The 53547-nt window shown below is 69.9% G+C and carries 45 protein-coding genes, 1 tRNA gene and 2 pseudogenes; 12 read left to right on the top strand and 36 right to left on the bottom strand.

Translation table 11 applies throughout. From position 1 onward, the window contains the following. The 5 genes and pseudogenes from B1H55_RS07810 to B1H55_RS07790 all read right to left on the bottom strand — a co-directional run. Window positions 1–343, bottom strand: a pseudogene (locus B1H55_RS07810) (hypothetical protein); the annotation flags it as partial. Between the two features lie 20 nt (window positions 344–363). Further along, window positions 364–1287: a phosphoribosylaminoimidazolesuccinocarboxamide synthase gene (locus B1H55_RS07805; protein WP_080461669.1), complete on the bottom strand. Its 924-nt coding sequence runs from the start codon at window positions 1285–1287 to the stop codon at window positions 364–366. Between the two features lie 82 nt (window positions 1288–1369). Then, window positions 1370–2623, bottom strand: a complete 1254-nt coding sequence (purD, locus tag B1H55_RS07800; protein ID WP_077240572.1) for a phosphoribosylamine--glycine ligase — start codon at window positions 2621–2623, stop codon at window positions 1370–1372. Further along, entirely contained in the window at window positions 2620–3225 is a 606-nt protein-coding gene (locus B1H55_RS07795; protein WP_077240573.1) for a hypothetical protein, read from the bottom strand. Before B1H55_RS07795 ends, purD begins: the two co-directional genes overlap by 4 nt. A gap of 214 nt (window positions 3226–3439) precedes the next feature. Next, window positions 3440–5287, bottom strand: coding sequence for a phosphoenolpyruvate carboxykinase (GTP) (locus tag B1H55_RS07790; protein ID WP_073452951.1), 1848 nt, complete (start codon window positions 5285–5287; stop codon window positions 3440–3442). Window positions 5288–5491: 204 nt separating this feature from the next. Between B1H55_RS07790 and B1H55_RS07785 the strand changes: the two genes are divergently transcribed. Then, a complete protein-coding gene (locus B1H55_RS07785) occupies window positions 5492–6286 on the top strand; it encodes an LppM family (lipo)protein (protein ID WP_143163863.1) in 795 nt (264 codons plus the stop codon). 86 nt (window positions 6287–6372) lie between these two features. Further along, complete coding sequence (locus B1H55_RS07780) at window positions 6373–7245, top strand: LppM family (lipo)protein (RefSeq protein ID WP_073452947.1); 873 nt, start codon at window positions 6373–6375, stop codon at window positions 7243–7245. 135 nt (window positions 7246–7380) lie between these two features. Here B1H55_RS07780 and B1H55_RS07775 read toward each other — a convergent pair whose 3' ends face one another. The 13 genes and pseudogenes from B1H55_RS07775 to B1H55_RS07720 all read right to left on the bottom strand — a co-directional run bounded on the left by B1H55_RS07775 (window position 7381) and on the right by B1H55_RS07720 (window position 19258). Next, complete coding sequence (locus B1H55_RS07775; protein WP_073452945.1) at window positions 7381–8667, bottom strand: adenylosuccinate synthase; 1287 nt, start codon at window positions 8665–8667, stop codon at window positions 7381–7383. Window positions 8668–8819: 152 nt separating this feature from the next. Continuing rightward, entirely contained in the window at window positions 8820–9047 is a 228-nt protein-coding gene (locus tag B1H55_RS07770) for a hypothetical protein (RefSeq protein ID WP_080461668.1), read from the bottom strand. Between the two features lie 2 nt (window positions 9048–9049). Further along, window positions 9050–10033 (bottom strand): hypothetical protein, encoded by a 984-nt coding sequence (locus tag B1H55_RS07765; RefSeq protein ID WP_073452941.1) that lies wholly within the window; start codon window positions 10031–10033, stop codon window positions 9050–9052. Between the two features lie 141 nt (window positions 10034–10174). After that, window positions 10175–10849 carry a MusI family membrane protein gene (locus B1H55_RS07760; RefSeq protein WP_077240576.1) on the bottom strand — a complete coding sequence of 225 codons (675 nt, stop codon included), beginning with the start codon at window positions 10847–10849 and terminating at the stop codon, window positions 10175–10177. A 1-nt stretch (window position 10850) separates the two neighbouring features. Continuing rightward, on the bottom strand, window positions 10851–11750 hold the full coding sequence (locus B1H55_RS07755) for a carbohydrate ABC transporter permease (RefSeq protein ID WP_073452937.1): 900 nt from the start codon (window positions 11748–11750) through the stop codon (window positions 10851–10853). After that, window positions 11747–12586, bottom strand: a complete 840-nt coding sequence (locus B1H55_RS07750; protein ID WP_073452935.1) for a carbohydrate ABC transporter permease — start codon at window positions 12584–12586, stop codon at window positions 11747–11749. Before B1H55_RS07750 ends, B1H55_RS07755 begins: the two co-directional genes overlap by 4 nt. 126 nt (window positions 12587–12712) lie before the next feature. After that, window positions 12713–14044 carry an ABC transporter substrate-binding protein gene (locus B1H55_RS12615; RefSeq protein WP_073452933.1) on the bottom strand — a complete coding sequence of 444 codons (1332 nt, stop codon included), beginning with the start codon at window positions 14042–14044 and terminating at the stop codon, window positions 12713–12715. 387 nt (window positions 14045–14431) lie between these two features. Continuing rightward, window positions 14432–15037 (bottom strand): annotated as a pseudogene (locus B1H55_RS13020) (glucodextranase DOMON-like domain-containing protein); the annotation flags it as partial. Window positions 15038–15243: 206 nt separating this feature from the next. Next, the gene (gene fbaA, locus B1H55_RS07740) at window positions 15244–16293 is read right to left on the bottom strand and encodes a class II fructose-bisphosphate aldolase (protein ID WP_073452929.1); all 1050 of its coding nucleotides are present in this window, start codon (window positions 16291–16293) and stop codon (window positions 15244–15246) included. A 187-nt stretch (window positions 16294–16480) separates the two neighbouring features. After that, window positions 16481–17158 carry a TrmH family RNA methyltransferase gene (locus B1H55_RS07735; protein WP_077240578.1) on the bottom strand — a complete coding sequence of 226 codons (678 nt, stop codon included), beginning with the start codon at window positions 17156–17158 and terminating at the stop codon, window positions 16481–16483. Window positions 17159–17166: 8 nt separating this feature from the next. Beyond that, complete coding sequence (gene pyrE, locus B1H55_RS07730) at window positions 17167–17736, bottom strand: orotate phosphoribosyltransferase (protein WP_077240579.1); 570 nt, start codon at window positions 17734–17736, stop codon at window positions 17167–17169. A gap of 73 nt (window positions 17737–17809) precedes the next feature. After that, on the bottom strand, window positions 17810–18307 hold the full coding sequence (tpx, locus tag B1H55_RS07725; protein ID WP_077240580.1) for a thiol peroxidase: 498 nt from the start codon (window positions 18305–18307) through the stop codon (window positions 17810–17812). Window positions 18308–18433: 126 nt separating this feature from the next. Further along, on the bottom strand, window positions 18434–19258 hold the full coding sequence (locus B1H55_RS07720; RefSeq protein WP_077240581.1) for an SDR family NAD(P)-dependent oxidoreductase: 825 nt from the start codon (window positions 19256–19258) through the stop codon (window positions 18434–18436). 97 nt (window positions 19259–19355) lie between these two features. Between B1H55_RS07720 and B1H55_RS07715 the strand changes: the two genes are divergently transcribed. From B1H55_RS07715 to B1H55_RS07700, 4 genes are all read left to right on the top strand, one after another. Further along, a complete protein-coding gene (locus tag B1H55_RS07715; RefSeq protein WP_077240582.1) occupies window positions 19356–20168 on the top strand; it encodes an exodeoxyribonuclease III in 813 nt (270 codons plus the stop codon). 182 nt (window positions 20169–20350) lie between these two features. Beyond that, a complete protein-coding gene (locus tag B1H55_RS07710; RefSeq protein ID WP_077240948.1) occupies window positions 20351–21115 on the top strand; it encodes a nitroreductase family protein in 765 nt (254 codons plus the stop codon). 18 nt (window positions 21116–21133) lie between these two features. Beyond that, window positions 21134–21958, top strand: a complete 825-nt coding sequence (locus B1H55_RS07705; RefSeq protein WP_077240583.1) for a serine hydrolase domain-containing protein — start codon at window positions 21134–21136, stop codon at window positions 21956–21958. A gap of 124 nt (window positions 21959–22082) precedes the next feature. Further along, a complete protein-coding gene (locus B1H55_RS07700; protein ID WP_307190136.1) occupies window positions 22083–22805 on the top strand; it encodes a 3'-5' exonuclease in 723 nt (240 codons plus the stop codon). Window positions 22806–22965: 160 nt separating this feature from the next. On the opposite strand, the gene B1H55_RS07695 is transcribed toward B1H55_RS07700, so the two are convergent. The 3 genes from B1H55_RS07695 to dcd form a co-directional block, all read right to left on the bottom strand. Then, window positions 22966–25185: a sialidase family protein gene (locus B1H55_RS07695; RefSeq protein ID WP_077240585.1), complete on the bottom strand. Its 2220-nt coding sequence runs from the start codon at window positions 25183–25185 to the stop codon at window positions 22966–22968. A 194-nt stretch (window positions 25186–25379) separates the two neighbouring features. Further along, window positions 25380–26507 carry a hypothetical protein gene (locus B1H55_RS07690; RefSeq protein WP_073452907.1) on the bottom strand — a complete coding sequence of 376 codons (1128 nt, stop codon included), beginning with the start codon at window positions 26505–26507 and terminating at the stop codon, window positions 25380–25382. Further along, on the bottom strand, window positions 26504–27112 hold the full coding sequence (gene dcd, locus B1H55_RS07685; protein WP_073452905.1) for a dCTP deaminase: 609 nt from the start codon (window positions 27110–27112) through the stop codon (window positions 26504–26506). The genes B1H55_RS07690 and dcd overlap by 4 nt, the downstream gene beginning before the upstream one ends. Before the next feature lie 139 nt (window positions 27113–27251). On the opposite strand from dcd, the gene B1H55_RS07680 reads away from it, so the two are divergent. Continuing rightward, window positions 27252–27325, top strand: a tRNA-Gly gene (locus B1H55_RS07680). A gap of 92 nt (window positions 27326–27417) precedes the next feature. On the opposite strand, the gene B1H55_RS07675 is transcribed toward B1H55_RS07680, so the two are convergent. The 6 genes from B1H55_RS07675 to B1H55_RS13015 all read right to left on the bottom strand — a co-directional run bounded on the left by B1H55_RS07675 (window position 27418) and on the right by B1H55_RS13015 (window position 39647). Further along, the gene (locus B1H55_RS07675) at window positions 27418–27792 is read right to left on the bottom strand and encodes a very short patch repair endonuclease (protein WP_073452903.1); all 375 of its coding nucleotides are present in this window, start codon (window positions 27790–27792) and stop codon (window positions 27418–27420) included. A 106-nt stretch (window positions 27793–27898) separates the two neighbouring features. Further along, complete coding sequence (locus B1H55_RS07670; protein ID WP_077240586.1) at window positions 27899–30898, bottom strand: Z1 domain-containing protein; 3000 nt, start codon at window positions 30896–30898, stop codon at window positions 27899–27901. After that, complete coding sequence (locus B1H55_RS07665) at window positions 30895–31893, bottom strand: PD-(D/E)XK motif protein (protein ID WP_077240587.1); 999 nt, start codon at window positions 31891–31893, stop codon at window positions 30895–30897. The genes B1H55_RS07670 and B1H55_RS07665 overlap by 4 nt, the downstream gene beginning before the upstream one ends. 6 nt (window positions 31894–31899) lie before the next feature. Continuing rightward, window positions 31900–33408 carry an ATP-binding protein gene (locus B1H55_RS07660; protein ID WP_077240588.1) on the bottom strand — a complete coding sequence of 503 codons (1509 nt, stop codon included), beginning with the start codon at window positions 33406–33408 and terminating at the stop codon, window positions 31900–31902. A gap of 1 nt (window position 33409) precedes the next feature. Further along, window positions 33410–36823: a DUF499 domain-containing protein gene (locus B1H55_RS07655; protein WP_077240589.1), complete on the bottom strand. Its 3414-nt coding sequence runs from the start codon at window positions 36821–36823 to the stop codon at window positions 33410–33412. Between the two features lies 1 nt (window position 36824). Further along, complete coding sequence (locus B1H55_RS13015) at window positions 36825–39647, bottom strand: DUF1156 domain-containing protein (protein ID WP_077240590.1); 2823 nt, start codon at window positions 39645–39647, stop codon at window positions 36825–36827. Between the two features lie 148 nt (window positions 39648–39795). Between B1H55_RS13015 and B1H55_RS07645 the strand changes: the two genes are divergently transcribed. Together B1H55_RS07645 and B1H55_RS07640 are read left to right on the top strand one after the other, a co-directional pair. Beyond that, complete coding sequence (locus B1H55_RS07645) at window positions 39796–40890, top strand: DNA cytosine methyltransferase (RefSeq protein ID WP_077240591.1); 1095 nt, start codon at window positions 39796–39798, stop codon at window positions 40888–40890. A gap of 165 nt (window positions 40891–41055) precedes the next feature. Then, window positions 41056–42696 (top strand): TIGR02391 family protein, encoded by a 1641-nt coding sequence (locus tag B1H55_RS07640; protein ID WP_077240592.1) that lies wholly within the window; start codon window positions 41056–41058, stop codon window positions 42694–42696. 431 nt (window positions 42697–43127) lie between these two features. Here the strand turns inward: B1H55_RS07640 and B1H55_RS13095 are convergent, their stop codons facing one another. Further along, entirely contained in the window at window positions 43128–43280 is a 153-nt protein-coding gene (locus B1H55_RS13095; protein WP_158083328.1) for a hypothetical protein, read from the bottom strand. Window positions 43281–43594: 314 nt separating this feature from the next. On the opposite strand from B1H55_RS13095, the gene B1H55_RS07635 reads away from it, so the two are divergent. After that, window positions 43595–44476 (top strand): nitroreductase family protein, encoded by an 882-nt coding sequence (locus B1H55_RS07635; RefSeq protein ID WP_157750252.1) that lies wholly within the window; start codon window positions 43595–43597, stop codon window positions 44474–44476. Between the two features lie 91 nt (window positions 44477–44567). Here B1H55_RS07635 and B1H55_RS07630 read toward each other — a convergent pair whose 3' ends face one another. Together B1H55_RS07630 and B1H55_RS07625 are read right to left on the bottom strand one after the other, a co-directional pair. After that, window positions 44568–44996 carry a DoxX family membrane protein gene (locus tag B1H55_RS07630; RefSeq protein ID WP_073452896.1) on the bottom strand — a complete coding sequence of 143 codons (429 nt, stop codon included), beginning with the start codon at window positions 44994–44996 and terminating at the stop codon, window positions 44568–44570. A gap of 144 nt (window positions 44997–45140) precedes the next feature. Then, a complete protein-coding gene (locus B1H55_RS07625; RefSeq protein WP_231952723.1) occupies window positions 45141–45881 on the bottom strand; it encodes a M50 family metallopeptidase in 741 nt (246 codons plus the stop codon). A gap of 92 nt (window positions 45882–45973) precedes the next feature. Here B1H55_RS07625 and B1H55_RS07620 point away from each other — a divergent pair, with 92 nt between their 5' ends. Together B1H55_RS07620 and B1H55_RS07615 are read left to right on the top strand one after the other, a co-directional pair. Then, window positions 45974–46486 (top strand): NUDIX domain-containing protein, encoded by a 513-nt coding sequence (locus tag B1H55_RS07620; RefSeq protein WP_077240950.1) that lies wholly within the window; start codon window positions 45974–45976, stop codon window positions 46484–46486. 131 nt (window positions 46487–46617) lie between these two features. Next, entirely contained in the window at window positions 46618–47304 is a 687-nt protein-coding gene (locus B1H55_RS07615) for a TetR/AcrR family transcriptional regulator (RefSeq protein ID WP_077240594.1), read from the top strand. A 21-nt stretch (window positions 47305–47325) separates the two neighbouring features. Here B1H55_RS07615 and B1H55_RS07610 read toward each other — a convergent pair whose 3' ends face one another. Genes B1H55_RS07610 through B1H55_RS07585 form a run of 6 tightly spaced genes read right to left on the bottom strand, consistent with a single transcriptional unit; the run spans window position 47326 to window position 53302 of the window. After that, the gene (locus B1H55_RS07610) at window positions 47326–48162 is read right to left on the bottom strand and encodes a tetratricopeptide repeat protein (RefSeq protein ID WP_077240595.1); all 837 of its coding nucleotides are present in this window, start codon (window positions 48160–48162) and stop codon (window positions 47326–47328) included. Next, window positions 48162–49298, bottom strand: a complete 1137-nt coding sequence (locus tag B1H55_RS07605; RefSeq protein WP_080461667.1) for a vWA domain-containing protein — start codon at window positions 49296–49298, stop codon at window positions 48162–48164. The genes B1H55_RS07610 and B1H55_RS07605 overlap by 1 nt, the downstream gene beginning before the upstream one ends. Continuing rightward, entirely contained in the window at window positions 49295–50347 is a 1053-nt protein-coding gene (locus tag B1H55_RS07600; protein WP_231952721.1) for a vWA domain-containing protein, read from the bottom strand. The genes B1H55_RS07605 and B1H55_RS07600 overlap by 4 nt, the downstream gene beginning before the upstream one ends. After that, a complete protein-coding gene (locus B1H55_RS07595) occupies window positions 50347–50871 on the bottom strand; it encodes an alpha-amylase (protein WP_172575554.1) in 525 nt (174 codons plus the stop codon). The genes B1H55_RS07600 and B1H55_RS07595 overlap by 1 nt, the downstream gene beginning before the upstream one ends. Beyond that, on the bottom strand, window positions 50868–51917 hold the full coding sequence (locus B1H55_RS07590) for a DUF58 domain-containing protein (protein ID WP_077240596.1): 1050 nt from the start codon (window positions 51915–51917) through the stop codon (window positions 50868–50870). The genes B1H55_RS07595 and B1H55_RS07590 overlap by 4 nt, the downstream gene beginning before the upstream one ends. Then, entirely contained in the window at window positions 51914–53302 is a 1389-nt protein-coding gene (locus tag B1H55_RS07585) for an AAA family ATPase (protein ID WP_077240597.1), read from the bottom strand. Before B1H55_RS07585 ends, B1H55_RS07590 begins: the two co-directional genes overlap by 4 nt. Window positions 53303–53547: the final 245 nt, after the last annotated feature.

The following is a 53547-nucleotide window of genomic DNA, read 5'->3' as shown; positions in this document are numbered from 1 at the left end:
GACCGGGGGCGCCCGCGGCGCCGACCGGGGCCGCGGCGCGCGTGCGGGCGGCCGCGGCGCGGTTGCGGTCCAGGCGCAGGCGCGGGGCGTTGACCACGAGAGAGCGAGCGGGGACGCGCAGGGCGGCGATGAGCCCGAGCCCGACGATGAGCAGGGCGATCCCGCCCAGGATCGCGGAGGTCCCCCGAGCCCCGAGGGCGCTGGCCAGTGCGGCTGCCAGGGCGAGGATGACGACCACCGTCGCCGCGACGACGAGCGCGACGAAGCCCCGGCCGGGACTGAAGCTGCGGGTCACCCGTGGCGCGGGGCCGCCGGGCACGGGCCCGGGTACAGGGCCGGGCATTGCGCCCGGGCCGGCCGTCGTCACTGGGACTCCCCGAGGTCGAGGGGCGCCCCGGTGAGGCGCTCATAGGCCTCGAGGTAGCGCGCACGGGTGCGCTCGACGATGTCGTCGGGCAGGGCGGGGGGCCGCTCGCCGGAGGCGCGGTCCCAGCCGGAGGCCGGGGAGACGAGCCAATCGCGCACGTACTGCTTGTCGAAGGAGGGGGTGGGCTTGCCCTCCTCCCATTCCTCGGCGGGCCAGAACCGGGAGGAGTCGGGGGTGAGGACCTCGTCGCCGAGGATGAGCGCGCCGTCGGGGCCGGCGCCGAGCTCGAACTTGGTGTCGGCGACGATGATGCCGCGCCGGGCGGCGATGTCGACGGCGCGCGTGTAGAGGGCGAGGGTGACATAGCGGAGCTTGGCGGCGGTGGCCTCCCCCACCATCTCGACGACGCGCTCGTAGGAGATGTTCTCGTCGTGCTCGCCGAGCTCGGCCTTGGCGGCGGGGGTGAAGATCGGCTGGGGCAGGAGGGAGGCCTCGGTGAGGCCGTAGGGCAGGGGCAGGCCGCAGACGGTCTTGTTGAGGCGGTACTCGATGAGGCCCGAGCCGGTGAGGTAGCCGCGGGCGACGCACTCGATGGGGAACATGTCGAGGCGCCGGCAGATCATGGCGCGCCCGGCGACCTCCTCGGGCACGTCGAGGGTGACGAGGTGGTTGGGGACGACGTCGGCCAGCTGCTCGAACCACCAGGCGGACATGGCGGTGAGGATGCGGCCCTTGCCCGGGATGGTGGTGTCCAGGACGTGGTCGTAGGCGCTGATGCGGTCCGAGGCGACCACGAGGAGGACGTCCTGGCCCGCCCAGGGGCTGGTGGCATCAGGGGCGTAGACATCGCGGACCTTGCCGCTGGAGCGATGGGCCCAGCCCGGGATCATCAGGGGGGTGGGGCCTGGCGTGGTGCTCATGCTCCCATCCTGCCACCCTGACCTGCTCGCGCGCAGCGAAGGTCTGCCCATTGGCCGTTGCGCGGGGCGGGCGGGGCCGGGCTCAGCGCCCGGCGGCGATATCGGTGCGGTACTGGGCGCCGTCGAGGCGGATGAGGCGGATCGCCCGGTAGGCGCGCTCCCGTGCGACGGCGACCGTCTCGCCCAGGGCCACGACGGACAGGACCCGGCCGCCGGTGGCGATGAGGGCGCCGTCGTCATCCCGCCCGGTACCGGCGTGGAGGACGTGGACGCCGTCGACGCGCTCGGCCTCCTCGATGCCGGTGATGGCCCCGCCGGTCACCACGGTGCCGGGGTAGCCGGGGGCGGCGAGGACGACATCGACGGCGGCCAGGGCGCTCCAGGCCGGCTCGGGGGTCTCGGCGAGGCGGCCGGTGGCGGCGGCCAGGAGGAGCTCGGGCAGGGAGGAGGTCAGGCGCGCGAGGACCGCCTGGGTCTCGGGGTCGCCGAAGCGCACGTTGAACTCGACGACGCGCAGGCCCTTGGAGGTCAGGGCGAGACCGCAGTAGAGGAGGCCGACGAAGGCGGTGCCGCGGCGGGCGAGCTCGTCGATGACGGGCTGGGCGACGGTGGCGACGACTTGCTCGGCGAGGTCGGCGGGCGCCCAGGTCAGCGGCGTGTAGGAGCCCATCCCGCCGGTGTTGGGGCCGGCGTCGCCGTCGCCGAGCCGCTTGAAGTCCTGCGCGGGGGCGAGGGCGCGCACGGTGGCGCCGTCGCAGACGCAGAAGACGGAGGCCTCGGGGCCATCGAGGTAATCCTCGACGACGACGCGCCCGCCCTCCTTGGCCAGGCAGGCGAGCCCGTGGTCGAGGGCGGCGGCGCGGTCGGAGGTGACGACGACGCCCTTGCCGGCGGCGAGCCCGTCCTCCTTGACGACGTGCGGGGCGCCGAAGCGGTCGAGGGCGGCCTCGAGCTCGGCGGGGGTGTCGCAGACGGCGGCCTCGGCGGTGGGCACGCCCGCGGAGGCCATGACCTCCTTGGCGAAGGCCTTGGAGCCCTCCAGGCGCGCGGCCTCGGCACCGGGGCCGAAGCAGGGGATGCCCGCGGCCCGCACGGCGTCGGCCACGCCGGCGACGAGGGGCGCCTCAGGGCCGATGACGACGAGCTCGGCGCCCATCTGCTGGGCGAGCGCGACGACGGCATCGGGGTCATTGGCGTCGGCGCTGATGTTGGTGGCGATGACGGCCGTGCCCGGGTTGCCCGGCGCGACGACGAGCTCAGTGGTGGCGGGATCGGATGCGAGGGCGCGGGCCAGGGCGTGCTCGCGCGCGCCGGAGCCGAGGAGCAGGATCTTCACGTGGCCAGCGTAGCCGCACGACCGGTGCTCATGGCACCGCCCGCCCGGGCAGGAGGCGCGAGCACCGGGTCGAGGAGCTCAATCTCCTCGGGGGCACCCGCCCCGGCCTCGTCCAGCGGCACCCGCCAGACCATGACCGTGAAGGGCGACCACACGCAGCTGATCGCCTCCCGGTCGTCGACGAGGACCTGGACGCTGCCCGCGGCGGGGCTGTGCACGCTCCACGCCTCCGCGCACCGGAAGGCGCCGTGGACGACGAGGACCTCGACGGTGGGGTCGGGCACCGCGACGGCCTCCTCGATCTGGGTGCGAATCCTGCGCGGCAGTGCCTCCAGCCACTGCTCCCAGGCGGACTCGGAGACGATCAGCCTGCTGCCGTGCGCACTGCTCCCAGGCGTGTCCCCCTGCTCGTCCTGGCGCTCGTACGCCGTGACGATGAGCCGGCCGACCTCGGGCCCCAGAGCCTCGATCGGGTCGTCGCGCGGCGTGCAGCCCCCTGTCGCACAGGCCGCGATGAGGGCCCCCAGGAGGATGGCCCGACGCCGGTCCGGGCGCGGCGCAGTCCGGGCTGCTCGGTGGGCGGTGTCTCGGGACGGGGGCATGACGGAAGAGTAGGCGCCCCGGACCGACCGACCTACGGGGAGCAGGACACCATCATCCGAGCGAACCACCCTTCGGCCGGCAGCAGTCCGGCGCAGGAGGAGCGCCCCGGCGTCCGGAGAGCGCGGGCGGCAACGGACGGGGGCCCGGACCGGTTGCCGGTCCGGGCCCCCGTCGGAGCCCGCCTCACTCAGGACGGCGAGGCGATGTCAGCGCTCAGGCCTTCTTGGCCTCGGCGATGCGCTCGCGGAAGCGGGCGAGCTCAGCGGTGATCTCCGCGGGGAGCTTGTCGCCGAACTGCTTGAAGTACTCCTCGGTGTCGTCCATCTCGGCGGCCCAGGCGTCGGGGTCGATGGCGTACATCTTGTCCCAGTCGGCCTTGTCCACGTCCACGCCCTCGAGGTTGAAGTCCTCGAACTTCGGGTAGAGGCCGGTGACGCCCTCGATGGCCTCGACCTCGCCGGCGGCGCGGCGCACGATCCAGTCCAGGACGCGGGAGTTGTCGCCGTAGCCGGGCCAGATGAACTTGCCGTCCTCGTCCTTGCGGAACCAGTTGACCTGGTAGACCTTGGGGAACTTGTCGCCCAGCTTCTCCTGCATCTCCAGCCAGTGGCCCCAGTAGTCGGCCATGTTGTAACCGCAGAAGGGCAGCATGGCGAAGGGGTCGTGGCGCAGGGCGCCGGCCTTGACGTCGGTGGCGGCGGCGGTGACCTCGGAGGCCACGGAGGCGCCGATGAACACGCCGTGGGCCGGGTCGTACTGCTCGGCCACGAGCGGGACGTTCGTGGCGCGGCGGCCGCCGAAGAGGATGGCGTCGATGGCGACGCCCTCCGGGGCCTCCCAGTCGGGGCAGACGATCGGGCACTGCGAGGCGGGCGTGGTGAAGCGCGAGTTCGGGTGCGCGGCCTTCTTGCCGGCCTCGGCGTCGGCCGGGGTGTAGTCGTTGCCCTGCCAGTCGATGAGGTGCTCGGGCAGCGGGGCATCGATGCCCTCCCACCAGACATCGCCGTCGTCGGTCAGCGCGACGTTGGTGAAGATGGAGTTCTCGCGCATGGTGTCCATCGCCATCGGGTTCGTCTTGTAGGACGTGCCCGGGGCGACGCCGAAGAAGCCGGCCTCGGGGTTGATGGCGCGCAGGCGGCCGTCCTCGCCGGGGCGCATCCAGGCGATGTCGTCACCGACCGTCTCGACCTTGTAGCCCGGGATGGTGGGCTGGAGCATGGCGAGGTTGGTCTTGCCGCAGGCGCTCGGGAAGGCGGCGGTGACGTGATACTTCTTGCCGGACTTCTCGTCGGTCAGGCGCAGGATGAGCATGTGCTCGGCCATCCAACCGTCGCGACGGGCCATGGTCGAGGCGATGCGCAGGGCGTAGCACTTCTTGCCCAGCAGCGCGTTGCCGCCGTAGCCCGAGCCGTAAGACCAGATCTCGTTGGTCTCGGGGAAGTGGGTGATGTACTTCTCCTCGTTGCACGGCCAGGCGGTGTCGGCCTGGCCGGGGGCCAGCGGGGCGCCCACGGAGTGCGCGCAGGGCACCCAGGTGCGGCCCTCATTGATGAGGTCCATGGCCTTGGCGCCCATGCGGGTCATGATGCGCATGTTGCACACGACGTAGGGGGAGTCGGTGATCTCGATGCCGAGCTGCGAGATCGGGCCGCCCAGGGGGCCCATGGAGAAGGGGATGACGTACATCGTCCGGCCGGCGTAGGTGCCGTCGAACTTCTCGTTGAGGATCTTCTTCATCTCGGCCGGGTCGTGCCAGTTGTTGGTCGGGCCGGCGTCCTCCTCCCTCTCGGAGCAGATGAAGGTCCGGGACTCAACACGCGCGACATCGCTGGGCAGCGAGCGGGCGAGGAAGGAGTTGGGGCGCTTCTCCGGGTTGAGGCGGGTGAACATGCCCGACTCGACCATCTCGGAGGTCAGGCGGTCCCACTCCTCCTGGGAGCCGTCGCAGAAGTAGACCTTCTCCGGCTTGCCGAGCTCGGCGAGGCGGATGGCGAAGTCGATGACGTCCTCGGGCGCGTTGGCGGGAGCGGCGGCGCGGACGTCCTGCGCAGTGGCAGTCATATGAGTCCCTTCCTTGGGTTGGTTGACTCTCAATCGGTCGAGGCCAATCCTCCCCCACAACGCGCTGGGAGTCACGCGCACCTTGGTCCCAGCGCGGCGAGTTCACCATCGGCACAGATATGGTCTGCACCACATCATGTCTCACCGGTGGCACCGCGCCCGCCGCGGGCGCGGGCCCCTTGCCGACCGGGGTACGGTCGAACCGTGAGGAGCACAGCCCCTGATCGAATCACCGCCCCTGCGCGCGCCCTCCGCCGTCGGAACCGCGCGGCCCACCTCGCCGTGCTCGTCGCGCCCCTGGCCGTGGCGCTGAGCGCGTGCACGGCCAACCTCGAGATGGAGATCGGCGACGACGGGCGCTACAGCGCCGTCGTCGAGATACGGGACTCCACGGGCGAGGTGCTCCCCTCCGGGGAGAGGTGCCAGGAGATGGCCGATGAGGCCGTCCTGGGCACCTCCGCGAGTTCGCAGGCGGAGGTGCTCGAGGCCGACGGCGACGACGTCGCCTGCAGGATCACGGTCACCGGGGCGCAGATCCCCGCATCCGGCCAGGCCGCCCCGGACGCGCTCGTCGTGCGGGAGGGCGACTTGTACGTCGTCGACCTGACGATGCTCACCGACGGGCTCACGGCCCCCACGGGCACCGCGCTCCCCGAGGGCGCCGCGGCCCCCTCGGGGAGCGGCGACTCCCAGGGGCTCCAGGGCCCCGCGCCCACCGGCGCCGGGGTCGGGCCCACCACTCCTCCGCTCGAGTCGAGGATCTCGGTGACCTTCCCGGGCGCCGTCGTCGACGGCGGCGGCGGCAGCGTCGACGGCAGGACCGTCACCTGGGAGGACACGGACGCTCTCATCGCCGGCATCCGCGCCACCGGATACGCGCGGGCGAACGCCGGCCTGGGCTTCTGGGACCGCTACTCCTGGTGGGTGATCGGCGCCACATCCGCACTGGCGGCGGCCGTGGCGACGACCGCCATCAGGCGCCGCCGAGCGCGGGGCTGACACCCCCGCAGCGCCTTCCGCGCGACAGCGCCATGGGGCGTACTCCCCGTAGTGCGCCGGGGCTCCTCCATCCGTATGCTGGGCCCATGGCTATCTCCTCGCTGCGCCGCAAGCTCACAACGGCCCTCCTCCTCCCTACCGCCGCCCTCGCCCTCGCCGCCTGCGGCGGCGACGTCGACTTCGTCATCCATGACGACGACACCTTCGACATGACGATGGTCGCATGGGACAGCACGGACTCCGGACTCCTGACGAAGGAGACCTGCACGGAGGAGACGATGGCCAGCCAGGGATTCAGCAGCTCCGATCTCCCGGATGAGGCCAAGCCGACCTACACCTTCGGGAGCAAGGACGGCGATCCTTCGTGCACCATGGAGATGAAGGGGGTCAAGCTGAGTGACACGAACTCGAGCGATGGCAACGGCATCAAGCACGAAGGCGACACCTATGTCTTCAACTGGGACGCGTCCGACATGCAGGACAGCTCGCAGGGCGCGCTTCCCGGAGTCGCCATCTCGCTCAATGTCACCTTCCCCGGCGAGGTGACCGAGCACAACGGCAGTTCCACGGTTGATGGCACGAAGGTGACCTGGAAGAACATCCTCACCGAGTCCGAGTCCAATCTGCACGCCGTCGGCAAGGACAAGGGCTCCGGCTCCTCCTCCGGATCCTCCGACTCGAAGCTCCCCCTCATCCTGGGCATCGGCGGGGTCGTGGCCCTGCTCGTCATCGGCGGCATCGTGGCGGCGGTCGTCGCCTCCAAGAAGAAGAAGGCGGCCGCCGCCTCGGCGCTGCCCTACGGCGCGCCCGCGACCCCCGGCCAGCCGATGCAGCCCGGGTACGACCCCACCGCCGGTTACGGCGCAGGGCAGCCCGGCTACCCGCAGCAGTACGGCCAGCCCGGGCAGCAGCAGGACTACCAGCAGCCGCCCCAGCAGCCCTACGGCGGTCAGTACTGAGACCAGTTGAAGTGCCCCCGGCCCTCGGGCCCGGCCACGCGATAGGGGCCCCCGGCATCAGCGGATGCCGGGGGCCCTGTCATGTCGATCGGCCTTCGCCCGCGCGGCCGACACCGCGTGAAAGGGCGGGCGCCGTCAGCCGAGGAGCCGGTGGCGCACGATCGTCGCCTCGCGCCCGGCGCCCACGCCGATCGCCGAGACTCGGCAGCGCGCCAGCTCCTCAATGCGCTCCACATAATCCCGCGCGGACCGGGGCAGGTCGGAGAACTCGCGGGCGCCCGTGATGTCCTCGCTCCAGCCGGGCATCATCTCGTAGACGGGGGTGGCGTGGTGGAAGCCGGTCTGGGTCAGCGGCATCTCGTCGGTGCGCTCGCCGTCGACGTCGTAGGCCACGCAGATAGGGATCTCCTCGTGCCCGGTGAGGACGTCGAGCTTGGTGAGGACCAGATCGGTCAGGCCATTGACGCGCGCGGCGTACCGGGTGACGACGGCGTCGTGCCACCCGCAGCGGCGCGGGCGGCCCGTGGTGACGCCGAACTCGCCCCCTTCGGCGCGCAGGCGCTCGCCCATGGCGTCGGTGAGCTCGGTGGGGAAGGGCCCCTCCCCCACCCGGGTGGTGTAGGCCTTGACCACGCCGATGACGGAGTCGATGCGGGTGGGGCCGACTCCCGTGCCCGTGCAGGCGCCGCCGGCAGTGGGGTTGGAGGAGGTGACGAAGGGGTAGGTGCCGTGGTCGATATCGAGCATGGTGGCCTGGCCCGCCTCGAAGAGGACGGTCTTGCCGGCATCGAGCGCGTTGTTGAGCTCCAGGCTGCAGTCGATCACCATGGGCCGCACCCGGTCGGCGTAGGACAGGAGCTCGTCGGCAACGGCATCAGGATCGATGGCGGGCCGGTTGAAGAGCTTGGTGAGCAGCCCGTTCTTCTGCTCCAGGGCGGAGCAGACCTTCTGGCGCAGGATCGAGGGATCGAAGAGGTCCTGAATGCGGATGCCGACGCGGTTCATCTTATCCGCGTAGGTGGGGCCGATGCCCCGGCCGGTGGTGCCCAGTTGGCGGGAGCCGAGGAAGCGCTCGGTGGTGCGGTCCATCACCCGGTTGTAGGAGGGGATGATGTGGGCGTCGGCGGAGATGCGCAGGGAGGAGGCGTCCTTGCCGCGCGCCTCGATCTCCGCGATCTCCGCGAAGAGGACCTCCAGGTCCACGACGACGCCATTGCCGATGATCGGGGTGACGCCCGGGGTGAGGACGCCCGCGGGCAGGAGGTGGAAGGCGAACTTCTCGCCGTCGATGACGACGGTGTGGCCGGCGTTGTTGCCGCCATTGAACTTGACGACGTAGTCGACGTCCTGGCCGAACTGGTCAGTCGCCTTGCCCTTCCCCTCATCGCCCCACTGGGCTCCAACGACGACGATGCCTGGCATGTCCCTCTCCTGTTGCTCCGAGGCGGGCAGGTGCGCGCGCCGCTGCCCAGGCTACCCGAGGGCCCGGGGCGCCGTGCCCGCCGATCGGCGCTCAGGCGGCGTCGAGCCCAGGGCGGTGCCGCATCGTCGCGCGCCCCACCGTCCCAGGAGGTTCACAGGCGCCGCAGCCCGGCGAGGGCCTCGAACACCTCGCGCTCGCGCTGCCCGGCCTCATCGCGCAAAGGTATGTAGCCGCCCGTCTCGTGGGTTGCGCCGTGGACGATGCCCCACTGCCATATCTCCTCGCACTGGGCCGCGGCCACGGCGCGCCTGCACGAGAATGCTCCCCGGGCCCCACCGGTGCCGGGAAGGCGCACCGCCCGCCCGGTGGAACGCACCATCATCACCTTGTCCCCCGCGACATACAGGCTGGAACGGGACTCCGGCATGGGTATGCGCGCCCACAAGCGCGGATGCCCCCTGCGTCGATGACTGTTCGGCCCATGCACGGCCAGAGCCGATAGACGCAGTATCCCCATGAGATGAGGCCGGCGATGAGGCCGATCCAGACCCACAGCGCGCCCGGGAGGACACCGCCCGCATCGAGCACCATCCCCGTGCCCGCCCCGACCAGGCCCGTGCCCAGAACGATGAGGAAGATGCCGACATCGCACAAGGTCTCCCAGATCCGCGACCACGGGGGCGTGCGGTAGACCAGCGAGCGGGAGGAGGAGCGGTCGGTCCCGAATCCCCCTTCTCCTCGGGACGCCTGGGAGAGCACCGGATCCACGGGCAGGAGCCGTGGATCGTGGCCCGCCCAGCCGGATCGGACGGCGAAGCTCCAGATGGCGTCCCGGACCCGCTGCGCGCGCTTCCTGGACTTCTCGGGCGAGTATCGGAGACTCCCATCGAAGACCGCTCCCGGCAGGCGGAGGAGGTCGTCGGGGCCACTGCCGACCAGGGCGATCCGATACCTCTCGATCCCCTTGTACTGGACGCCATCCACGGAGCGAAGCGAGATCGTCAGCCCGGCGCTCGTCGCCGGCCACGGGCGGCGCTCGGTCAGCAGCAGGCGGCGCATCTCGATCCCCTGGGAACTGAGCACCGTGCGGCGCCGCCACATATTCACCGCCCACAGGACGACGGGGAGCCCCGGGCACAGGGAGAAGAGGAGCAGGCCGACTCCCGCGTCCGCGTCGTTGGGGTTGGCCAGGTATCTCACCCCGGACCACATGAGCAGCACGACGGCGAGAAGGGCGGTGATGCCGACGATCGCCCATGACGCCGGCCCTCGGCGGATCACGAGTACAGGTCCGCGCCCATCGTCGCGTTCGACGGACGCCCTCCCCCGGAACTCCGAGGTCCTCTCCGCAACACCCTGTCGCACGACCCTCTCCTCGTTCGTCGGTTGGTGCCACCGCGGCAAGCTGAGACCGGAAGCCGATCAGCTTCTACTATGCGGCAGATCCCCTCGCGAAGGCCATGGCCCCACCGCGGCCGGCGCCCATGAGCCCGCCCTCGTCGAGGATCAGGAGCCGCTGGGCGCCGGGGAGGCCGCTCGCCGGAGGCGGTCGATGACGCCGCGCTGCACGAGGGCGATGAGGTAGGCCTGGAAGCCGATGCCGATGATGACCATGAACCAGGCGACCGGGCCCACCGCGCCGGGCAGGACGAGGACGAGCGCCACCGGGGCCGCCACGATGGCCAGGCAGAGCACGGTTCGACCGAGCGCCCCGACGGCCAGTCGCATCGCGTTGCCCATGTGCTTGACCGCCGAGTTGTCGAAGAAGGCCACCAGGGGCAGGAGCCAGCAGCCCACACCGATCAGGAGGAGGGCGCCCGCCAGGACCAGGCCCGAGGCGCCGGAGGCGAGGCGGGAGGCGCTCCCCTGGGGCTCGGCGCCCGTCCGCCCGTCGAGCACGACGAGCTCGACGCCGGCCAGTGCGATGAGCGCGAGCATGGGCAGCCACCATGCCAGTGAGCCGCGCAGATTGGATCTGAAGGAGCGCCACCAGGAGCGGACCGTGTAGACGTCCTCCTCCCGCGCCATCTCCATGGTCACGCGGTGGCAGGCGACGAGGGCGGACCCCGCCGTCACCACGGGAAGGCACCCGACAAGGGTGAGCCCGTTGATGACGACGAGGTCCGCTGCTGCCGACCACGCCCTGTGGAAGGGCGAGTCGAAACGGAGGAGTCCGGCCACGTCAGCCCTTGACGGCGCCGGCGGCGACGCCCTCGATGATGTGCTTCTGGCTCACCAGGTAGAAGGCGACGATCGGGATGATCGCCAGGACGAGCATGGCCATCTGCGCGCCCAGGTCCTTGTTCCCGTTGGAGCCGGTGAGCGCCTGGATGACGATCGGGATGGTCTTGTAGTTCTCGTCGTGGCCGATGACCAGGTAGGGCAGGAGGTAGTCGTTCCACACCCACATGGTGTTGAGGATGGCGACCGTGACCGCCGTCGGCTTGAGCAGCGGCATGACTACCCGGAAGTAGGTCTGCAGCGGCGAGCAGCCGTCCATGTAGGCGGCCTCCTCGATCTCCATGGGGATCGACTTGATGAAGCCGGCGAAGAGGAACACCGACAGCGCCCCGCCGAAGCCGAGGTAGAGCACGATCATGCCCCACGGGGTGGCCAGTCCGAGCATGTCGGCCACCTTGGAGGTGGGGAACATGACGAGCTGGAACGGGGCGATCATCGAGAAGGCGAAGACGTAGTAGATGACGGAGGTCCACCAGGTCTTCACCCGGGTGATGTAGTAGGCGGTCATGGCGGTCAGCAGGAGGATCACCGCAACCGAGCCCACCGTGATGAACAGCGACCAGCCGATGGCCTGCGCGAAGCCGTTGAGCTTGAGGCCGGAGGCGTAATTGGTGAATCCGGAGAAGCGCTCCCCCATGGGCAGGGAGAAGGGGCTGTCGGAGATGTAGAAACGGCCCTTGAAGGAGTTGATCAGGATGAAGACCAGCGGAACCAGCCACACGAGCGACAGGATCGCCAGGAGCGCGGTGGTGATCGACCTCCCCACGCTCCTGCGGGGCTCGGCGGCCCTCGCACCGGCCGGGGCGGTGGTGGGACGGACGGCGGTGCTGGCGGCGCTCATGCGTCGACCTCCTTGGCACGGGTGGCGCGCAGCTGGATGAGCGCGATCGCGGCGACGATGAGGAAGAAGATCACCGCGGCGGCCTGCGCCTGCCCCATCTGGTTGCGGGCGTGGTACATGGTGTTGTAGATGCTCAGGGCCGCCATCTCGGTCTGCTTGAGCGGGGCGCCGTTGGTCAGCGCCAGGTTCTGGTCGAACATCTTGAAGGTGTTCGCCAGGGTGAGGAACAGGCAGATGGTGATCGAGGGCATGACCATCGGGATGGTGACATTGCGCAGCGTCATCCACCCATTCGCGCCGTCGATCTGGGCGGCCTCGATGAGCTCGGGCGGGACGTTCTGCAACCCCGCGATGTAGATGATCATCATGTAGCCCATGAGCTGCCAGTTCACCAGCAGGATGAGACCGAGGAGGCCGAGGTGCCAGTCATTGACGATGGTCTGGCCCCAGTGCTTGAGGATCGCGTTGAGCATGACCTGCCAGGTGAAGCCCAGGACGATGCCGCCGATGAGGTTGGGCATGAAGAACACCGAGCGGAAGAAGTTGGTGCCCTTGAGCTTGCGGGTCAGCAGATAGGCCAGGGTGAAGGCCCCGAGGTTGACGGTGATGATGGAGATCACCGAGACGATGACGGTGAACCACAGCGCTGAGCCGAAGTCCGACTCGAGGACCTTGGAATAGTTCTCCAGGCCCACCCATTTGGCGTTCGTCAGGGTCTTGAACTTGGTGAAGGACAGGTAGAGCCCCATGAAGAACGGGACGAGGAAGGCGATGAGGAAGGCCAGGAGCGTGGGTCCGGCGAATATCGGGAAGTACTTCTTGAGTGCGCTGTTCATGATTCCTCTTGCGGCGCCCGGCGGCTGCGCCGGGCCGAATGGAGGCGGGAGGTGGACGGCTCAGCCGACGGCGTCCGGTCGGGCGACCGGGCGCCGTCGGCGGAGCATTGCCGCGAGAGCGGAGGATCAGGCCTTGGCCTTGCCCTCGGCCCAGCCGGTGACGAAGTAGTCCTTGACCGCGCTCCAGTCCTCCTTGCCGGAGGCGTACTGGGACAGGTGCTGGCCGAGCTGGTCCTTGAACTCCTGGCTCGGGAAGGTCTGGAACACCCAGTTGACGGGGGAGAGCGCGTCGTTGTTGAGGTAGGAGACGATCTCCTTGCCCAGCGGGTCGGCCGGGGCGAGGCTGGAGAACGCCGAGTAGGGGGACACGGAGACGACGGAATTGTCGACGAGCATCTTGGCGGCCTCGGCGTCAGTGAGGAGCCAGTTGAGGAAGGCCTGCGTGTCCTGCTTGGCGGCGTCGGAGGCCTCGGAGTTGATCGTCAGGTAGTTCTCGGTGCCCAGGGCGATGCCGTACTTCTCCTCGCCCTCGACGCCGACGTAGATGGGCAGGAAGTGGATGTCCTCCTCCTTGACGGTGTTGCCCTCGACCTCGGAGATCTGCGACCAGGCCCAGTTGCCGTTCTGCACGAAGGCGCACTGGCCGAGCGCGAACTCGGCCATGGAGTCGGTGACGGCCTTGGCGGAGGCCTCCGTGGGGGCGATGGTGGAGTTGTTGAGGTAGAGGTCGAAGATCTGCTTGTAGTTGTCCGAGTAGGTCAGCTTGAGATCGTTGGAGTCGGTGGCGCCCAGGTCGCGCAGCTCGTAGAAGACGGGGTAGTTCGCCAGGTGGGTCTGGAAGCGCCAGTCCTCGCCCGGGGAGAGCGAGGTGGCGGCGAAGGCACCGCTGATGCCGAGCTCGGCCTTCTTGGCCTGGATGTCCTCGACGACCTCCTTGAGCTTGGCGAAGCCCTTGATCTCGTCGACGCTCGCAGCCTTGGCGCCCTCCATCGCGAAGTACTTGTCGAGGATGGCCTTGTTGTAGATGATGCCGTAGCCCTCGGTGGCCAGCGGGACGCCGTAGATCTTGCCGTCGTCGCCCTTGAGGGCCAGCGAGCCGTCCGTGAGGGCCTTGGCGGCGTCGGTGTCGCTCAGGTCGGTGGCGTAGTCCTTCCAGTTGGCCAGGCCGACCGGGCCGTTGATGTTGAACAGGGTGGGCGGGGCGGACTTGGCGACCTCGGAGGTCAGAGTCTCCTCGTACTTGCCGGCGGCGGCGGTGACGACCTTGACCTCGACGCCGGTCTTGGTCTTGTAGGCCTCGGCGATGGCCTTGAAGGCCTCCTCGGCCTCGGGCTTGAAGTTGAGGAAGTAGACGCCACCCTGATCCGAGGATGCGGAGTCACCGCAGGCTGCCAAGGTTGCAGCAACGGCGAGTGCGGCGGAGCCACCGAGCATCGAGCGGCGGGAAACGAGTCGCATGAGGTCCTCCTTTGGACAAGACAACCGCGAGGGCGAGGAAAGCCCCGCGTGAGCGACTGCCCGCTCGACGAGCCCGGGGTAGGTCCGATGTCGCGGGCGACACCCCATCATTGCACAACCTGCCCCCCTTGCTGCAACTCTTGCAGGCCACGCTCCGCCTCGTCGCGGCTCAGCACGAGGGCCTGGCCCCCTGGCCTGCGGTGGGACGGCGCGGCACCATCCCGAGAGGGCTTCGGAGTCCCGGACGCGCCGGTGGCCCCGGCACCACTGGGATGTCGGGGCCACCGGACGGGAGGCGGGCGCGGGATCCTTCGCGTTCCAATGGGTTGACGAGTTGAAGACGCACGTGTTGTGCGCCACATCCCTGGAGAACATGCGGTTGTGGATCACTGCGGTGCCGTCGACGCTCACGCCGTCGATGCTGCGCGGCTCCCAGCCCCACTGGACGACGGGGCCGTTCCGCCCCTTCCGCACCACGGTGTCCTTGACGGAGACATTGGAGTGGTCGAGCTTGAGAACGTCGTCGTTGGCGTGGAAGAACGTGCTCCTCATGGTGGAGCCGGTGTACAGCTCAAGACCGTCGGTCTGCCAGTACCATGCTCCGACCTGCTGGTAGTTGGACACATCCATCGCGAAGGCGTCCTCGTTGCCGTAGACCACGAAGGAGTGGTAGGAGGGCTCCTTGATGGTCACGCCCTGGAGGGTCAGCTTCTGCTGGGCGTCGACGGAGTGGAAGTACAGCGGCTTCACACAGGTGGCATGGCAGTTGTCGGCCGCCTTGTGCTTGAACCCGTTAGCGGTGTCGGCCTCGTAGACGTACTGCTCGCCCGAGAGCACGCCGTAACCGGTCACCCGGTAATCGGTCTGGTAGTCGACCCGCTCAGTATTACCGGCGCCCTTGGTGAAGTGGAAGGCGCCCTTGACCACCGCGCCGGGCGCCAGGTAGACCCAGCGCACCGTGGGGGGAAGCTCGGCCTGGGCGTCCGAGCCCATCCAGTAGGTCCCGGGGCCGAAGTAGAGGATCTCGGCATCCGTGGAGCCCGCGATGCCCTTGACGCACATTCGTGCACGTCGAGCCCGGCCGCGATGAACGGCAGGTGGCCCCGATGCCGCAAGGGCATCGGGGCCACCTGTCATCCGGATGGCGGAGGGAGCGTCAGGCGGGTGATGGGCTCACATCCGACGCTCCGCGCGGCTGATCAGCGCTTGGCGGAGCCGACGGAGCCGAGCCGCTCGCAGGCCTCGACGACGCGGGCGGCCATGCCGTTCTCGGCGGCCTTGCCCCAGGCGCGCGGGTCGTAGGTCTTCTTGTTGCCGACCTCGCCGTCGATCTTGAGGACGCCGTCGTAGTTCTTGAGCATCCAGTCGGCCACCGGGCGGGTGTAGGCGTACTGGGTGTCGGTGTCGACGTTCATCTTGATGACGCCGTTGCGCACCGCGGTGGCGATCTCCTCGTCGGTGGAGCCGGAGCCGCCGTGCATGACGAGGTCGAAGGGGGAGTCCTGGGTGCCGACCTTGGTGGACAGGCGGTCGCCGAGGCGCGCCGCGACGTCGTCCTGGATCTCGCCGAGGATCTCCGGGCGGAGCTTGACGTGACCGGGCTTGTAGGCGCCGTGGACGTTGCCGAAGGTGAGGGCGGTGATGTAGCGGCCGTTCTCACCCAGGCCCAGGGCCTCGATGGCGCGCCAGGCGTCGTCGGCCGTGGTGTAGAGGTTGGCGTTCTCCTCGCCCTTGATGCCGTCCTCCTCGCCGCCGACGGCGCCGATCTCGATCTCGAGGATGACGTTGGCGGCCTTGGCGCGGGCGAGCATGTCGACGGCGATCTCGATGTTGTCGTCGAGGGACTCGGCGGAGCCATCCCACATGTGGGAGTTGAACATCGGGAGCTCACCGCGCTTGACCTGCTCGGCCTCGATCTCGAGGAGCGGGAGGACCCAGGGCTCGAGCATCGGCTTGGGGCAGTGGTCGGTGTGCAGACCGATCTGGACCGGGTAGAGGTCGCCGACAGCTCGGGCGTAGGCGGCGAAGGCGATGGAGCCCTTCACCTTGTCGGCGCGGGAGGAGCCGGACCAGTAGGCGGCGCCGCCGTTGGAGATCTGAACGATGCCGTCCGACTCGGCGTCGGCGAAACCCTTGAGGGCGGCGGAGAGAGTCTGGGAGGAGGTGACGTTGATGGCGGGGATGGCGTACTTGCCAGCCTTCGCGCGATCGAGCATGTCCGCGTACGACTCCGGGGTTGCGATGGCCACTGGGTGCCTCCTGGGTGAGATGTGGCAATGGTGCAGCACCGATTCTTCCACGGATCGGGTCGATCGGGTACCGGGCGATGGTCCCGAGGCTCCGGCCGAGTCCGGCTCCGGGCGCGGCGGGACCGCCCGATGGAGTGGTGATGCGCCGGTGCGGCAGGCCGACCAGGCGGCGCCGGCGGCTGTGCGGTCAGTCGGGCGCGGGGCCGCCGTGCTGGCGGATCCAGGCGTGCATGGCCACGGCGGCGGCCGCGGCCACGTTGATGGATCGGGTGGAGCCGTACTGGCCGATCCGGTGGAGGCGCGAGCAGCCGACGATGAGCTCCTCGCTGATGCCCTGGCCCTCGGAGCCGAAGATCATGAGGCAGCGCTCGGGCAGGGCGGCGCTCTCCAGGGGCGTCGATCCGGGACCGTTGTCGATGGCGACCGGCTCGTAGCCCTCCGCGACCGCCCAGGTGAGGAGCTCCGCGGGGCTCGGGTGGTGGCGCACGTCGAGGTAGCGGTCGGTCACCATGGCGCCGCGACGGTTCCAACGGCACCGCCCCACGATATGGACGCCGGAGACGTTGAAGGCATTGGCGCTGCGCACGATGGAGCCGATATTGAGGTCCTGGCTGACGTTCTCGATGGCCACCTGGAGCGGGTGGGCGCGGGAGGCGAGGTCGGCGCGGATGGCCTTCACGCTCCAGTACCGGTAGCGGTCGACGACGTTGCGCCGGTCCCCACCGGCGAGCAGCTCGGGGTCGTAGCGGGGATCATCGGGCCAGGCGTCGGGTCCGCCCGGCCACGGCCCCACCCCGACCTCGCGATGGTCGGCGGGGGCGTCCGCATCGGGCGGCAGCGACGCCCAGTGGTCCTCAGGCGTCACGCGGGGCCTCAGTCGAGGCCGAGGTCGGCCAGGCCGAGGGCCGCGTGGTAGGGCAGGCCGGCGGCCTCGATGCGCTCGCGCGCACCGGTGGATCGGTCCACGACAACGGCGACGGCCAGCACCTGAGCGCCGGCCTCGCGCAGGGCCTCGACCGCCTCCAGGGGGGACCCGCCCGTGGTGGACGTGTCCTCCAGGACGATCACGCGCCTGCCGCCCACGTCCGGGCCCTCGATGCGGCGCTTCATGCCGTGATCCTTGGCCGCCTTGCGCACGACGAAGGCGTCCAGGTCGAGCCCCCGGGCGGCCGCCGCGTGCATCATCGCGGTGGCCACCGGGTCCGCACCCATCGTGAGCCCGCCGACGGCGTCGTAGTCCTCGGTGCTCAGGCCCGCCTCCTCGAGCATGTCGAGCATGACGTGGCCGATGAGGGGCGCGGCCTCGTGGTGGAGGGTGGTGCGGCGCATGTCCACGTAGAAGTCGGAGGTCAGGCCGGAGGCGAGGGTAACGGTGCCGCGCACGACGGCGAGCTCGCCGACGAGCGCGGCCAGCCGTGCGCGCTGGGGATCATTGGTGCTCACGGGCTCAAGGCTAGACGATCCGGGCCCCGGACTCCCGCGTGGGGAGTCCGGGGCCCGGCTGGGAGCGGGCGGCTCAGGAGAGCGCGGCGATGGCCGCCTCGTAGTCGGGCTCCTGCGAGATGTCGGGAACCTGCTCGGTGTAGAGCACCGCGCCCTGCGCGTCGAGGACGACGACGGCGCGCGAGAGCAGCCCCGCCATCGGGGTATCGGTGATGGTCACGCCGTAGTCCGTCCCGAAAGTGGAGCGGAAGCTCGAGGCGGTCAGGACGCCGTCGATGCCCTCGGCGCCGCAGAAGCGGGCGTGCGCGAAGGGGAGGTCCGCCGAGACGCACAGGACGGTCGTGTTCTCCAAGGAGGCGGCGCGCTTGTTGAACTCGCGCACGCTGGTGGCGCACACGCCGGTGTCGATGGACGGGAAGATGTTGAGCACGAGGCGCTCGCCGCGCAGGGACTCGCTCGTCACCGGGGCGAGGTCGGCTCCGGCGAGCTCGAAGGCGGGCGCCTCGCCTCCCACGGCGGGCAGGGTTCCGATAGTCGTGATGGGGTCTCCGTGACGGGTGATCTCAGCCATGGCGCCATCATGGCAGGACTATCGTCCTTCATCGAGTGCAGTCCGCCTGCCGCGAACCGGGGCGCGCAGCGGGACTCGCCGGCGCGGGCCCGCCCATCGGGGCGGGGGCCGTGGGCGTGAGCGCGGTCAGTACTGAGTGCTGGCCGAGGCGTGCCCGGCGACGCGGCGCACGAACCATCTCGGCGCCAGCCTCAGCGCCGCGTTGCCCACCTGGTAGCGGGCCGACGGCGTGCAGATGACCCGGCCCCGGCGCACCGCCGCGAGCGCGGCGCGGGCGACGTCGGCGGCGTCGAGCCACATGACCTCGGGCCACTGGGAGCCGTCCATGCCGGCGCGGTCGTGGAACTCGGTGCGGGTCAGACCGGGATTGACGACGGTGGCGGTAACCCCGGTGCCCGCCAGCTCGGAGGCGATCCCCTCGGTGAAGGTCCGCACCCAGGCCTTGTGGGCGGCGTAGGTGCCCATGGCGGTCAGCGCGGTCATGCTGGCGACGTTGAGGATGGCGCCGTGCCCGCGCCCCACCATGCCGGGAAGGGCCTCGTGGGTGAGGGTCATGACGGCGCCGACCATGACGTCGAGGGCGCGCCTCTCCTGACCCAGGTCGCCGCCGATGAAGGCCTGGCCGACGGCGAATCCCGCGTTGTTGACGAGCAGGTCGATGGGCCGGGCCGCCACCTGCTCGGCGCTGTGCACGCCCTGCGCCCCGGCGACGGCTCCGGTCACGCCGCCCCGCAGGCGGGAGGCCACGCGCTCAAGGTCGTCGGGGACGGAGAGATCGGCGTCGATCACCTGGACACCGACGCCCGCTGTCTGGTGGATCTCCTCGGCGACGGCGGCGAGCCGTGCCGCGTCCCTGGCCACGAGCACGAGGTCGTGGTGGGTCTCGGCGAGCTGCCAGGCGAGTTCCAGGCCGATGCCCGATGTGCCTCCGGTGATGAGCGCTGTTCCCATGCCATCAGGCTAGCGGCAGGGCCCACCGCGCCCCGGAAGGGGACGCCGCGCGCCCCTCCCGGGGGCGAGGTCGTGCTCCGGCCGGTAGCCTCCTGCCATGCGCATCGCCACATGGAACGTCAACTCGATCCGTACCCGAGTCGATCGGGTCGTGGCCGTCCTGGAGCGCCACGGCATCGACGCCCTGGCCATGCAGGAGATCAAGTGCCGCCCGGACCAGTTCCCGCGCGAGCCCTTCGAGGCGGCGGGCTACGAGCTCGCCGTCCACGGCCTGAACCAGTGGAACGGGGTGGCGATCGCCTCGCGCGTGGGCCTGGCCGACGTCGCCACATCCTTCGCCGGGCAGCCCGCCTGGGCCGCGAAGGAGGGCGCTGAGGCGGTTGTGGAGGCGCGGGCACTGGGGGCGACCGTCGGCGGGGCAGCGGGGGGAGGGGCGCCGGTGCGCCTGTGGAGTCTGTACGTGCCCAACGGCCGCGAGCTCGACCACCCGCATTACGCCTACAAGCTCGCCTGGCTGGCCGCGCTCAGGGACGACGTCGCCTCCCGCCTCGCCGCCGATCCCTCCCTCCCACTGGCGCTGGTCGGCGACTGGAACGTGGCGCCCCACGACGAGGACGTGTGGGACATGGCCGTCTTCGAGGGCGCCACGCATGTCTCGGCCCCCGAGCGGGAGGCCTTCCGCGCCTTCGAGGCGCTCGGGATGGTGGAGGCCACGCGAGGGCGCGTCACGAACTACACCTACTGGGACTACCAGAAGCTGCGATTCCCCAGGAACGAGGGGATGCGCATCGACTTCGTCTACGGCTCGCCGGCCTTCGAGGCGCGGGTGGCGGGCGCGGTCATCGACCGCGATGAGCGCAAGGGCAAGGGCGCCTCCGACCACGTGCCCGTCATCGTGGACGTGGATTGACCGGGCGGGCCGGGCAGGCCGGCCACCATGATGTGCTGGCCGAGGCGTCGCGGCCCACGAGCGCCGCCCCGTCGGATTAGGCTCGTGGCATGAGCCCCGCGATGCCCCTTCCAGCCGAGTCATCGGTCCCCTCCGCTGCTGCGCCGTCGGTATCCACCGCGCCGCGGGCGCTGCGCGAGCCGATGACGGCGCCCGTGCGCAACACGACCATTGACGCGCTCCTGGCGCACCGCACGATCCGCGCCTTCACCGATGAGCCGGTGGGCGAGGAGGTCATGCGCACCCTGCTGACCGTCGCGCGCGCCTCGGCCACGTCCTCCTACTTCCAGCAGACGACCATCATCCGCGTGCGCGACGCCGCCGCGCGCGACGCCGTCCACGCCGCCTCCGGCCAGCCCTACGTGGGAGGGGATCGCGGTGAGTTGCTGGTCCTCGTCGTCGACCTGCACCGCAACGCCGTCATCCGCGAACGCGCCGGCGCCCCGACCGAGCCCCTGGAGCGCGCCTACACCTTCCTCCAGGGATGCCAGGACACGATGATCGCCGCGCAGTCCATGGTGGCGGCCGCGGAGTCGCTGGGCCTGGGCACCTGCTACCTCGGCTCGATCCTCGGCGATCCCGCCGGGCTCATCGCCGCCCTGGGGCTGCCCGAGCGGACCTTCCCCCTCCTCGGGCTCCTCGTGGGCCACCCGGCGCAGGAGCCGCAGTACAAGCCGCGCCTCCCGGAGGAGATCACCGTCGGCGTCGACTCCTATCCCCCGCTGGAGGAGCACGGTGAGGCGCTGTCCGCCTATGACGAGCGCGTCACCGAGTACTACGACCTGCGGGACGCCTCGCGTCGCGTGGACAGCTTCACCGAGCAGATCGTGCGGATGGTCGGGCAGGGGCGGGCCGCCCAGGCCCCGGTCCTCGACGTCCTGCACAGCCAGCGGCTCTGCCTCCACTGAGGCGGATGAGGAGGGCAGATGACCAGCGACGCGCTCCCCGCCCTGGGGCTGTTCGACTTCCCGACGGCGCTCGTCGTCACCGAGGCGGGGCGGATCATCACCGAGGCGGGCGAGGTCGACGCCGTCCTCCCCTTCGCCTCCGTGACCAAGCCGATCGTCGCCTGGGCGGCGCTCATCGCCGTCGAGCGCGGCATGCTCGGCCTCGACGACCCCGCCGGCGAGGGGCTGGACGGCGCGACGATCCGCCATCTGCTCGCCCACGCCAGCGGCGTCGCCCCAGACTCCGGCGAGCCGCTCGCCGAGCCGGGCGCGCGGCGCATCTACTCCAACCGGGGCATCGAGATCCTGGGACGGCGCCTCACCGAGGCCACGGCCACGGACCTGGAGGCCTGGGTGGAGACCACCGTCCTGGAGCCCCTGGGCATGGCCAGCGTGCTCATCCCCGGCTCACCGGCGCACTCGGGGCAGGGCAGCGCCCGCGATCTGTCGGTCTTCGCCCGCGAGCTCGCCGCCCCCCGCCTGCTCGGGGCCGGGCTCGCCGAGCAGGCGTGCACCCCCGTCTACCCCGGCCTGGCCGGCGTCCTGCCCGGCTACGGGAAGCAGAATCCCAACCTCTTCGGCCTGGGTGTGGAGATCCGGGGCGACAAGCAGCCGCACTGGACCGGCACCGGCAACTCGCCCGCGACCTTCGGGCACTTCGGCCAGTCAGGCTCCTTCCTCTGGGTGGACCCGGTGGCCGGGCGCCAGGCGGTCTTCCTCGGCGAGCGCCCCTTCGGTCAGGCGCACCGGCGCGCCTGGACCGCGTTGAACGACCAGATCCTCGCTCTCCCTCCCATCCCATAGGCATAAGTGGTGCCGAGACCGGTCGAAAACGTCATTGAAACCGGTCCGCGGACCGGTTTCAATGACGTTTTCGACCGGTCTCGGCGAAGGGGGCAAGTGGGGAGGGGCGGATACGATGCGGGGGATGCCTAGCCCTTCCTCCATTCGCCCGCCGGCACCGGGCTACGCCGTCGTGGACCTGGAGACCACCGGCCTGTCCCCCAGCGCGGACGCGATCCTGGAGATCGGGCTCGTCCACCTCGATGCGCGCGGCGGGATCGAGGGCGCTTGGACCTCGCTGGTGGATCCCGGCCCCGGGCCCGACGGGACTCGCGAGGTCGGCCCCACCTTCATCCACGGGCTCACCCCCGACAACGTCACCGGCGCGCCCCGCCTCGCCGAGCTGGCCGATCTCATCGCCCGGGATCTGGCCGGAAGGGTCGTCGTGGCGCACAATGCCCGCTTCGACATCGGCTTCCTCAGCCACGCGCTGGGCGGCCTCGGCATCCTCGACGCCGACGTGCCCATCCCCCAGGTCTGCACCATGCGCCGCGCCCGGGACTACCTCACGACGCCGTCGCGCCGTCTCACCGCCTGCTGCGAGGCGGCCGGCATCCCCCTCGCGGCGCATCACACGGCGCTCGACGACGCCCTGGCCTGCGCCGGCCTGCTGCGCCACTACCTCGCCGTAGGCCGTGAGCGCGGGCAGGACCGCCCCGCCTGGAGTGAGGAACTGGATGCGGCAGCGGCCTTCACGGGCCTCACCTGGGATGACCATCGGGCCGATGCCGCCCGCCCGCGCCTGGTGATGCGACGCGGGTCGGGGCCAGTCTTGCCTCGTTCCACTGGCGCCATCCGCGCCCACTAGCGAGGGCTGAGCGCGTCGGCCGGGGCTGCGGGCGCCGCTCGGGGTCATCGGTGTCGCTCGGTGCGGCGAGCACGCGCGCCGGGGCCCGCGCGGACTGGTTCCCCAATCCCGCGCGGGCCCCGGTCAGGCCATGCGTGAGGCGGTCAGCCCCACTGAGCGCTCAGCCCCGCCAGACCCCCGTGGAGGGATCCATGTAGTAACGGCTCGGACCAACCGTCACCCAACCCGTGGCCATGGCACCATTGGCCCGCAGGTAGTACCAGGAGCCACCGTCCTGGAGCCACCCCGTGGTCATAGCCCCACTGGCGCCCAAGTGGTACCAGGTACCGGCCAGGCGGATCCAACCAGTGGTCATCGCCCCACTGTCGGCGAAGTGGTACCACTTCCCACCATCCTTGGCCCAACCGGTGGCCATGGCACCGTTGTCCCGCAGCAGATACCAGGCACCGCCATCCTTGAACCAGCCGGTGCGCATCGCGCCATCGTCCTTCAAGGCGTACCAGGCACCGCCGTCCTTGACCCACCCCGTGGCCATCGTCCCATCGGAGCGCAGGTAGTACCAGGACGCACCATCTTTGAGCCAACCGGTGGCCAGACCGCCATCAGCATTGCGGTAACGCCAATTACCACCATCCTTCTCCCAACCAGCCTTCGGGGCGGGGGCAGGGGGCTCCTCGGGCTTCGGCTCCGGGCTCGGGGCGTCCTTGAGGGCGGGGCAGTCGCTGCCCAGCCAGGCCAGGGAGAAGTTGCGGTAGGCGATCTGCCGGTCGTTCCCATCCTCGCTGAGGACTCCCAGCGAGCCGTCGGACTGCACGGCCAGCGTCGTGTAGCCGACACGCTCGGCGCGGAAGACCTTGCCCGTCCACGTAGCACCGTCGTCGCAGGACAGTGAGATCGTGCCACGGTCGCGGGACCACGCCTTGGGGTTCGGCGAGTGGCTGAGGAGGAGGACCTTGGCGCGCTCCGTGCCCGGGGCGGCATTGGGGAAGGCGCGGATGATCTGGGCGTTATCCACCGAGTCCGGGAGGTTCTTGTCCGAGACCGGCTCTGACCATGTCTGACCGCCGTCGGTGGAGGTGGCCACCTTGCGGAAGCCGCTTCCATCGGAAACGCGCGAGTTCATCATGAGCCGACCGTCGGAGAGCTCGACGACCTTGTTCTCATCCATTCCGGTGCCGGCCGGGGTTCCGGCCTTCCAGGTGGCGCCGTGGTCGTCGGAGTAGACGGAGACGGCCCGGATAGTTCCATTGGCGAGCTTGATGGTGAACTGCTGGACGAGGCGCCCCTTGTGCTCGCCGTTCTGGATCTGAATGCCCTGGCCGGAGGCGGCGAAGCGGGCGATCCATGAGGGATCGTTCGTGATGTCCGGGGTGATGACGCGGTGGGTCCAGGTGTGGCCGTTGTCCGTGGAGGTGGAGACCTCGGCCTGGATGACGCCGCGGTCTGCGGGGTCAGAGCCTGCCCTGGATGTGGGCCAGCCGGCGTCGAAGGACTTCACGTGGAAGTTGAAGATCGCGCCCGTGGCCGAGTCGACGACGTAGGAGGGGTCTGAGTAACCCTCCTTGGCCCCGGTCTCAATGCCCTTGTGGATGTAGGTGGGCGCACCCCAGGTCTTACCGCCGTCGGTGGAACGGCGCTGGACGATGTGGTTCGGGTTGGGTGAGTCGCCACCCTTATTGCCATTGTCCGTGGGCCGGACGTCATAGGCCACGAGGAGGTCTCCGTTGGGCGCGGTGGTGATCGCGGGGATGCGGACATTATCCGTGGCGGTGCCCGTGGCCACCGCGGTGCCATCGCTCATCGAGGCGGGCAGCGACACCGAGGCGTCCGGGAGGGGCGCGGGCTCGGCCTTGGGGAAGTCGCCCTTCTCCTCCTCGGGCTCCTGCGGGCCCTTGGGCGCATCCTGTCCGGGAGGGGCCGCCTTGATCGGCACGGCGGCGCCGCGGACGGTCTCCGGGGTATTGAGGGCATCACCCTTGTACTCGGGAGCGCGGACAGTGTAGGAGATCTCCGGGGTGAAGGAGCCCGCATCGAGATCGGCCTGGGTGATGGTGTGGGTGGCGTAGCCCATGCAGTCGGTCTTGGTGGCCTTAGCGGCGATGTTGCGCCACTTGCAGGCGGTGACCCGACCTCCGAGATTGGTCTTGGCGACCTCGAAGGAGCGGGCCTCGGCACTCAGGTTAGTGACCTTGATGTCGAAGGTAAGAGTGCTTCCGACGGCGTAGACGCCGCCGTTGGCATCTGCGGCCTGGGTGATGACGACGTCCATGAGGCCATCAGCGGTCTTGGCCGCCTGCGCCGTCGGGGCGATGGTGAGTCCGGTGAGCGCGATGGCACCGGCTCCCAGGATCGCTGGGATACGGGGGTGATGAGTTCTCATAGGGGATCCGTTCAGTGCTCGGCAACGTTGCCTGGGGTCTTAGCGGACTGGGGCGTCAGATGTCTGACGATCATGACGATAGCGCCAACACTCGGATCGATGTCAAATCAGCATCACCTATGACAACGACGCAGGTCGCACAGCATCAGGAATAACCGGGCCCGCGCCGATGAGCGGACACGGCGTCGGATCCCTCAGAGGACGTCGAGGCCGACGAGGAAGCCGTCCTCGTCGACGATGACGCCGCCCGACTCACGGGCGATCGTGGCGGCCACGCGCTCGATGAGATCCCGCGCCGCGGCGCGCTCGCGGCGGCGCGTGCGGCTGGGGGTGAGGGCGTGGGCGTCCGCGATGTCGACCGGCCGCCAGACCACCGAGGTGACGACGACACCGTCGGCGGCCCAGGGCTCGCCGCGCACGGCGATCGGCAGTTCATTCGTCCCCTCGACGCGGACCTCGATACCGCCCCAGCCGAGGGTCCCAGCATCGATCGGGGCGACGACGGCGTAGCCCTCTCGGTACTCGACGAGCTCCTCCCCGGCGGCGAGCGCCTCGGCCTCCTCGCGCTCGGCCCGGGCGCGCTCGCGCTCCGTGCGCCGCCAGACCTCGTCGAGGACGTCGGCCCCGATGGTCTCGGTGAGTCGCTCCAGGTCGGCGTGGGACAGGGCGTCGAATCCGACGGCGCCGCGCGGCGCGGAGGTCTCCAGGGCGGGCACGGCGCCCGGGGCGATGGGGTCGAGGAGGACGGCGAGCGCGTCGGGGGCGATCCACACCGGTGCGTAGATGGCGAGCATGACCGAGGACTCCGGGTCCGGGACCAGCAGGGTGATGCGGGCCTCGCCGTCATCGGGAGAGGTGTCGACCAGGCGGATGGCCCCGGCCAGGCGGCGGGCGATGGCGCGCAGGTGAATGAGGGCGACGAGCTCGGCGCCGGTGGGCATGGCCGTCGGGAAGGCGTCGGCCATCGGATCCACGCCGGCCAGCTCCGGGGGCAGTGCGCCGGCGCGCTGGGGGGCGCATTCCAGGAGCATGACCTGGGCTGCCCAGTCGGGCAGGCCCAGCATGCGGCGCATGTCGTCGTCGAGGGGCCATGGGCCGTGCAGCTCGGCGCCCGGGGAGAGCTGGAGGCGGGAGGCCCCCACCCAGCCGGCGCGCTCGTCCAGGGACAGGGCGAGGGCCTCGATCTCCTCCACGGCGACATCGTCGGCCAGGACGAGCAGGTGACGGGCGTCCACAAGGCCCACCGGCATCATGGAGGTGGCCGTGAAGGTGGTGGTGTCGACGGGCAGGGAGACCGCCAGGTCCCCGGAGGAGGCGCTCATTCGGACTCCTCGGCGGGAAGGCCGGCGTCCTCGATGCGCAGGCGGTCGAAGCTCAGGTGCGAGCGGGAGGCCGTGGGACCGCGCTGCCCCTGGTAGCGCGAGCCGCGCGCGCCCGAGCCGTAGGGGGCCTCGGCGGGGCTGGACAGTCGGAAGAAGCAGAGCTGGCCGATCTTCATCCCGGGCCAGAGCTTGATCGGCATGGTGGCCGTGTTGCTCAGCTCCAGGGTGACGTGGCCGGTGAAGCCGGGGTCGATGAAGCCGGCGGTGGAGTGCGTGAGCAGTCCGAGCCTCCCGAGGCTGGACTTGCCCTCCAGGCGGGCGGCGACGTCGTCGGGCAGGGTGACGCGCTCATAGGTGGCGCCCAGGACGAACTCGCCGGGGTGCAGCACGAAGGGCTCGTCGGGGCCGACGTCGATGAGGTGGGTGAGCCCGTCCTGCTCGATGGCAGGGTCGATGACCGGGTAGCGGTGGTTGTCGAAGAGCCGGAACGAGCGATCCAGCCGGACGTCGATGGATGCGGGCTGGATCAGCTCCGGGTCGCAGGGGTCGAGGACCACGCGGCCGGCGTCGAGCTGGGCGCGGATGTCACGGTCGGAGAGGAGCACGGGACGATTGTGCCAGGCGCAGCGGCCGCCAGGGTACCGGTCGCCCGCCTGGGCGCCGGGCCCGGCCTCCGGGCCCGGCGATTCCACATGCGCGCCGTGGTGGGGTATGCTGTCTTCGCGCACCTCGTTGTGGGCATCTGCGGATGTAGTTCAATGGTAGAACCTCAGCTTCCCAAGCTGATAGCGCGGGTTCGATTCCCGTCATCCGCTCCACATGAAGGAGCTCACGGCGCTGTTCTGCGGCGCCGCGAGTTTTTCGTGATCCCGGAAGGCCTCCTTCCGCCCGACTGCCCCGTCGGCGCCTCTCATGGCCCCTCCTTCCGCGCCTTGAGGATGAGCGCCACGGCCTCCTCCGGAGGGACGTGCTCCCAGATGCGCAGCACCCTCCATCCCTCCGCCTCGGCCATCGCAGTGGTCTCGCGGTCGCGTTCGATGTTCCTGGCGAGCTTGGGGCGCCAGTAGTCGGTGTTCGTCGCCGGCGTGGTCGCGTGCTCGGGGCAGCCGTGCCAGAAGCAGCCATCGATGAAGACGGCGAGGCGCTGGCGCGTGAACACGATGTCCGCGCGCCGTCGCTTATTGCTCCATGGCGCCATGTCCACCCGGTAGCGCAGGCCGTGGGCGTGCAGCAAGCGGCGAATCGCGAGTTCCGGGCGCGTGTCCCTGCGCCTGTTCGAGCGCATCGATCTGGCCACGCCGGGCGACGACGCCCAGGAGACCGCAGCCCACTCGGCTCCCGTCCGGGCCTCCGGCTCTCCCCCAGGATCCGGCCCAGCCGGCCGCCCGGGTTCAGTCGGCGTCGACGACGGGGTCATCACTGCGGTCCTTGCGCCTGACACTGAAGGCGATCCGGCCCCTGGGCGCGGCCTTGTAGGGCAGTGCCAGGGAGAAGATCGTGGCGGTGTCCGCCGCGCTCATGTCCGCCGGCAGGCGTGCCGGAGCTCTCTCCGCATTTCCTTTCGGGTCGGCGGCGAAGGTGAGGAGCATCGCGCCGCGGGTAGGAGTTCGGTAAGCCAGCGCCGCATCGTCTCCTGAGGGCTGCTCGCCCCCGGTGCGAGGCTTCCCCGCGATGGTCTCGATGGCACCGCGCTGTCGGAACGAACTTCCGGAGAATCCACCTCGGTCGGTGCGGCGGGTCCGCTTGAGCATCGGGAGAGGGATCCCGTCCACTATCTTGTCCGACGCCCCCTCGAGCAGGGGAAGGAGTACGGCCCAGTCCTCCAGCTTCCCCTCGTCCATCGCGCGGCGGATCATCTCCAACGTGGGGGTGAAGTCGTACTGCTTCATCCACTCGAAGCGCTCCAGGACCGCCAGCATTTCCTCGGCGGGGATGACTGCGATTCGTCCTTTGAATGAATGCCTCTTGTTCCCGTTCGGGTCCCGGTACCCGAACTCCTCCGGCTCACCGAAGAGACCGCGTTCGAACCAGGGACGCACGAGCGCGAAGTGGCGCCCGTTCGTTCCGCCGTCCCCACGGTCGGGCTGTCGCGGGAAATCCTGAAGAGCTCCTCCGATGCCCCTGAAGTCCAGTTTGGCGTTGTACATCTTGTTCCGCCCCGTGGGGAGCAGCCACGGCAACTGCTGGAAGACGAGCGGCGGGACGTCGATCGGTTTGAGAGCAGGGCGGCCGTCCTCCTCGATCCGGGCGAAGGTCGCCAGTTGCTCGCGGAACTGCTCCTCGTCCTGCATGATCGCGCCGAAAGCGTCGTAGAGGTCGTAGGCAACGCCTCGAGGACCCTTGATCTCCCTGGCTATGTAGAGGCGCACCAGGTCGGAATACCCAGGACGGTACCCGAACCAGCGCCCCATCTGCATGAGGCTGTCGGCCTGACCTGCCCGCCGCTTGAAGTAGCTGATAGTCAGGCCCTCGAGGGTGAACCCGCGGCTGAGCTTGGCTCCCCCGACGAGGACACGCCAGACCCTATCCCGTTGGAAGTCGACCTGGTTGTACTGCTGATCCTTATCGCCGTTGACGACGACGACCGGATCCGCGCCACCCGCCATGACTAGGTCGAGCGACTCGCCAACATGCGGGGCCACATCGTCGAAGGACCCGGCCCTGGGAAGGTCATCCTCCCATTGCCGGGCGGAGGACACCACGGCGAAGTCCTCGTCGAAGAGCCTGCGCAACCGTTCCATCGAAGCGGGCGAACCGTACCCAGCCTGTTGCCACAGTCGCCGGATCCGATGCGCCAGATCGGCATGCTCGTACTGCTTGACCGACTCGTGAATGAGCATCGTGTGGTGACGGAAGGGGCCGGCCATCTCGGGCCTAACCTTTGCTCTCCAGAGCTTGATGGCTCCGGTGAGCACGAAGGCGTCCAGGGCACCTCGCAGTTCCTCCTCCACCCGTTCCGGGTCGACGGCGGCGTCGCCCCTGAGGTCGCGGACGAAGGCGCACTCGTTCGACACGGCGGGGTCCTTCTTCTCCTCAACCGTCAGCTCCTCGAAGTCGTGATAGGCACGTCCACCTCGGTATTCCCGAGGAGCGCTCAGGCTGACGATGAAATCACGGGGGAAGATGTCCTCGGCGTCCTCCGGGGAGATGAAGACGTTGGCGAAGGGCGTGGCCGTGTATCCGACGTACTGCGCCCGGGTGAGGCGACTCATGAGGTCGGCGATGAGCCTGTTGATCGCCGTTCGATCACCACTGCGCTTCGGGTTCATCGTGTTGACGGAGGCCTGGTCCGCCTCGTCATCGATGATGAGTGCGGGGATCTCCGCCGTGCGAGCCTTGATGCGTCGCAGATCGTTGACGAGCTTGGTCAGCACGGCCTTGTTCTTCTTGACGACGGCGATGCGCACGTCGGTCCGGTGAATGTTGTCCGGGTGCCACATCGGTCGGGCGGGATCGCTGAGCTCGTGCCCCGCCCGCGGATCGAGCGCGTCGAGGCCGGCTCTGAGCAATTTGTAGTCGTCCTTCGCTCTGGTCAGGCGTCTGATCTCCGGCACTCCCGCATTCGTGAAACCGGGTCCGTAGGAGACGAATTTCCCGTTCCTCCAGTCCGCGTCATCGGTGCTCACGTAGTCGACCTCGGCCAGGAGGTCCGTGTCGTCCTCACTGATCCCTCCGAGGATGTTCTCCTTCCCGATGAGCTCCATGTCCAGCCTGCGCTGGGTCTGGGAGCGAAGGATCTCGACGGTGCCGGTCAGCACGATGATGAGCCGGTAGCCCGCGTCGATCGCCTTGGCGATGACACCGGTGAAGTTGGCCGTCTTGCCGCTTTGGACGTGCCCGACGACAAGGCCTTTCGACTGGTACGCATCGTGTCCCGAGGGGTCGGCCAGCCGACCGACGATGTCGTTGGTGGCGGCGTCGATGTCGGCCACCGATTCCGCCGGGAGCCTGCTCTCCAGGAGGGAGCGGTAGCCGTCCCAGTAGAAGTGGTGGGCGCGCCGACGCTCCTCGTCGTACCAGGGAGTCCAGTCCGGGGCGGCGATGACCGTGGTTCTGTCGGTGATGACGGGGAAGGTCTCGCACACACGGGCGGCAGCGTCATCAGTCAGGCCCAGGAGACGCAGGATGAGGTCTCGTCTCTCGGCCGTGCGGGCCGTGGTTCCCTCGATCCATGCCGCGTCGACCTCGGCGTCCCATTCGCTGAGGCGGATATGGAACTTGCGCCGTCCAGGGGCATTGCGGTCGACGCCCAGGATGAGCTCCTGGATCTCCTCCCGTTCGACCGTCTCACCGGTCGGAAGGAAGACCGACACGATGGGGTGCAGATCCCTCGGAGCGTTCATCCCCTTGAGGGCCTGCTCCAGGGCCTCGTCGTACTGGTCGATGCTCATGGGTGCGGCCACTCCTCTACTGTCGCACTGAACTCGATGGGCGGAACCGCCTCCGGCTCGAGGTCGGTGACGTCGATGCGGTAGTCGATGCTTCTCACGAGCTCGGGGCGGGCGAGAACGCGGCCGAGCCCGTCAGAGGTGAGTGCCGGGAAGGCATCGTCAACGACGTAGAAACGCGGTTCGCTGCGAAGGAGGAGGCCCGTTGTGTAGAGCCTGTCCGCACGAGCGTCCTCCCAGCCGAAGTCGGTGAGCTTGTCATCGAACGCCGTGCGTCCGGCTCGTAGGCGCCTGCGGATGTGCTCGATCACTCCGGGCAGGGTCTCACCGTCGACTGATGCCCCGGCGCGCGTCACCTGGATGGACATGAGGAGGAGCGGTCGTCCCGGAGTCGCAGCCAGCTGGCCGAGCCCGTGGATGACGTGGATGCGTCGTTCGCTCCGGGTCGTCTTCACCTCGACGTCGTAGCCGGCGAGGACGAAGTCGTGCTCCTCGGCCTGCGTTCCCAACCAGGCCGCCAGGGCTCGTCTCTCGCCGACCGCACTGATGAGGCGATCGAGCGCGACCAGTTCCCCGAACAATCCGATCTCCTGGTCCTCGCTCAATCGCGGGGCGCGCGCCAGCAGCCCACGGTAGGCGCCGAGGGCGACATGCAGCGCGCGTTCCAGGTCATCGCCCTGTTGGAGCTGGTCGGAGACCGACTGGAGGAGCGAGTACGCCTCGTACTCGACGCCCTCGGCATCGACGGTGACGCGGAACCAAACGGTCTCATCCCCCGGTTCCTCGAACAGGTCGGTGCGGATCATCCGGTAGGCGGAGACATCGATGTCCGAGCCTGTGGCCGGCGTCCGCAGGGTGAGTTCGCGGCGCGGCGGGTCGATGCCGAGAATGCAGACCGGGCTGTCCGCGAGGCGCTGCTCGGTGGGGATGCCTGCGTCGATATAGGCGGAGAGCGTCTCAGGAGTCAACGCGGCAGCGCCCGCCGTGTACTCATTCATATTCTTCTACTCCTCATTCAATCCACGGCGCTGAATCTCGTCGGCGAGAGCCGAATTGATGATCCGCTCGTACGCCTCGATCTCCCTCTTCTCCCGCGGACCGAGGAACGCGCCTTCGAAGAAGCGGGAGTAGAGCAGATACACGAGACTCTTCAGCAAGGGCGCGTCCTCGGGGTCGGTACTCGAGGAGAACATGCCCCGGTGGTGACTGTTGATCCTGAGGATGCGCCGCTCAATGTCGACCTCGACGAGGCGGTTCGTGGGCATGCGCTCCCATCGGATGCGGATGGGATCCGCCTCGGCGAACTCCACGGAGTCCGCGATGACGTCGTAGATGCTCCGGCCGAGGCCGCCCATGGGCTCAACCAGCCTGATGGGGCGTCTCTCCCGCTTGCGGCTCTCGACGGACGCGTTGCGGGCGGCGCTGAGCAGGTCCGCGAATGTGCCGATATCCTCGCCCACCGAGTCGTGAATCGCACGACGCATCTCCGGCTCCAGGACGACGCCGCTCTTCTCGGGGTTGATGCGGACCGCATCGAGCAGACGATCGTCGATGTCGATGGCGATGCGCAGGCTCGCATAGTCCTTTCCGCCCTCGATGACCGAGTTCCAGCCGCCGAGCTGCAGGAGGCGGTCGCCTCTATAGACGTACAGGCCCTGTCCTCCCTCCGCCTGCGACAGCCGCCGGGACGCCCTGATCCCGGGCAGGTCGAGGGTACCGCCCGCGAGTATGACGGCGGTCATCTCAAGGGGAGTCCATCCCACCTCTCCGACGAGTCTGCGCGGGTGCACAGCGGTGGCGGCCAGGGCCAGAGGGTCGAGTGACCGCACCTTCCGCGACGCGCCCGCCTCTCCGCGTTCGTCGTCGAACTCGTCGACGGAGATCTCGACATCGCCTCCTTCGATCATCCGGTGGAAGACGAGTCCGAGATAGTCGCGCGTGTTCTCGATGAGGCCGCTGATCCACGATCGTCTCTCATCCCTGTCCGGGGAGGTGAGAGCGTTGCGAAATCCGCTCCAGCGAATGACCGTTCCGCCCGCGTGTGCGCCTCCGCCCGTGTCCATGAGCGGACCGCTGAGAATCCGGCCGACCTGCGCCGCGTCGAGCGTCTGCACGCGCGTCGGTTCCGCGCGGGTGATTCGGCGTCCTGCGGGAGAGCCACCGACCGCGCGCGTGTAGACGTCGAGGACATCGGCTTGGCTGAGGGAGGCCGCCTTGAGTCCGAGCCCGTAGTGGCCGAGGTCGGTGTCGCCGTAGTCACGGCGCCGTGACAGAGTCATCGCGTCATCAATGCCGGTATCATCCATGCCACGGCCGTCGTCGATGACGAGCAGACCGGTGACGAAGTCGTCGGCTGTGACGATGCGGATGCGCACATGGGACGCACCGGCGTCGATGGAGTTGTCAACCAGATCGGCGAGTGCCGTTGGAAGCTCGTGGTGGGCTCCCAGGGCGTCCGCGATCGATGGATCCGGCGGGACGGTTCTCGACGAGACCGCAGTGATGGCCTCCATGTCATCCCTCCGTGAATCGACCCGGCTTGAGGCCGAGCGTGCGCGCGTTCTCAGTAACGGTGCGCACAGTACGAGCATCGAAACCGGCGTAGCGACTCGCCTCGATGGTGACCTCGATGCTGAGACTGTCGGGGCCGCCCGCTTGCAGGTGGGCGATGATCTCCTCGGAGAGCTGCGCGAGTTGCGCGGCGGTGTCCTGTCCGGGGTCGAGCTCGGACGTGCCCCTGAACCTGGCGTTCTCCACGCGCTTCTCGGTCGCCGGCACCTGAACTCGTCCGTCCCCCCTCGGCGCGCGGGCCTTGCTCACAACGGACGACACCACCGGTTCCGCACCGGGATCGACAGTTGCGGATCCATCCGCGCCGTTCGCCGCAGCGGATCGCGTGTCCTCCTCACGGCTGCGCTGGGCACGGGCGAGCGCCGGAGAGACGAGGAGGGTGGTGTCGGCGATATCCGGCGCTTCGTCCTCCAGGGGGAGGCGCAGGTCGATGAAGTCGCCGCGGGAGGCGTCGTAGTCGGCGGCGAGGGCGAATCCGGTGGTCTCCCAGCCGATGTCGTTCATAACGGAGGCGACGGCGTCCAGTAGTACTCGCTTGTCCCGCAGGCGCGGCATGTAGGGGTAGCGGGTGAAGTACGACCACAGCTCGCCGACGGTGATCCTCCCCTCGTTCCATTTGGCGCGCAGGTTCGTTCCCTGGAGCTCCATCGCGACGGCGGTTGAGGTGAGCGTGGTCAGGACGATGTCCTGCTTGCCGAGCCTGAGCCCGGCCCGTACGGCGATGCGCTGCTCCTCGCCGTCGGTCTTGAGGGCCTCGATCTCGAAGGGCTGCGAGCCGTAATCCTGGACTGGGTGGAGCGCCCAGATCCATGCGGCCGACACTGCGTGCTCCGCGGGGCCCCGGGTCTCCTGGGCCTTGCGCCTGGCCTGGTCGGCCTGACTGACCGTGAGGTCGTGGTCGCGAATGGACGTGTCCTCGGCCATCTGCGACCAGGCCATGTGGATGCGCAGCGCCTGCTCGGCGTCCGCCCAGCGGTTCTCGTCGGGGGCGATGGCGATGAGGGTGTTGACATTGCTGCGCGGTGCGGAGCCCCGTTCGTGCAGGAGCTCCTCGGTGAAGTCCCTGCCGGGGCCGGTGAGTTGCGAGCCCCGTCCGTTCCTCGCTGCGACAGTGCGGTCGGGTCCGAGGATGACGAGGGTTGCAGTCTCCTTGTCGGGCACGTCCCAGGTGGATGCCGGTGCGATGACGACGTCGGTGAATTCGGGGGCCCGGCCGGCGATCCCGCGTAGCACGGCAACGGCCGCCTCGGCGACGTCGGCGGGGTCGAGGAACGCCGCCCTGTCGCTGACCAGTCTGTTGAGTGACGGCTGCCGGTCGTACCAGCTGCGGGTTCCCTGGGTGTAGACGTAGGTGGCGCGGTCGGTGAGCAGCTGGAGGGAGGATCCGAAGTTGCCGAGGGTGTCACCGGGCATGGCCACCCCGAGGAAGAGACGCTGCCGGTCGATGCCCTTGTGGGCGGTGTCGAGGGTGGCGGCGGAGCCGAGGAACAGAGCGCGGGCGATGCGGCGGGTGAGCGCGCGCCCTCCGAACAGTGGCCTGTCGCGGTCGACGCCGAGGGGCGTGGCGTTCTCGCCGTCGACGTCGGTCTCGATGATGGTGCGCCAGGCGTCGTCGAGGTAGCCCGTGATCTCGTCGCGCACGGCGGCGTCGTCGAAGGGGATGGATCCGGGCATGATGAGTGGGGCTTCGTCGCCGGCCTGGACGAGCGAGTGGACGACGGCGCTCATGAGGCGCAGGACGCCGCGGGTGCGCTGGAAGCGCTCCAGGGAGGACCAGTCGCCGTAGAGCCTGTCGAAGAGCTCGGGGTGGATGGGGTAGGCGTCGCGCAGCCGGCGCTCGTACTCGGGCTGGAAGGTGTCGGAGGGGAGTTCGCCGCGCTGCCCTCGGTAGTAGTCGGCGAACCGTTTGACGGTGGCGTCGCGCTTGCGCGTGGCCTCCGCGTCGAGGTCGGTGAACAGTCGCCGGCGCACGATCTCGAAGCTCTCGCCGGAGGAGGCGGGGCTCCAGTGGTGGGCGACGCGGGCGACGACGTGCTGGAGCCGCCGGAGGGCCTCGCGGCCGCCGTCTCCGCCGATCTCCAGCTCGGAGGCGCGGGGGACGGTGCCGTCCCCCCGGATGTCGGAGGCGGGGATGGAGACGAGGAGGAGCGCTCCGGGAACGCCCTGGACGGCGGCGGTGAGCTCCTGCGCGAAGGTGAACTGGGTGTCGAAGCTGCCGCCGACGAGACCCTCGCGCCCGTAGAGGCCGCGCGCGTAGGCGACCCACTCGTCGATGAGGATGAGGGCGGGGGCGTGATCAGCGATGAGGGCTCGCAGTGCGGCACCGGGGTTGGTGCCGGTGCGGTCGGCCTGCTCGATCGTCGCGTAGGCCTCGGGGCCGCCGAGCTGCCAGGCGAGCTCGCCCCACAGGGTGCGGACGACGGTGCCGTCGGGCTTGGTACTCGGCTGCCCGGGGGAGATCTCGTTTCCGACGACGGCAACCCTCCTGACGTTCGTCGGGACCCCGGTACCGGCGAGGAGGTCCTGGACGTCCTGAGGGAGTTCTTCGAGCGGTGTTCCGCCGGCGAGGTGCCAGGCGGCCAGCATGGAGTGGGTCTTGCCGCCGCCGAAGGTGGTCTGGAGGTTGACGACCGCCTGGGCGTTGGGGTCGCCAGCCAAGCGTCGGGCGGTCATGGTCAGGAGTGTCCGCAGGCCCTGGGTGAGGTAGGTGCGCTCGAAGAAGCGGACGGGGTCGACGTACTCATCGGCTCCCCTGCCATGGGCGACCTGGTGCAGGTCTGCGGCGTATTCGGCCTGGCCGTAGTCGCCGGAGACGATGTCGGGGTGGGGGCGGACGACGTCCCGCCAGGGGGTGAGTCCTTTCTCCCCGAGGTCGGGCATGGCGACGGCGGTGGCCCGGGTGTCGCGTCGGGTGGCGGCGTCGTAGGTGGAGCGCAGGGTGTCGCGCCGCATGGCGCCGATCGCGTCGGCCTCGGCGGGGGCGTTGATGGCGCGGAGCAGGCGCTCGGATGTGTCGAGGGCGCGGTACGTGTCGTCGGCGCTGAACGCGGTGTTGTGCGCCCATTTGTTGCGGACGTCGCGCAGCTCGCCGGCGAGGTTCTGCTCCCCGCGTGACAGGACCCCGCTGAAGAGGAAGCCCAGGTCCCCCATGCGCTCGGTGATGACGCGCAGCTGGCACTGGAGGTCGGAGGGGTCGTAGGTCCAGCCGGCGTGATTGTCCTTGCGGGCGAGGAGGTCGATCCAGGTGGTGCCTGCGGGCAGTCTCGGGTTGACGGCGCTGTCGATCCAGGGCTCCAGGGCGCCGGCGACGATCTCGATGGCCCGGCCGATCCGGGCGCGGTTGGAGATGGTGGCCATGTCAGTCGTCCTTCAGGGTGTCGAGGTCGAGTGCGGTCTGGGCGTCGCTGCCGGCGCCTGTTCCGGTGCGGGCGGCTGCGGCGATCTCGGGCCAGGAGCCGCCCAGGTCGTTGAACAGGAGGCCGTCCTCCGTCCGGCCGTGCCTCTCGGCGAGCGAGTAGAGGCGGTAGGCGAGGGGCTGGAGGACGTCCATCTCCAGGCCGCGGTGCGAGGCTCCGGCGAGGATCCTCCCGGCATCGTCGATGCCGCGAGCCTTCAGGGTGCGGGCGAGGTGGAGGACGACCTCCCAGTGGGAGATGCGGTCGTCGGTGCGGGGGTCGTAGCCGTCGGGCAGATCGCAGGGTGCGATGAGGCTGACGCGGCCGCCGCCGGCGTTGAGGACGCCGGATCGCTTGAGGGCGTCGATGGAGGCGTTTCGGGCGGAGGCGAGGGTCTCGGCCTCCCCGTAGGGGCCCTCGGTGAAGCCGTGGGCGTCGTACCAGGTGAGGCACCAGCGGGTGTCGGCGTCGAGGTCGCCCTCCTGCTCGCTGAGGACCTCGTCGAGGACAGTGTTGATGTGGGTGAGGGCCTCGGAGACGGTCATGTTCGTGCCGTCGGGTCCGATGACGCGGGCGTAGCGGGAGAAGACGCTCATGCCGGGTCCGATGGCCGCCTGGGCGAGGTCGACGGGGGCGATGCCGCCGCTGCGCAGGGTCTCAACCGCGTCCGGGAGAGTGCGGCGCAGCTCGCGCATGAGGCTGCGGCGGTCGGTCATGGGGGCGTCCTCGGGGCGGGGGCGCAGGACGAGGACGATGGAGGAGGCGAGGGCGTTGGTGCCGACGCCGGTCATGCGGCCGCCGCGCTCGGAGCGCATGGGCCAGGTGGCGGTGATGGTCCAGCCGGCGCCGATCATGCCCTCGAGGATGGTGGACCAGCCCGTGGAGGTGCGGCCGTCGGCGGTGGTCTCGGACTGCTTGAAGGCGTAGTAGACCGTCATCGGGTAGTCGGGGTTCGCGCCCTGGCGGGCACGGGCGAAGACGGCGCGGAAGCCGTCCTCGAAGAAGTCTTTCGCCCCGTCCTTGCCGCCGTGCCGGTAGGGGTTGGCGACGAGCTCCTCGGCCTTGGGCACGAGCATGGTGGAGAAGAGGGACGGATGGATGCCCTTGAGGGAGCGGCGCAGCCACACGTAGAAGAAGTCCGACAGGTCCGAGTAGCCGATGTTGTCGTAGTACGGAGGGTCGGTGGAGATGACGGCGCTCGCGTAGTCACGCGATGATGCATCGGCCTGAAGAACGGACGATGCGGCGTTCGCAGGCGTGCGACTCACTGCCTCAGAAACAGCTTTGATCATGATTGACAGGCTCCCCGAAGAACTAGCGAAGGGATTGCCTTCAGCGAAATCCCAAGCCATCGGAAGTGCTTGTCGGGCGAACACATTGCGCAGGATCTCCATTTGAGGATTATTCGCCCATGTGTTCAACGCTGACGAGTAGTCGGTAAGCCTGGACACAGCGAACCCCAGGTACGTAGCCACGGCGTCGGCGTAGGCTGCGGCTCCGGCACCACCGGCCTCGAGACGCTCCCCCTCCTCCATGCCGTTGGCGAGCGCGTCGCGCAGCACCCGCTCGCGCGCCTCCCCCACGAGGTCCGAGAACGTCGTCAGCGCCGTCAGCTGCCGCGAGGTGAACGCGTCGCTCCAGGTCGGCATGCCGTACATCGGCAACCTGTCGACGTCATGGTTCCGCTTCGGCACCTCCTGCATCGGAACGTCGGTCGGACGCGGAATACCCAGCGCAGTATCAGCATGGGCCGCGGTGGGCGCAAGGTACTCCCGGCGCCGACCGCCCTCAGCGGCGATCGCGATGAGCCGCTGCCCGAGCCCTCGGGACGTCGCCTGGCTGCGGATGCAGGCGTTGTCGATCAGCGTGCTGCATGCGAGACACCGTCCCTTGCCGCCAGCGACAGTCCCGGAAGACGGCGCCTGCGCGGGGTCGTGGCCGATGGAGTACTCGACATGGTCACCGACGATCGTGGGGACGATGTACGCCTCCTTGCCCTTCTTCTTGCCGAGCCACCACTTGGACACGAGCGGGGTCTCGATGCCGCAGGCGGGGTTCGGGCAGGTGACCGTGCGCGCCCAGATCCAGGCGATGACGGTCGCCGTCGTCCCGTCGGGCAGTTCGGCCGCCGGGTAGAGGTGGCCGATGCGCTTCCAGGCCTCCTCGCGCATCCACTGCCCGTAGCGGCGCACGTCCTCGGCCAGGCCGTGCGCGCCGGGCCATGTGCGCGTGCCGTCGTCGGCCTCCGGGAAGACCGGGGCGCGGCTTGCGAAGCGCGGCGGGATCTCGATGAGCGCCTTGTTGATGAGGACGGCCACGGGGTTGAGATCCGACGCGCGGGCCTCCAGTCCGAGCCGCTGGGCCTCCAGCGGGATGGAACCGCCACCGGCGAAGGGGTCGAGCACGGCGGGAAGCTCGCCGCCCGTCGAGCGGCGGATCTCCGCCCTCACCTCGCGCATGAGGTGCTCGTCGGTGAGGTTGTCCCAATCCACCATGCGGGTGATGAGGGTGAACAGGCGGCGTCGCTCGGCCTCCACGGCCCGCTCCGCGGCAGCGTCGGGCTCCGCGTCCCCGGCCGCGCGGGCAGCCTCCCGGAACTCCTCGTAGCGCTCGGAGGGGTCGTCCACCAGCTGGGAGAAGAGCACGGCACGGGCCGTGGCCGTGGGCTTGCGCGACCACCACAGGTGCAGGGTGGAGGGGTGCCCCTTGCGGATGGACTTCTCCCGGGCGGACTGGGCGTTGATCGCGTCGAGGGGCAGCGCCACCTCGATGAGCTTCCTGGGCACGGGCGTCCTTCCATCGGGCTGGGAGGGTGGGGATTCCTCACGGTCGCGAACTGGGCCCACTCTACGGCGGGCCTCCGACACGAATCACAGTTTCACGTCCGCCGGTGCGCCTCGGATTGGTGACGGTGGCGCCGGCTAGCCTGATCCCATGGGTTCCAGAACGATCCGCGTCCTCGACCTCTTCGCCGGGGCGGGCGGCCTCACTGCGGGGTTCCACGCAGCGTCATCGCGCTTCCACAGCGTCACCGCAGTCGAGATGGACCCCTACGCCGCCGCCTCCTACCAGGCGACCTTCCCGAGCACGGACGTCTACGCCGGCCCCATCCAGGAGTGGCTGGCCGCCGGCGCGGTGCCGGACGGGATCGACGTCGTCGTCGGCGGGCCGCCGTGCCAGGGCTTCAGCACGCTGGGCAAGCGGGACGCCGAGGATGCACGCAACCGGCTGTGGGAGCAGTACGCGGCAACCCTCGTAGCGACCGGGCCCAAGTACTTCGTCGTGGAGAACGTGCCGGCCTTCGGCAAGTCCCCCCAATACCGGGATTTCAAGGCCGCCACGGAGCCCAGAGGGTTCCTGGAGGACTACTCCTTCGAGTTGCGCGTCCTCAACTCCGCCGACTACGGCGCCCCGCAGTCGCGCAAGCGCGCGGTCCTCATCGGGCACCACCGGGACCTACCGGCCCCCGCCTTCCCGACTCCCACGCACAGCCCGGACGGGGCCGACGGGCTCCCCCTCTACAGAACGGTGCGCGAAGCGCTGCTGGGTGTGCCCGCGGAGCCCGATATGGACGCGCGCTTCAGCGAGGTCCGCACGCGAGTGGGCTCGCGGGATGTTCCCGGGGCGTTCTCGCGGCGGGAACTGCACGTCTCGCGGACCTACGATGACAAATCCCTGGACCGCTTCAAGGCGATCCCCGAGGGTGGTAATCGGACCAACCTTCCGGATGACCTCAAGGCGCCCTGCTGGCGCAAGCACACCACCGGATCAATGGACGTCATGGGTCGCCTGCATTGGGACAGGCCGTCCGTGACCATCCGCACGGAGTTCTTCAAGCCGGAGAAGGGGCGATACCTGCACCCCATCGAGAACCGCGCCATCACCCACTACGAGGCGGCCCTCCTCCAGGGCTTCCCGGAGACGCACCGCTTCATCGGCTCGCGCACCGCCATCGCCCGCCAGATCGGCAACGCCGTACCCATCCCCCTGGGCGCCGCCGTCGCCCGGCAGATCCTCGACAAGTTCTGACCGTGAGTACCTCTTAAGCGCGACGAACAACCACCGAACAGCGCATCCCAATCGCGACAGCGCCTCCTCCGGGCGCGCTCGCCAACTTCCTGCGTTACGATCCGTGATGCGCATACGTCATCCACCACGCGACGCCTGAACATACCGCACGCACCGAGGAGGAACATGGTCGAGGCCCCGCTGACCCTGCGGTTCGACCCGCAGACCGTCGACCATCTTGGTGCGCGCATGTACTCCCACCTGCCGAACGCCATCGCCGAGCTCGTCGCCAACGCCTACGACGCTGACGCGACGCGCGTCGAGGTGCGGATCGGGGCCGACGCATCAGTCGCCGTCTTCGACGACGGCCACGGAATGTCTCGGGAGGATGTCGCCGAGAAGTATCTCCACATCGGCCGCAACAGACGCCGAACCGAAACCGCGGCATTCACCGAGAGCGGCAGGCGACGGGTCTCCGGCAAGAAGGGACTCGGAAAACTCTCCCTGTTCGGTATCGGACGGGTGGTCTCACTGGAGACAACCCGGGCCGGGTCTCCGCAGGTGACGCGAGTGACCATGTCATACGACGATCTCATGGAGACTGAAGGCGAGTACCACCCCGCCGAGGAGGTCGGCGTCACCGACAGCACGTCCCATGGAACGACTGTGACGTTGACGTCGTTGCGAAGGAAAACGAGAATTGATCCGAAATCCCTGGCCTCCAGCCTCGCAAGACTCTTCAACTACGCAGATCGTGACTTTCGGCTACAGATCATCCCTGCAAGCGGGGCTGCTATCGACGTCAACAGCAGCCTCCGGATGTCAACCGTTGACACCGAGTTCACGTGGACCTTCCCCGCTCACTTCACGGTCGCCGATGACTTTCTCGCTTCACACGGTGTAACGGGCACCATCATATCCTCCGAGAAACCGCTCCGAAGCGCGATGCGAGGCATCACGCTCTACGCCGACGGACGTATGGTCAACGAGCCCGAGTTCTTCGGCAGCGCCGAATCGAGCCACGCATATTCATATCTCACCGGATACCTCGACGTGGATTTCATTGACACCCTAGACGAGGACGTCATCGCAACCGACAGGCGCGCTTTGGTATGGGATCATGACACCACTGAGCAGTTGCGCGCGTCTCTGACCATCCTTCTGAAGCGCATTGGACGAGAATGGAGCGGGCGCCGCCGCGAGCTGCGCGAGCGTCAGCGCAGTATGACGCTCACACGCCCAGTCGACGCGTGGGTTGGCACGATCCGCTCACCGAAGGACAGGGAGGCGCTCCAGAGGGTCATCGAGGACATCACGTCAGAGGACCTGGACATCCCTTCCTCAGCAGAGGGCCGAATCCTGAAGGACCTCGAGGGGCTCGCTCCCCCCTACGCCGAGATGGTCTGGCGCAGGCTGCACCCTGAGATCCAGGACGCAGCGCGCGTCTTCTACGAGCGGGAGGACTACTTTCATGCGGTCGACGAAGCCGTGAAGAGATACGTCGGCGCAACAGCGACGAAGTCCGGAATTCCGCGGGACGACCCGTATCGAACCCTTTCCAAGTCATTCGGGAAGGACGGGCCGCTCTCAGTCTTCTCCCGTCACATGAAACACGGCAGCTTCACCGATCAGACCGCCGACAACATCGACCGGGGCCAACAGAATCTCTCACTCGGTATCCTCAGCGCCTTCCGGAACACCATCGATCACGAGGAGCAGGCAGAACTGCTCAGGACCGGCGCCCTCACATACGAGGACTGCCTTGACGCCCTGAGCATCCTCTCTTATCTCATGAGGCGCTTGGACGGCGCGGAAACTCGCGAATAAGTCCAGCTCGAAGCATCGCGCATACGAGGAAATACTGATTCACGCAGAAGTGATTTCACTCGGGAGCAGACGCCTCTCGGAGACGCCTCGAGCACCCCGAAGCTCTTGAAAGCACCTCCCGGCCAGCGAAAGCCCTCCACGACGAGATGCTTCCGATGGTTAGATGCATTTCATTGGGATGTTGCGAACGCCGCTGGTGGGGTTTGTCTATCGAGGGCGGCGTGGTGGTCGGTGGCGATTGCAGAAGTGGAGCCACTGGCTGTAGGAGGGTTCGCGTCGAGGCTCGCTGGTGCAGGTTGTATTGTAGGTCTCCTCGGAGGCCAAAGCGCAGTTGCACCCTCAGTCCTTACCGTCCACGGGGTCCGGTAAGGCCATGTGAGACGCTGTTTGACACCAGCGTCGGCCAGGACTTGGTTGCATACACGCGACCGCTACCAGGCGCCGTTGTCGGTCATCTCCGCTTCAACGGTGATGGCGCTGCACCCAAAGAAGGCGATCACCCACGATATGAGAGCCGCGACGGTGGAACCGCGCTCATCGTCAAGGACCACCTGGCTGTAGGCCAGGCGCGAGTGATCGTCCACGGGGCCTCCGGCCCTGGCCGGCGGGGATGCAGCCGAGCTTGTTGATCTCGACGTGGATCAGCTCGCCCGGGTGCTCCTCTTGCGCCACTGGAGTGGGCCCAGACCAGCGCGGCGAGGCCTGCCGGGCGTCGCACCTACCGCGATGCATCCCTGGGACCATCGAGAACGTGCCCCGGGGTTGTGGACGTGCGGCGGGGTTGCCAACGTGCCCCCGGGGTGCGTCCACAACCCCCGGGCACGTCCACAACCCCGGCACACGGCGGAAACCAGACGATGATGCTCCCCTCCCGGCGCTTCCCTGGCAGCATGGGCGCATGAGTGATGACGCCCGCCCTTCCCCTGCCACCGACTCCCCGGGCGATGCCGCCCGCCGCGCCCAGTACCTCTCCGACCGCTACGGCGCCCAGCCCCGCCCCGCGGACCTGGAGTGGACCCCCGCCGTCGACACGATGCTGGCGCACCGCTCCGTGCGGGCCTTCACCCCCGAGCCCGTCACCGAGCGCCAGCTGGCCACGATCATCGCCGCCGCGCAGTCCGCGCCCACCTCCTCCAACCTGCACCTGTGGAGCGTCATCGTCGTCGACGACGCCGCACTGCGCGACCGGATCATGGACCTGGCCGACTCCCCCAACCAGTCGGAGAACTTCGCGTTCATCCGGCAGGCCCCCGCCGTCCTGCTGTGGGTGGCCGACGCCTCCCGCAACGAGGAGATCATGGCCTCCGTCGGTGCCGGCACCGACAGCCTGGACTACCTCGATTCCTTCCTCACCGTCTCCATCGACACCGCCATGGCGGCGCAGAACGCGGTGGTCGCGGCGGAGTCCATGGGCCTGGGCGCGTGCTACCTGGGCTCGATGCGCAATCTGGAGGCCGCGCTGTGCGAGCTGCTCGCCCTCCCCCGCCACTCCTACGTGGTGGTCGGCATGGCCGTCGGGCACCCCGACCCCGCGCGGGCCGGCGGGGTCCGCCCCCGTCCGGCCCAGGCGGTGGTCGTGCGACGCAATCTCGACCCCGCACCGGCGCTGGAGTCCTGGCTCCCCGCATACGAGGAGGCATATGCCGCCTTCCGCGCCTCCCAGGGACTGGACGGGCGGACCTGGCGCGAGGCGGTGGTTCGTGCCTCGAGCCGCATGTACATGGACGGCCGCGACAAGATGCGCGGGGCCGCCGAGCAACAGGGCTTCGGCCTGGCCTGAGCCCCGGAGCGCCCAGGCTCCCGCGCCGAGGGGCGGACCCGCGCCGTGGGCGGCCCGATGGCCTCGGTGGCGGCCCGACCGCGAGTGCCGATCAGCGCCGACGGCGGCGGGAGCCCCGCAGCGCCAGGAGCGCCAGCCCGGCGACGAGCGCGCCGTTGGTCAGCGCCCCCTGGAGCTTCTGGGAGCGCTTGAAGCCCTCCTCCCTCCAGAAGGCCTGGCCCTGAATGGTGGTGGGGATGAGGGACAGGATGAGGCCGCCCGCGGCGCAGCGCGTCCCCACGCCCGCCACCAGTGCGGCGCCGCCCGCCATCATCGCCCCGCCGTTGAGCAGGACGAGGTCCCTCCCCGTGACCTCACGGCCGAGGAGGGCCTGAGCAGTGGGCCCGGCGGAGGCGTTGAGCGCCGTCGCAATGGGCTCGGCCTGGCGGGCGAGAGCGTCCGCGCCGCCGACCTGGGTCCAGCCCCCGTGGATGAAGGGCCCGGCGAGGAGGGCGCGGATGGCTAGCGGTGCGCGGGACATGGTCGGGACTCCTTTCAACGGGGCCGATCAGGGAAAATAGATCGTCAGGGTCAAGTGTGCCACCACCCGGCGCCCACGCGCGGGCCCGCGCCCGGCTCAGCGCCCCCGGGGGCCCGGGTCGGCGGGCCAGGACGAGTGGGCCGCCTACGCCCATCCGGCGCTGCGCGCCAGGCTCCAGGCGGACCAGGCCGTGGCGCCGGCGATCACCAGCCACCAGGTGCCCAGCCAGAACCAGCCCGGCAGGCGGGTGAGCCCGGCCAGTGAGCCGTGGTCCTGGTGAGGGTCGTGACTGGCGGCGACGTCGCGCAGCGCGTCCCAGGAGCCCAGGAGGAGCACCAGACCGGCCCCTGCTGTCAGGGCGTCGCGGGGCGCGAGGGCCAGCGGACCCGCCCGCACGATGCTGGAGCCCGTCCACCACAGGGCGGTGGTGGCGGCGATGACGAGCAGGACGAGCCCGAGGGTGCGCGCCGAGCGGGACTTGATGAGCAGCACGAGCTCGGCGACTAGGGCGACGGTGAGGAGCGGGCCGACCCAGCCGCCCAGTGCCGCCTGCACGAGGAGGCAGCCGATGAGCGCGGGCGTGGGGTAGCCCGCCCACGCGGTGGCGATCCTGCCCGGGCCCCGGCTGCGCCCGCTGGTGATCGCCCGACCCCCGAGCCCGGCGTCCACGGTGAAGCCCTCGAAGCGACGGCCGACGAGGAGTCCGACGCCGGCGTGCCCGGCCTCGTGGATGACGGTCACCGCCGCGCGCCCCCAGCGCCGCGCCGTCGGCATGGCCAGGACGAGGCCGAGCAGGAGGATCCCCGGCCATACCGCTGCCGGGTCCGGCGCGGTGGATGGGAGGATGCGATCGACGGCGTCCAGGAGGAACCCACTGAGAGTCACGATGGGATTGTGCCCCATGGGCCTATGCGCGCCCTGTGCGCCCCGGGAGGGGCACGGCCGGGGCTCCGCGGCCGGGGCTCTACAGTCAGCGCATGAGCGCTCCAGCCCGCCCCGCCCGGCCCTCCTCCGGCCGCCTCGTCGTCGCCGCCGCGATCCTGGATTCCCTGGCCCGCCCGACATCGATGCTCTGCGCCGCCCGCTCCTACCCTCCTCAGCATGCGGGCGAGTACGAGCTGCCGGGCGGCAAGGTCGAGAGCGGGGAGGAGCCGGTGACCGCGCTGGCGCGCGAGCTCGCCGAGGAGATCGGGGCGTCGGTGCGCCTTGGCGCCGAGGTCGTGCCGCCCGCCGCGCTGGCGGTTCCGCCGCCCCCGCCGCGGCGCGAGCATCCGGGCGACGGCGCCCCGGCCTGGGCCGCGATGAACGGGCACCGGATGAGGGTCTGGCTCGCCGAGCCCGACGGCGATCGCCCGCCCCGATGCGGGAAGGCGCACCAGTCACTGGACTGGGTGCGGCTGGGGGAGCTCGACGCCCTTCCCTGGCTGCCGGCGGACGCGCCCATCCTTCGCGCGATCCGGTCGACCCTCGCGCGGGGAGCGCGCTCCTGATAGTGAGGATCAACATCCTCATCGTGATTTCCCGCACAACCGCGGCTTTCGTCCGGGCCGCGACCCGCAACGACATCCCTGCTTGCTGACACCGAGAACCACAACGTCACGTCGTGAGTTAGGCTAGCCTCATGCCGAAGATCATGGGTAGCTCCCTCGCCGAGCACCGCGAGCGCACGCGCAACGCGCTGTTCGAGTCCCTGTCCCTTCTCATGAGCCAGCGCTCCTTCGACAAGATCACGCTCTCCGATGTCGCCGCGCGCGCCGGCGTGGGCCGCACCGCCGTCTACAACCATTTCGCCGATAAGGAGGACCTGCTCCTGGCCTTCATGGAGCACGAGGTCGTCCGCTACTCCGAGGAACTGTCCATCGCACTGGCAGGCATCGAGGACCCGATCGACCGCCTGCGCGTGTACGTGCGCCAGCAGGCCCTCCTCAAGCGCCACTTCCACTTCCCCACCACCGGGCCGCTGGCCAGCTCGGTCTCGCGCAGCACGGCGGGACGGCTGCGCGCCCACGGCGGGCTCATCAGCCAGATGCTCGCCTCGATCCTCACCGACGCCATGGATGAGGGCCTCATCCCCCGGCAGGACTCGGCGATGCTCATCCCTCTGCTCAACGCCTGCGTCATGGGCGGGCGGCCCACCCCTCAGGACCCCGCGGCGCGGGCCGCCTACCTCGACGCCCTGGACATCTTCGTCCTGCGGGCCGTCGGAGCGCGGCTCCCGGACCACGCGGTGCCCGCGATCCGCCGCACCCACGCCACAGAGGACGAGGACGCCCCGGCCTCTCGACGCGAGCGGGCCGCCGTCGGCTGAGCCGCGCCGCCCGGCGCCCGTTCACCAGCGGCGCTTAGCGCCGTCATTCGGTCCTGCGGAGCGCTCCTCGCGCCCCTGGTTACGGCGCTGAAGCCTCTTCTCCTTCTCCTGGCCCTCCGTGGGCGTCGGGCCGGCTGAGCCGCTCGCGCCCGGCGTGGGCGCGCTCGACCCGGAGGCGGTCGGCGAGGAGGAGCCGGAGGCGCTCGGATCCGCTGACGGGTCGCTTGACGGATCACCGCTGGGGCTCTGGGACGCGCCCGGCGAGGGGGACCCGGAGGCGCTCGGGGTCTGGGTGGGCGAGGCGGTCGGCGTCGGCGTCTGGGTGGGGGGCGTCGTCGGCTGGGGCTGCGGGGACTGGACAGGGGGGACCTCGCAGTCGCCCGCGGCCTCCTTCGCGGCGTCGACCTGGGCCTGCGCCGCCGTCGTGTCCCCCGACTCCTGGGCCTGCCCCGCCAGGGCCATATGCGCCACGAAGAGATTGACGCGGGTCATGCACACGCCGGTGCGCTGCCGGATGATATTGCCCTCGGTGTCGTAGGCGACGTCGATGACCTCCTGAGGGGCGTCGGGCAGGGAGGACTCCAGGTCGGCGATCGAGCGGTCGTAGTCCCCCGCCAGGAGCTCGGCGGTGCCCAGGTTGTAGCGCACCCGCCACTTGTGCAACCACGGGTTGATCGTGCGCACCATGCGGTAGCGGTCCACCGCGGTGGAGTAGTCGCCCGCGTACAGGGAGCGGTTGGCCAGGGTGGTGCCCGTGGACACCGCCGCCAACCACAGGCCCGCGACGAGCAGGATCGAGGTCAGGCCGAGCCCGATCAGCAGGCGGCGGCGCCTCGGCATCGGCTTGCGCGCTCCCATCACCGTCCCCCTGCCCGCGCCAGGCGGCGCACCTCGATATCGGAGCGCACGAGCGCCACTGCCTCCCAGGTCATGAGCGCGAAGACCAGGAGCGCCAGGGGCCAGGTGAGGTAGCGGCTGGAGCGCTTGCCGTGGTGCCCGTCGGACAGGATCTGCTCGACGTCGACGCTCGTGAAGGCGCTCGTCGGGTCGTCGCCCTCGCCGTCGCGCTGGTAGTAGGGCAGGCCGAGGTCCGTCGCCACCGTCTGCAGCTCCTGGGTATCCGGGACCGAGATGGCGTCATCGCTGTGCCCCTTCTCCTTGATGTAGGGCATCTGGTCGGCGGGGGTCGTGCCGCCGTCGTACTCGCGCATCCTCCCGCCGCGGGCGGTGCCGTAGCCCAGCACCGCGCCGCCGTCGACGAGGGGGGCGAGGTCCTTCCAGGCCACGCCCTGCGAGGCGGCGTCCTTGGCCCCGGCGCCGTCGTCGGTCGCCTCGCCGTCGGAGAGGATGTAGACGAGGCGGGCGTCCTGGGGGGCCACCTGCTCGGCCTCGGTGAGGGTGGCGCTGAGCAGCGGGAGCATGCGCTCGAGCGAGGAGCCCGTGGATCGGCTCGTCACCTCCTGCCGGAGTGTCTTGATCCAGGAGTCGACGGCGTTGGTGTCGGTGCTCAGCGGCATCTCCCTGGCCGCCGTGGAGTCCAGGGCGAGGATGGAGAAGCGGGCCTCGGGCAGGGCCCGGCGGATCGCCTCCAGATCCGCGCGGACGCCGTCGAGCCGGGTCCCGGCGCCGCCGGCCCAGTCCTCGGCGGCCATGGAGCCCGTGCGATCGACGACGAGGTAGACCTCCACGGTGGAGGTGACCCGCTGATCGTACTGGTAGGTGCTGGGACCGGCGAGCATGAGCACGAGCGCGGCCACCAGCGCGGCCCGCCGGGCGACGACGAGGCGCGCCGAGCGCGACAGCTGACGGCGGGCGGGCGGGAGATCAGCTCCCGCCCCCCGTGGGGCCCGGGCCTGCGGGCCGTAGGGGGCGGGGGCCGCCTGGGGGCGCGGCCGCGCCGGGCGCAGACGCCACCAGTTCAGGACGACGGCGCCGATGCCGATGAGGGCGGCGAGGATGGTGAGGGGCCATCCGAGCAGCGGATGGAGTGTCATGCGCGCCTCCAGGCGGCGATGAGCAGCAGGGAGCCGGCGGCCAGCACCAGCCAGATGGCGCCCGCCCTGGGAGTGTCCGTCAGCCGCACCTCATTGTCGGCGCTGTACTCCTGGACCTGGGTCTTCTCCAGCTCCTCGACGATGCGCCCGGCCGTACCGGAGTCCCCCACCTGGTAGAACTTGCCGCCGTTGTCCTGCGTGACCGTCTCCAGCTCCCGGCGGGCCGACTCGACCTGGGCGGCGAGGTCGCCGTAGTCGAGCTCGTCGTCGTAGCCGTAGATGGAGAACAGGCGGATCTTCTTACTCGTGGCGAGCTCGGCGGCCTCGGGCAGGGAGTAGAGCTGAACGTGCGAGTCGTCGAAGACGAGGTTGTCGGTGGCCAGAATGATGGAGCGGGGGCGCTCGTCGGCGCTGGCGGCGCCGGAGTTGTCGAAGGCCTGCGTGCAGGAGGCCAGGCCGTCGCCGGCCAGCGAGGAGGCGTCGAGCTCCTCCGCCATCGTGCCGGCGAACATCCGCGAGTAGCGGCTGCGCGCCGAGGACGGGCTGGAGAACGCGGAGTCCAGGAGATCGGTGATCTTGCCCATCTCGGTCTTGAGGGTCTCGTAGTCGTCGGTGAGGGGCACCATCGTCTGCGCCGTCGTGTTCCAGGCGATGAGCGCCACCCGCTCCCCGTTGAAGGAGTCGATGAGCTCGGTGTAGGTCTCCAGCACCTGGGAGTCCAGGCCGAGCATGGAGCCGGAGACGTCCAGGCACAGCACGATATCGCGGCTGGCCAGGGTGTCGTTGCGCACGTCCTTGCTCACGGGGCGGCCCGCGAGCAGCGCCGAGGAGGCCATGGCCACGATGATGAGCGCGCCCAGGAGCGCGTGGAGCGCGCGGCGGCGGCGCAGGCGGCGCAGAACGGCGGGCGAGCGCAGGAGGGGCATCGCGTTGGCGACGCGGCGCGTCGGACCGACCGGGGCCCGCTCGCCCCTGCGGGCGGCGCGCAGCGCGGCGATGCCGATGATCAGCGCGGCGGCGCCGATGAGGAACCAGGGGAGCCAGGGCATCACCATCTCGAGACCACCTCCCTGGCGTGCTCGATGGCCTGGGCGGCCGCGGCGTCGGAGTCGCGGTCGAAGGAGGGCTGCTCCCAGATCGCCAGGAGCTCCCCGACATGCCCCAGGGGGTCGGTGTCCAGGGGCTGCGAGGTGGTCCTGGCGCGCTTGAGGCGGGTCTCGATGTCCTCGGACTCGGTGGAGGCGGACATATCCATGATCTCCGTGACGGTCGCGGTGGTCAGGTCCTCACCACTGCGCTCGGATCCGAAGCCCCGCAGGGCGGAGGCCAGTTCGAGGTGCAGGGCGCGCAGGTCGATCTGCCCGGCGTCGTACTTCTTCGCGGCGCGCTCGACGAGCCTCATCCAGCGGCGGCGCTCCCCGGGAGCCATGGGGATATCGCTGATGAAGCCGTCCCGGACCCGGTGGCTCAGGAATGACCAGAGCAGTCCGGCCACGGCGAGCAGGAGGATGACGACGGCGGTGACCGCCATCCAGGTGGGCATGAGCTGCGGGGGGCTGAGCTCCACGGTCATCGCCTCCTTCGGGCCGTGGCGAGGCGCTGACGGCCGAGCACCTCGGCGATGGAGTCCACGAGGCTCTCGTCGGAGGCGACGACGGCGTGCTCGATGCGGCGCGAGTCGAGCAGCGCGGTGACACCGGCCCGCCGGGCGGCGTCGGCCCGGGCGAGCTGGGCGCCCAGGGCCGTGTCGTAGCGCAGGAACACCGGCAGGTCCTCCGCCATCTCCACATCGCGGACCGCGCCGGGGTCGCCGGTGATGGGGGCGTCGTCGGCGATCTGGATGACGACGAGCTCGTGCTGCGCCGACAGCCTGCGGAGCTGGTCGTGGGCGGTGGCGTCCGGGTGGGAGGTGTCGGTCAGGAGCACCACGAGGCTGCGGCGGCCGTGGAGGCTGATGACCTTGCCGAGCAGCCCCGGCAGGTCGGAGGCGGGCGCGCCGGGGACCAGCTCGCCGATGACGGCGCCGCTGTCCCGCCGGGGCGAGACCTGCCCGACCCGCACCTGGGCGTTCGACGGAGCGCCCTGCGGGGGCTCCGTGAGGGCGGAGTACTGCCGGGCGATGAGCCACAGGATCGTCTCGGCGTGCTCGGCGCCCGACCGGGGCGGACGGGAGACCATCCGGGAGGCGTCCCCGGCCACGAGCGCCACGGAGTCGCCGCGCAGACGGGCCAGGTAGGCCATGACCTCGGCGACGGCGAGGGCGAGCTCGCGCTTGTCCTCACCGCTGGGGGCCTGGGCGGCCATGGTCCGGCCGGTGTCGACGGCCAGGACGAGGGGCAGGTTGGACTCGCGCTGGTAGCGCTTGATGACGGGCTGACCGATGCGCGCGGAGGCCTTCCAGTCGATGTCGCCCACGTCGTCGCCGGGGCGGTAGGCGGACAGGTCGTCGAAATCCTGCCCGTGGCCCAGGAGAACGGACTTGTGCCGCCCGTCGAGCAGGCCCGTGGCGCGGCGCAGCGTGGGCAGGGACAGGCGCCCCCGCACGCGGGCCAGGCGCGACCCGCGCTGCGTCGGCTCGGCCGGCAGCTCGACGGCGCCCGCCCCGGACTGACGGCTCACGGTGTCGGGACCGCCGCGAAGACCGCGTCGATGATCGCCTCGGGGGCGATGTCGTCGGCGAGGGCGTCGTAGGTCAGCACCAGACGGTGGCGCATGACGGCGTGGCGCAGGAGCCCGACGTCGTCGGGGGTGACGTAGGTGCGACCGGCCTGGAGGGCGAGGGCCTGGGAGACCCGCATGAGGGCGATCGAGCCTCGCGGCGAGCCGCCGACGCGCACATGGCGCTCCAGGCCGGGCACGGGGCGCGGGCCGCCGCCGCGGGAGGTGTTGATGATGGCGACGATGTACTGCTTGATGACGGGGTCCACGTAGACGCGCTCGACGGCGCCCTGGAGCCATTCGACGTCGTCGGTGCTGATGGGCCGGGCGCGCAGGGGCTCCTCGAAGGCGCCGGAGGAGATCTTGTCCAGGACGTCGACCTCCTCCATGGGCTTGGGGTAGCTCAGCACGTCCTTCATGAGAAAGCGGTCCATCTGGGCCTCGGGCAGGACGTAGGTGCCCTCCTCCTCGATGGGGTTCTGGGTGGCGAGCACCATGAAGGGGTGCGGCAGCGGGTAGACGACGCCGCCGATGGAGGTCTGGCGCTCCTGCATGGCCTCGAGCATGGCGGACTGGGTCTTGGCGCTGGAGCGGTTGATCTCGTCGAGCAGGACGATATTGGCGTGCACCGGGCCGAGCTGAGTGGTCATCTCCCCGGTGGCGTACTGGAGGACCTGGGTGCCGACGATGTCGTTGGGCATGAGGTCCGGGGTGCACTGGATGCGGGTGAAGGAGCCGGAGACGGCGGAGGCGAGCGTCTGGGCGGCGGTGGTCTTGGCCAGGCCCGGGACCGATTCCAGGAGGATGTGACCACCGGCGATGAGCGTGGAGATGAGGGCCAGGCGCAGTTGCTCCTGGCCCACCAGGCGCTGCTCGAAGACCTGGTGGATGCGCTTGATGAGAGCGCCGGCGCGCTCCACGTCCTCCTCGGGGTGGCTGGAGCGGGAGGAGCGGGCGGCCTCGGCGCGCAGGGCCTCGCGCGTGGGCAGGGGGCCGGTGGGCGCGGGGTAGGCGTGCTCGCGGGGGACGGTGGGGACGGTGCCAGACTGCGGGATCTCCCCCGGGGCGGGGCGGATATCGCGGCGCGCGCCGGGGACGATCGACGGCGGGGCCGGCTGGGCCGGCGCCTGGGGCATCGGTGGGGCCGCGGGAGAGGCGCCGGGCCGGGGGACCGGGTGCGAGGGAGCCTGACCGGGGGCGGCCTGGCGGGAGGAGGGCAGGGCAGCGGAGCCGGCCGAGCCGCCGGGACCGCCGGCAGCCCCGTCGACGGAGGGCACAGTGCCCCAGAACGGCCCGCCCATGGGAGGAGCAGCGGGCTGTCGGTGCTGCGCTGGGTCGGTGCTCATAGGTCTCCTCATGAGGTGGTGGTCGGCGCTCTGCCTCCCGCAGGCTATAACGGAGGCTCGTTGGGGCGATACCTCCGGCGATGGGTATCCTCACCCACATTCCCGGTCCATCCAGGCAATCCTCACCCCTGCCGCGAGACCGGTCGAAGTGGCGATCGAGACCACTATGTTGGTTGTGGGTGGGTGGGTCTGACTCAATCGAGACCTGACGGCCCCTGGTTTGCGGGGTGTGTCCTTGGACCGGC

The organism is Actinomyces denticolens (assembly GCF_002072185.1).
In the GTDB taxonomy this organism is placed as follows: domain Bacteria; phylum Actinomycetota; class Actinomycetes; order Actinomycetales; family Actinomycetaceae; genus Actinomyces; species Actinomyces denticolens.
The sequence above is the reverse complement of the archived record's forward strand: the minus strand, read 5'-3'. Positions and strand labels throughout refer to the sequence as shown.

Coding starts and splice junctions, on each gene's coding strand:
- B1H55_RS07805 (WP_080461669.1), bottom strand. CDS start 1,287: ATGAGCACCACGCCAGGCCCCACCCCCCTGATGATCCCGGGCTGGGCC.
- B1H55_RS07795 (WP_077240573.1), bottom strand. CDS start 3,225: ATGCCCCCGTCCCGAGACACCGCCCACCGAGCAGCCCGGACTGCGCCG.
- B1H55_RS07790 (WP_073452951.1), bottom strand. CDS start 5,287: ATGACTGCCACTGCGCAGGACGTCCGCGCCGCCGCTCCCGCCAACGCG.
- B1H55_RS07780 (WP_073452947.1), top strand. CDS start 6,373: ATGGCTATCTCCTCGCTGCGCCGCAAGCTCACAACGGCCCTCCTCCTC.
- B1H55_RS07775 (WP_073452945.1), bottom strand. CDS start 8,667: ATGCCAGGCATCGTCGTCGTTGGAGCCCAGTGGGGCGATGAGGGGAAG.
- B1H55_RS07770 (WP_080461668.1), bottom strand. CDS start 9,047: ATGGTGCGTTCCACCGGGCGGGCGGTGCGCCTTCCCGGCACCGGTGGG.
- B1H55_RS07755 (WP_073452937.1), bottom strand. CDS start 11,750: ATGAGCGCCGCCAGCACCGCCGTCCGTCCCACCACCGCCCCGGCCGGT.
- B1H55_RS07750 (WP_073452935.1), bottom strand. CDS start 12,586: ATGAACAGCGCACTCAAGAAGTACTTCCCGATATTCGCCGGACCCACG.
- B1H55_RS12615 (WP_073452933.1), bottom strand. CDS start 14,044: ATGCGACTCGTTTCCCGCCGCTCGATGCTCGGTGGCTCCGCCGCACTC.
- tpx (WP_077240580.1), bottom strand. CDS start 18,307: ATGGCTGAGATCACCCGTCACGGAGACCCCATCACGACTATCGGAACC.
- B1H55_RS07720 (WP_077240581.1), bottom strand. CDS start 19,258: ATGGGAACAGCGCTCATCACCGGAGGCACATCGGGCATCGGCCTGGAA.
- B1H55_RS07715 (WP_077240582.1), top strand. CDS start 19,356: ATGCGCATCGCCACATGGAACGTCAACTCGATCCGTACCCGAGTCGAT.
- B1H55_RS07710 (WP_077240948.1), top strand. CDS start 20,351: ATGACGGCGCCCGTGCGCAACACGACCATTGACGCGCTCCTGGCGCAC.
- B1H55_RS07705 (WP_077240583.1), top strand. CDS start 21,134: ATGACCAGCGACGCGCTCCCCGCCCTGGGGCTGTTCGACTTCCCGACG.
- B1H55_RS07700 (WP_307190136.1), top strand. CDS start 22,083: ATGCCTAGCCCTTCCTCCATTCGCCCGCCGGCACCGGGCTACGCCGTC.
- B1H55_RS07695 (WP_077240585.1), bottom strand. CDS start 25,185: ATGAGAACTCATCACCCCCGTATCCCAGCGATCCTGGGAGCCGGTGCC.
- B1H55_RS07690 (WP_073452907.1), bottom strand. CDS start 26,507: ATGAGCGCCTCCTCCGGGGACCTGGCGGTCTCCCTGCCCGTCGACACC.
- B1H55_RS07675 (WP_073452903.1), bottom strand. CDS start 27,792: ATGCGCTCGAACAGGCGCAGGGACACGCGCCCGGAACTCGCGATTCGC.
- B1H55_RS07670 (WP_077240586.1), bottom strand. CDS start 30,898: ATGAGCATCGACCAGTACGACGAGGCCCTGGAGCAGGCCCTCAAGGGG.
- B1H55_RS07665 (WP_077240587.1), bottom strand. CDS start 31,893: ATGAATGAGTACACGGCGGGCGCTGCCGCGTTGACTCCTGAGACGCTC.
- B1H55_RS07660 (WP_077240588.1), bottom strand. CDS start 33,408: ATGGAGGCCATCACTGCGGTCTCGTCGAGAACCGTCCCGCCGGATCCA.
- B1H55_RS07655 (WP_077240589.1), bottom strand. CDS start 36,823: ATGGCCACCATCTCCAACCGCGCCCGGATCGGCCGGGCCATCGAGATC.
- B1H55_RS07645 (WP_077240591.1), top strand. CDS start 39,796: ATGGGTTCCAGAACGATCCGCGTCCTCGACCTCTTCGCCGGGGCGGGC.
- B1H55_RS07640 (WP_077240592.1), top strand. CDS start 41,056: ATGGTCGAGGCCCCGCTGACCCTGCGGTTCGACCCGCAGACCGTCGAC.
- B1H55_RS07635 (WP_157750252.1), top strand. CDS start 43,595: ATGAGTGATGACGCCCGCCCTTCCCCTGCCACCGACTCCCCGGGCGAT.
- B1H55_RS07630 (WP_073452896.1), bottom strand. CDS start 44,996: ATGTCCCGCGCACCGCTAGCCATCCGCGCCCTCCTCGCCGGGCCCTTC.
- B1H55_RS07620 (WP_077240950.1), top strand. CDS start 45,974: ATGAGCGCTCCAGCCCGCCCCGCCCGGCCCTCCTCCGGCCGCCTCGTC.
- B1H55_RS07615 (WP_077240594.1), top strand. CDS start 46,618: ATGCCGAAGATCATGGGTAGCTCCCTCGCCGAGCACCGCGAGCGCACG.
- B1H55_RS07610 (WP_077240595.1), bottom strand. CDS start 48,162: ATGGGAGCGCGCAAGCCGATGCCGAGGCGCCGCCGCCTGCTGATCGGG.
- B1H55_RS07605 (WP_080461667.1), bottom strand. CDS start 49,298: ATGACACTCCATCCGCTGCTCGGATGGCCCCTCACCATCCTCGCCGCC.
- B1H55_RS07600 (WP_231952721.1), bottom strand. CDS start 50,347: ATGCCCTGGCTCCCCTGGTTCCTCATCGGCGCCGCCGCGCTGATCATC.
- B1H55_RS07595 (WP_172575554.1), bottom strand. CDS start 50,871: ATGACCGTGGAGCTCAGCCCCCCGCAGCTCATGCCCACCTGGATGGCG.
- B1H55_RS07585 (WP_077240597.1), bottom strand. CDS start 53,302: ATGAGCACCGACCCAGCGCAGCACCGACAGCCCGCTGCTCCTCCCATG.